This is a genomic window from Shewanella sp. 10N.261.52.F9, from assembly GCF_041471165.1.
In the GTDB taxonomy this organism is placed as follows: Bacteria; Pseudomonadota; Gammaproteobacteria; order Enterobacterales; family Shewanellaceae; genus Shewanella; species Shewanella marinintestina.
In genome coordinates, this window is the sequence record NZ_JBFRNX010000013.1 from 260416 (window position 1) to 318086 (window position 57671).

48 protein-coding genes (2 of these 48 only partly in view) are annotated in these 57671 nt (G+C 43.7%); 25 read left to right on the top strand and 23 right to left on the bottom strand.

Going from position 1 to position 57671, the window contains the following annotated elements; genetic code table 11:
* Window positions 1-1942, bottom strand: the 5' portion of a protein-coding gene (gene hrpB / locus AB4298_RS10150; RefSeq protein ID WP_371986603.1) for an ATP-dependent helicase HrpB. Its footprint begins 596 nt before the window's first position; the window shows 1942 of its 2538 coding nt (coding positions 1-1942); its start codon is at window positions 1940-1942; its stop codon lies off the left edge, out of view.
* Between the two features lie 167 nt (window positions 1943-2109).
* On the opposite strand from hrpB, the gene thpR reads away from it, so the two are divergent.
* Both thpR and AB4298_RS10160 read left to right on the top strand, forming a co-directional pair.
* Window positions 2110-2631, top strand: coding sequence for an RNA 2',3'-cyclic phosphodiesterase (gene thpR, locus AB4298_RS10155; protein WP_248998238.1), 522 nt, complete (start codon window positions 2110-2112; stop codon window positions 2629-2631).
* Window positions 2632-2706: 75 nt separating this feature from the next.
* Window positions 2707-3018, top strand: a complete 312-nt coding sequence (locus AB4298_RS10160; protein WP_248998237.1) for a hypothetical protein — start codon at window positions 2707-2709, stop codon at window positions 3016-3018.
* A 281-nt stretch (window positions 3019-3299) separates the two neighbouring features.
* Here the strand turns inward: AB4298_RS10160 and AB4298_RS10165 are convergent, their stop codons facing one another.
* Both AB4298_RS10165 and pepB read right to left on the bottom strand, forming a co-directional pair.
* Window positions 3300-4313, bottom strand: coding sequence for a winged helix-turn-helix domain-containing protein (locus AB4298_RS10165; protein WP_371986604.1), 1014 nt, complete (start codon window positions 4311-4313; stop codon window positions 3300-3302).
* 215 nt (window positions 4314-4528) lie between these two features.
* Window positions 4529-5806 carry an aminopeptidase PepB gene (pepB, locus tag AB4298_RS10170; protein ID WP_248998235.1) on the bottom strand — a complete coding sequence of 426 codons (1278 nt, stop codon included), beginning with the start codon at window positions 5804-5806 and terminating at the stop codon, window positions 4529-4531.
* A 290-nt stretch (window positions 5807-6096) separates the two neighbouring features.
* Between pepB and sfsA the strand changes: the two genes are divergently transcribed.
* The 9 genes from sfsA to AB4298_RS10215 all read left to right on the top strand — a co-directional run bounded on the left by sfsA (window position 6097) and on the right by AB4298_RS10215 (window position 13489).
* Window positions 6097-6801 carry a DNA/RNA nuclease SfsA gene (sfsA, locus tag AB4298_RS10175; RefSeq protein ID WP_248998234.1) on the top strand — a complete coding sequence of 235 codons (705 nt, stop codon included), beginning with the start codon at window positions 6097-6099 and terminating at the stop codon, window positions 6799-6801.
* Between the two features lie 158 nt (window positions 6802-6959).
* Window positions 6960-7403 carry an RNA polymerase-binding protein DksA gene (gene dksA, locus AB4298_RS10180; RefSeq protein ID WP_248998233.1) on the top strand — a complete coding sequence of 148 codons (444 nt, stop codon included), beginning with the start codon at window positions 6960-6962 and terminating at the stop codon, window positions 7401-7403.
* A gap of 53 nt (window positions 7404-7456) precedes the next feature.
* A complete protein-coding gene (gene gluQRS / locus AB4298_RS10185) occupies window positions 7457-8335 on the top strand; it encodes a tRNA glutamyl-Q(34) synthetase GluQRS (RefSeq protein WP_371986606.1) in 879 nt (292 codons plus the stop codon).
* 180 nt (window positions 8336-8515) lie between these two features.
* Complete coding sequence (locus AB4298_RS10190; RefSeq protein ID WP_248998231.1) at window positions 8516-9820, top strand: polynucleotide adenylyltransferase PcnB; 1305 nt, start codon at window positions 8516-8518, stop codon at window positions 9818-9820.
* Window positions 9820-10305, top strand: coding sequence for a 2-amino-4-hydroxy-6-hydroxymethyldihydropteridine diphosphokinase (gene folK, locus AB4298_RS10195; RefSeq protein WP_248998230.1), 486 nt, complete (start codon window positions 9820-9822; stop codon window positions 10303-10305). The genes AB4298_RS10190 and folK overlap by 1 nt, the downstream gene beginning before the upstream one ends.
* Before the next feature lie 124 nt (window positions 10306-10429).
* A complete protein-coding gene (gene panB, locus AB4298_RS10200; protein WP_371986608.1) occupies window positions 10430-11224 on the top strand; it encodes a 3-methyl-2-oxobutanoate hydroxymethyltransferase in 795 nt (264 codons plus the stop codon).
* 64 nt (window positions 11225-11288) lie between these two features.
* Window positions 11289-12152, top strand: a complete 864-nt coding sequence (gene panC / locus AB4298_RS10205) for a pantoate--beta-alanine ligase (protein WP_371986609.1) — start codon at window positions 11289-11291, stop codon at window positions 12150-12152.
* Between the two features lie 410 nt (window positions 12153-12562).
* The gene (locus tag AB4298_RS10210) at window positions 12563-13072 is read left to right on the top strand and encodes a DUF4124 domain-containing protein (protein WP_248998227.1); all 510 of its coding nucleotides are present in this window, start codon (window positions 12563-12565) and stop codon (window positions 13070-13072) included.
* A 78-nt stretch (window positions 13073-13150) separates the two neighbouring features.
* Window positions 13151-13489: a DUF4144 family protein gene (locus tag AB4298_RS10215; RefSeq protein ID WP_248998226.1), complete on the top strand. Its 339-nt coding sequence runs from the start codon at window positions 13151-13153 to the stop codon at window positions 13487-13489.
* A gap of 78 nt (window positions 13490-13567) precedes the next feature.
* Here the strand turns inward: AB4298_RS10215 and AB4298_RS10220 are convergent, their stop codons facing one another.
* The 7 genes from AB4298_RS10220 to AB4298_RS10250 all read right to left on the bottom strand — a co-directional run bounded on the left by AB4298_RS10220 (window position 13568) and on the right by AB4298_RS10250 (window position 20525).
* A complete protein-coding gene (locus tag AB4298_RS10220) occupies window positions 13568-14338 on the bottom strand; it encodes an ABC transporter permease (RefSeq protein WP_248998313.1) in 771 nt (256 codons plus the stop codon).
* A 2-nt stretch (window positions 14339-14340) separates the two neighbouring features.
* Window positions 14341-15285 carry an ABC transporter ATP-binding protein gene (locus tag AB4298_RS10225; protein WP_371986610.1) on the bottom strand — a complete coding sequence of 315 codons (945 nt, stop codon included), beginning with the start codon at window positions 15283-15285 and terminating at the stop codon, window positions 14341-14343.
* A gap of 125 nt (window positions 15286-15410) precedes the next feature.
* The gene (gene hpt / locus AB4298_RS10230; protein ID WP_220781670.1) at window positions 15411-15944 is read right to left on the bottom strand and encodes a hypoxanthine phosphoribosyltransferase; all 534 of its coding nucleotides are present in this window, start codon (window positions 15942-15944) and stop codon (window positions 15411-15413) included.
* Between the two features lie 7 nt (window positions 15945-15951).
* The gene (locus AB4298_RS10235) at window positions 15952-16605 is read right to left on the bottom strand and encodes a flavin prenyltransferase UbiX (RefSeq protein ID WP_220781669.1); all 654 of its coding nucleotides are present in this window, start codon (window positions 16603-16605) and stop codon (window positions 15952-15954) included.
* 6 nt (window positions 16606-16611) lie between these two features.
* Window positions 16612-17997 (bottom strand): UDP-N-acetylmuramate:L-alanyl-gamma-D-glutamyl-meso-diaminopimelate ligase, encoded by a 1386-nt coding sequence (gene mpl, locus AB4298_RS10240; RefSeq protein ID WP_220781668.1) that lies wholly within the window; start codon window positions 17995-17997, stop codon window positions 16612-16614.
* A 181-nt stretch (window positions 17998-18178) separates the two neighbouring features.
* The gene (locus AB4298_RS10245) at window positions 18179-19024 is read right to left on the bottom strand and encodes a universal stress protein (protein ID WP_220781667.1); all 846 of its coding nucleotides are present in this window, start codon (window positions 19022-19024) and stop codon (window positions 18179-18181) included.
* 13 nt (window positions 19025-19037) lie between these two features.
* On the bottom strand, window positions 19038-20525 hold the full coding sequence (locus AB4298_RS10250) for a SulP family inorganic anion transporter (protein WP_248998222.1): 1488 nt from the start codon (window positions 20523-20525) through the stop codon (window positions 19038-19040).
* A gap of 549 nt (window positions 20526-21074) precedes the next feature.
* Here AB4298_RS10250 and AB4298_RS10255 point away from each other — a divergent pair.
* The 3 genes from AB4298_RS10255 to AB4298_RS10265 all read left to right on the top strand — a co-directional run bounded on the left by AB4298_RS10255 (window position 21075) and on the right by AB4298_RS10265 (window position 23982).
* Window positions 21075-22391: an anaerobic C4-dicarboxylate transporter gene (locus tag AB4298_RS10255; protein WP_371986613.1), complete on the top strand. Its 1317-nt coding sequence runs from the start codon at window positions 21075-21077 to the stop codon at window positions 22389-22391.
* Between the two features lie 90 nt (window positions 22392-22481).
* On the top strand, window positions 22482-23123 hold the full coding sequence (gene bluB / locus AB4298_RS10260) for a 5,6-dimethylbenzimidazole synthase (protein WP_371986614.1): 642 nt from the start codon (window positions 22482-22484) through the stop codon (window positions 23121-23123).
* A gap of 145 nt (window positions 23124-23268) precedes the next feature.
* On the top strand, window positions 23269-23982 hold the full coding sequence (locus tag AB4298_RS10265) for an oxidative stress defense protein (protein ID WP_371986615.1): 714 nt from the start codon (window positions 23269-23271) through the stop codon (window positions 23980-23982).
* Window positions 23983-24115: 133 nt separating this feature from the next.
* Here the strand turns inward: AB4298_RS10265 and AB4298_RS10270 are convergent, their stop codons facing one another.
* On the bottom strand, window positions 24116-25282 hold the full coding sequence (locus tag AB4298_RS10270; RefSeq protein WP_371986617.1) for a porin: 1167 nt from the start codon (window positions 25280-25282) through the stop codon (window positions 24116-24118).
* 284 nt (window positions 25283-25566) lie between these two features.
* The gene (locus tag AB4298_RS10275; protein WP_371986618.1) at window positions 25567-26091 is read right to left on the bottom strand and encodes a DUF3087 domain-containing protein; all 525 of its coding nucleotides are present in this window, start codon (window positions 26089-26091) and stop codon (window positions 25567-25569) included.
* Window positions 26092-26508: 417 nt separating this feature from the next.
* Between AB4298_RS10275 and AB4298_RS10280 the strand changes: the two genes are divergently transcribed.
* The 3 genes from AB4298_RS10280 to AB4298_RS10290 all read left to right on the top strand — a co-directional run bounded on the left by AB4298_RS10280 (window position 26509) and on the right by AB4298_RS10290 (window position 29535).
* Window positions 26509-27855: a Na+/H+ antiporter NhaC family protein gene (locus tag AB4298_RS10280; RefSeq protein WP_248998216.1), complete on the top strand. Its 1347-nt coding sequence runs from the start codon at window positions 26509-26511 to the stop codon at window positions 27853-27855.
* A 127-nt stretch (window positions 27856-27982) separates the two neighbouring features.
* Complete coding sequence (locus tag AB4298_RS10285; protein ID WP_248998215.1) at window positions 27983-28696, top strand: hypothetical protein; 714 nt, start codon at window positions 27983-27985, stop codon at window positions 28694-28696.
* A gap of 122 nt (window positions 28697-28818) precedes the next feature.
* On the top strand, window positions 28819-29535 hold the full coding sequence (locus AB4298_RS10290; RefSeq protein ID WP_248998214.1) for a pseudouridine synthase: 717 nt from the start codon (window positions 28819-28821) through the stop codon (window positions 29533-29535).
* Window positions 29536-29690: 155 nt separating this feature from the next.
* Here AB4298_RS10290 and AB4298_RS10295 read toward each other — a convergent pair whose 3' ends face one another.
* Both AB4298_RS10295 and AB4298_RS10300 read right to left on the bottom strand, forming a co-directional pair.
* Entirely contained in the window at window positions 29691-31847 is a 2157-nt protein-coding gene (locus AB4298_RS10295) for a S46 family peptidase (protein WP_371986620.1), read from the bottom strand.
* Window positions 31848-32112: 265 nt separating this feature from the next.
* A complete protein-coding gene (locus AB4298_RS10300) occupies window positions 32113-33312 on the bottom strand; it encodes an amino acid permease (protein ID WP_371986621.1) in 1200 nt (399 codons plus the stop codon).
* A gap of 688 nt (window positions 33313-34000) precedes the next feature.
* On the opposite strand from AB4298_RS10300, the gene AB4298_RS10305 reads away from it, so the two are divergent.
* Window positions 34001-34555 (top strand): TMEM165/GDT1 family protein, encoded by a 555-nt coding sequence (locus tag AB4298_RS10305; protein ID WP_371986747.1) that lies wholly within the window; start codon window positions 34001-34003, stop codon window positions 34553-34555.
* Window positions 34556-34775: 220 nt separating this feature from the next.
* Here AB4298_RS10305 and katB read toward each other — a convergent pair whose 3' ends face one another.
* The 7 genes from katB to AB4298_RS10340 all read right to left on the bottom strand — a co-directional run bounded on the left by katB (window position 34776) and on the right by AB4298_RS10340 (window position 42111).
* Entirely contained in the window at window positions 34776-36239 is a 1464-nt protein-coding gene (gene katB, locus AB4298_RS10310; protein ID WP_248998211.1) for a catalase KatB, read from the bottom strand.
* Between the two features lie 508 nt (window positions 36240-36747).
* Window positions 36748-36996 carry a hypothetical protein gene (locus AB4298_RS10315; protein WP_371986623.1) on the bottom strand — a complete coding sequence of 83 codons (249 nt, stop codon included), beginning with the start codon at window positions 36994-36996 and terminating at the stop codon, window positions 36748-36750.
* Window positions 36997-37089: 93 nt separating this feature from the next.
* Window positions 37090-37527 (bottom strand): PaaI family thioesterase, encoded by a 438-nt coding sequence (locus AB4298_RS10320; protein WP_248998209.1) that lies wholly within the window; start codon window positions 37525-37527, stop codon window positions 37090-37092.
* A 370-nt stretch (window positions 37528-37897) separates the two neighbouring features.
* Window positions 37898-38611, bottom strand: a complete 714-nt coding sequence (deoD, locus tag AB4298_RS10325) for a purine-nucleoside phosphorylase (RefSeq protein WP_248998311.1) — start codon at window positions 38609-38611, stop codon at window positions 37898-37900.
* Window positions 38612-38701: 90 nt separating this feature from the next.
* A complete protein-coding gene (locus AB4298_RS10330) occupies window positions 38702-39928 on the bottom strand; it encodes a NupC/NupG family nucleoside CNT transporter (RefSeq protein ID WP_371986624.1) in 1227 nt (408 codons plus the stop codon).
* Window positions 39929-40582: 654 nt separating this feature from the next.
* Window positions 40583-41257, bottom strand: a complete 675-nt coding sequence (locus tag AB4298_RS10335) for a helix-turn-helix transcriptional regulator (protein WP_248998207.1) — start codon at window positions 41255-41257, stop codon at window positions 40583-40585.
* Window positions 41258-41475: 218 nt separating this feature from the next.
* Window positions 41476-42111, bottom strand: a complete 636-nt coding sequence (locus AB4298_RS10340) for a DUF2238 domain-containing protein (protein WP_371986626.1) — start codon at window positions 42109-42111, stop codon at window positions 41476-41478.
* A gap of 235 nt (window positions 42112-42346) precedes the next feature.
* Here AB4298_RS10340 and serA point away from each other — a divergent pair, with 235 nt between their 5' ends.
* Both serA and ygfZ read left to right on the top strand, forming a co-directional pair.
* On the top strand, window positions 42347-43576 hold the full coding sequence (gene serA / locus AB4298_RS10345) for a phosphoglycerate dehydrogenase (protein WP_371986628.1): 1230 nt from the start codon (window positions 42347-42349) through the stop codon (window positions 43574-43576).
* 183 nt (window positions 43577-43759) lie between these two features.
* The gene (ygfZ, locus tag AB4298_RS10350) at window positions 43760-44731 is read left to right on the top strand and encodes a tRNA-modifying protein YgfZ (protein ID WP_371986630.1); all 972 of its coding nucleotides are present in this window, start codon (window positions 43760-43762) and stop codon (window positions 44729-44731) included.
* A 97-nt stretch (window positions 44732-44828) separates the two neighbouring features.
* Here the strand turns inward: ygfZ and AB4298_RS10355 are convergent, their stop codons facing one another.
* Together AB4298_RS10355 and AB4298_RS10360 are read right to left on the bottom strand one after the other, a co-directional pair.
* Window positions 44829-45848 (bottom strand): HD domain-containing phosphohydrolase, encoded by a 1020-nt coding sequence (locus AB4298_RS10355; protein ID WP_371986632.1) that lies wholly within the window; start codon window positions 45846-45848, stop codon window positions 44829-44831.
* 181 nt (window positions 45849-46029) lie between these two features.
* Window positions 46030-51336, bottom strand: a complete 5307-nt coding sequence (locus AB4298_RS10360) for a PAS domain S-box protein (RefSeq protein WP_371986634.1) — start codon at window positions 51334-51336, stop codon at window positions 46030-46032.
* A 412-nt stretch (window positions 51337-51748) separates the two neighbouring features.
* Between AB4298_RS10360 and AB4298_RS10365 the strand changes: the two genes are divergently transcribed.
* The 5 genes from AB4298_RS10365 to napA all read left to right on the top strand — a co-directional run.
* The gene (locus tag AB4298_RS10365) at window positions 51749-52417 is read left to right on the top strand and encodes an ABC transporter ATP-binding protein (RefSeq protein ID WP_371986636.1); all 669 of its coding nucleotides are present in this window, start codon (window positions 51749-51751) and stop codon (window positions 52415-52417) included.
* A complete protein-coding gene (locus AB4298_RS10370) occupies window positions 52410-54956 on the top strand; it encodes an ABC transporter permease (RefSeq protein WP_371986638.1) in 2547 nt (848 codons plus the stop codon). The genes AB4298_RS10365 and AB4298_RS10370 overlap by 8 nt, the downstream gene beginning before the upstream one ends.
* The gene (locus AB4298_RS10375) at window positions 54953-56134 is read left to right on the top strand and encodes a lipocalin-like domain-containing protein (protein ID WP_371986640.1); all 1182 of its coding nucleotides are present in this window, start codon (window positions 54953-54955) and stop codon (window positions 56132-56134) included. The genes AB4298_RS10370 and AB4298_RS10375 overlap by 4 nt, the downstream gene beginning before the upstream one ends.
* Window positions 56135-56613: 479 nt before the next feature.
* Window positions 56614-56889 carry a chaperone NapD gene (locus tag AB4298_RS10380; RefSeq protein ID WP_220759036.1) on the top strand — a complete coding sequence of 92 codons (276 nt, stop codon included), beginning with the start codon at window positions 56614-56616 and terminating at the stop codon, window positions 56887-56889.
* Window positions 56879-57671 carry the 5' end (the start) of a nitrate reductase catalytic subunit NapA gene (gene napA, locus AB4298_RS10385; protein ID WP_371986641.1) on the top strand. 1688 nt of this gene lie beyond the right edge of the window, so only the first 793 of its 2481 coding nucleotides appear in the window; the start codon lies at window positions 56879-56881; the stop codon falls past the right edge of the window. Before AB4298_RS10380 ends, napA begins: the two co-directional genes overlap by 11 nt.

Below are 57671 nucleotides of genomic sequence, written 5' to 3' on the forward strand. Positions count from 1 at the left end.
TTTGCTCCATCAAAGCCAGCTTGATAAGCCGCTTATCTACCTTAGCGATAGCCGATTTAGCAAACAAAATTTCACCAATCTTTTGCTGCTTTTCAGCAAAGAAACGCCCTCTAGCTTCATCCCATCCAGCATGTTCTTGGGTCAGTACCAACTTAGCTAATTCGTTATCAAAAAGCGTTGGATTTAGCGCTGTCGCTAAATAGACCTTACCTTGGCTTCGGCCTTCAGTTTCTTGAAAGTCAGCGACCACTAACCAAGCAGAGCCAGCTAAAGCATCCTCATTAGCCAGCTCAACACCGCTGCCGTTGGCCAGTTGATAACCACTCACTCCACGAGCTTTCGCGATTCGGTCTGGGTAAGCAAAAGCCAGCAAAGTGGCAATATCATCCTGACTGGCTTCGCGCACAGCTAACTGTAAATCAATTTTATCTAAGGACGCTAAACTTAGGTTCTTAACCCAATTGCGGATCTGCTTTTGTGGCTCCCCTTGCAGCGCCTCATTGAGATAGCGGCTAATATCCGCGCCTTGCCGGCTACGACTACGAGCTTCTAATGTTCCAGCTAACACACATGCCAATAAGCCAAAATTAATATCATTATTTTGCTGTGCATGCTGTTTTGCCATTAACAACATATGCGCAAGCCTAGGGTTACAACCTAACTTATGGGCATCGCGGCCATGGGCGGTTATTACTCTCGTTTCAGTTACCATGCCCATCGTTTGCAGTAAGTGCCAGCTAACCAGCTCATTTGCCGCTGACGGAGCGTTGAGTAACGGTAACTCATTTAGAGATTTTACCCCCCAAAATGCACCATCAAGCACCATAGATAGCAGATCAGTATGCAAAATTTCTGGCTCATCGGCTTGGGTTAAGCGACCATGCTCCTCTTGGCTCCATAGCCGAGTACAAAAGCCCGCACTTAAACGACCCGCACGCCCTGCGCGCTGAGCAGCAGAAGCCTGACTAATCCGCTTTAGCGATAAACGAGTAACACCTGTTTTAGGGTTAAAACGGGCTTGGCGCTTATAGCCTGAATCAACCACCTGAGTGATCCCCTCAATAGTCAAACTCGACTCCGCCACGTTGGTAGCCAGTACCACTTTGCGCAAGTGCTTAGGAGCAGGAGCAATGGCTTGATCTTGTGCCTTAGCGCTTAAGCTTCCAAATAACGGACAAATCATAAACTCAGTGGGATCCAAACGCGCACTTAGGATTTGCTGTAGTTTATTGATTTCACCCTGCCCCGGCAAAAATGCCAGCAAAGCACCATCAGCATGCTCATTTAGGCTGCTAACAATCACTTTTGCCATATGCTCAAGCCAGCGGCCTTGGCTAGGCACAGCACTGTATTGATGTTCAACCGGAAAACTGCGCCCTTCGCTATTAAGTAAAACAGCTTCGGGCATTAAATTTGATAATGGCAAGCCAGACAGGGTCGCTGACATAGCTAAAATCTTTAAATCTTCTCGAAAGCTTGCTTGGATCTCTAATGCCAATGCCAAGCCTAGATCCGTTGTTAGATGACGCTCATGGATCTCATCAAAAATCACCATATCAACCCCAGTTAGCTCTGGGTCTTGCTGGATCATTCGCGTTAAAATCCCTTCAGTAACGATTTCGAGTCGAGTATTTGTCGATACCCGCGAATCACCTTTAACTCGATAACCGACCTCTGTCCCTAATTCGCAGCCACGCTGCTTAGCAATAAACTGGGCCACATTGCGCGCCGCAACACGGCGAGGTTCTAACATCAGGATTTTGCCACTAAACTCGGACCAGTCCAGCATATCAAGTGGCAAAGCGGTGGACTTACCCGCGCCCGTTGGCGCTTCTAGGATAACTTGCTCCCCCCGCTTAAAGGCATCGCGAAGCGGTTGTAATAAGGCGTGTATTGGTAGAGATGTCACGAGTGGGTCTATTACCGTAGTTATCGATTCCATGTGCTTTGACATTAGCCAGAGCAAGGCAATAGCTAAGGCTTTTATATCTGTGTCTTAATAGAGCGACAGGAATATACTGGTTCTGAATATCGACTAGTGTACTCTAAAAGCTAGGGCAGACTAAACAGCTTGAATGAGCACTGCAGTAAAAGAGTAGGACTAGGTTAATGACAACTGAAATTAAACGTATTTTTTTAGGTTTTTCGCTTAATAACTCACAAACACAAACCATCATTAACATTCAAAACCAACTACCTAAGCAACTTAGATTAGTGCCCAGCGCTAATTTACATATGACTTTGGCATTTTTGGGTAGGGCGACCACGAATCAAATAGCCGATTTAATCACGCAAGTAAGTGCGCTGCACAAACCTAAATTCAGCGTACATTTAAATACGATATCCCACTGGCAAAAACCGAAGATTCTCTGTTTAAATGGTCAGGCAAAAGATCAAGGCTTGCAGCAATTAGCCGCCGACGCCCAAGAGATTGCAGCCCTGCTAAACCTACATTGCAGCGAGCATAATTACACGCCTCATATCACCCTCACTCGCAAGGCAAAAGAACAGGTGAGTGGCATTGAATATCAAGCCATTGAGCTTAGCCCTGTTGAGCTACAGCTATTTGAGTCATATCCGGGTATCAATGGGGTGGAATATCCAACACTTCATCGCTGGCCGCTCGGTTAATGGTTTGCCGAGCCACTATTCTAAGCTACTCTATAGCCAATAAGTTTGCTCAATGAAATAGTCATGGATACTGTCATGGAAATCACCGAAATTACCAAAACTCAACTAATTGCCTTACTGTCTTCTTGGAAGCAAGGTGAAATCGACGCAGAAGCATTACAAAACTGGATGGTAACTCATTACGATCCGCCAGAAGTTAAGATTGGCACAGGCGAGCCTGAATGGACTCAGGAAGCAATGAATATCGTAATGAATGAATATGAGATAGCAAAGATAGCCAAGTTCAGATTAGACAACGCGCAATACGCTATCGATTTTGTTAATTGCAGCGAAGCAAATTTCAACCAGACTAAGCATCTATTTATCCAAGATGGCTTTAACGATTAACCGAAAAAGTAGGTTGTAATTGCGCTAAAAAACGCAAAAAAAGGCCACCTATTCTTAGGTGGCTAATCGAAGAAATCGTCAACACTTAATCACTTCTCGCTCCAACTTTCACTCTCGCAGGGATTAAACCTTCTCGCTCCATGAACACACTTGTCATTTTGCTCACAGGCTTCACCACAACTTGATAATCTATAGTTACCATAGGCTGATGTGATCAGTTATTGATAAATATTGAAATGATTTGAAAAGATTTGAAATTCTGAGACTTAGTCCAAAAATACTTAAGACTCATCACTGACGAAGTGGCTTAAGACTAGTTGGTACAACGACTCAGAATCGACAATCACAGCTTGTCCACCGCTTTCATAGATCGCATCGACCAGCCCTGCAGATTCAACGTAGGTATAAAGGTAAAAAGGTGTTGGATGACCATTTTCTCGCATTGATTGTAGTAACTTAAGCCCTGCTAAGGGGTCTCCGTGCCGACCCATATCGGAAATCACCGCTTGGTAGTTATACATGGTCAATAACATCAAGGCTTCTTCCGAAGTAACGGTATTGTAAACACCAATATTTCTTTGCTCAAAATACGCTTTTTCAACCAAATTATTTTCTGGATGATCATCGATCCATAAAATACGACCAATAGCTCCCTGCGGCTCACTATATGTCAGTTGTCGTTGAGGCTCGACATTAAGGCTTCCCCCTTGCCAAAGCTGGAACATCAACCCCAAAACCAGCACTAGAGCGATTAACACCTTAGCAAAAACCTCCCACCAAGAAGGTTGTCGAGTGACACTCATCGACCTTGCCGACTGTAGGTTATCACCCTGGTTTAATTGGTTTTCCCCTGATCTCGATGGACTATTCAATAGTTGTGATGATGTGCTCTGCGGTACACCTTGTTGCGGTGTATAAGGCGTATGAGTTGAGTGCTCAATATGAGTTTCAAACTGGTTAGCCTTCACAGCATAATATGCCTGCAACTGCTTACCTAATGCATGATCTAAACGATAACCACGGCCATGCACTGTTTGGATTAACGGCCCACTGTAACCAGCTTGATTAAACAACTTACGAGTATCAGAAACCAACTTCGATAATGACATATCGGACACTATGGTTTCTGGCCAAATTAACGCTAAACACTCTTGTTTACTGCAATGCTCAGGATAGTGTTGTGCAAGGGTTTGCAACAAGGCTATATTGCGCTCATCAATCGCAACAACATGGTCTGCAACCTGCAATTCTAATGCTTCAGTATTTATGGAAAATTCATTAAAACTAAGCGTCATAATTGCGAGCCTTTTATGCTACCAATTGCACCTAGTAACAATAATGCAACACACTTCGACTTTTGGCAAAGGCAAATTCAGTAACACTCCCTTCCATTATTAGCAAAGATCCTATCCTAGAGTTAGTGATAATCATCTCTGAGAAGCGCAACAAATCTTGAGGTTTAAACAAAAAGCCCCGCTAATGCGAGGCCTTTTGCGTATAGTTTGCAATATTAATCTTCAAGCAAACCTGCAACGGTCAATACACCGTGAGTGGTTGCACCAGCAGACCAGAGGTGATCACCCGTATCTGAGAACGCTGAAGCTAAATCGATGTGCAGCCAGTTTGCTTCTGGCGATACAAAACGCCAAAGAAAGCCAGCAGCATTTGATGCACCACCAGCTCCACCGCCTTTCATTGGGCGACTGTTAGCAGTATCAGCATAAGGGCTTGGGCAGTTATCTTTATGCCATGGATCTAATGGTAATGGCCATACACGCTCACCAACCGCTAAGGCTTTTTGCTGAGCGAGTGCTAACACTTCTGCTTTTGGTGAGAAGATAGCATTATAATTGCTGCCGACGGCCATCACTGCCGCGCCAGTTAGCGTAGCTGCATCAATAATTAACGGCGCCCCCGTTTCAGATGCAGCTTGCAAACCATCAGCCAACACTAAACGGCCTTCGGCATCAGTGTTTACCACTTCTACCGTCACACCATTTTTGTATTTTAAGATGTCACCCAATTTATAAGCGTGACCACTAATTAAATTTTCTGCGCAGCATAAAAAGAGTTTTACTCGCTTATTAAGCCCTGATTTCATCGCCAGACCAAGCGCAGCAGTCACAGTTGCAGCACCGCCCATATCACATTTCATACCTAGCATGCCTTCAGAGCCTTTGATGCTATAACCACCAGAATCAAAAGTAATGCCTTTACCCACAAGTGCCACCGACACTTCTGCGTCGCTAGCTAACGGATTGAAATCAAGTTCTAACATAGCTGGTGGACGTTCACTACCGCGGCCCACAGCGTGAATACCGATCCACTTCTCTTCCAGTAATTGTTCGCCTTCAATAATGCGGTAAGTCACTTTATCACCACCAATATTACTCAACCACTTTGCAGCTTGGGTTGCTAACACCATTGGCGAAAGGTTCTCAGGAGTTTCATTAATGAGTTGGCGAGCAAATGTGGCACTTTCTAGGCGGCTAGTTAACAATGTTTGCGCCTCAGTATCGCCGGTCCAATGAATAACAGGAGCAGTTTGCGCCGTTGCAAAACCTTGAGCAAACGCCCATTGTAAATCAACACTCCACAGCTCACCGATAAGGGCCACTTGGGTCACGCCTTGTAGTTCTAGTTTGCGCGCAGCTTGTTGTACCTGCAACAAAGTGTCGCCAGCTTGTAGGTGTATAGAGGCCACAGTCGCCTCGAAAGTAACATCAGCCTTGCCCCAATGGGCGGCGGGGGCTTCGTGAGTCAGGGTTACTTGCATCAAATCCGTCATTTTAGGTCCTTATTATATGAATCGATATGTTGATAACCTCGGCTATTCGCCGCAATTCTCAACAACCAGCCTATTTTTAATGCAGGCAGTCTACTGCATCCTCGAAGATATCTAAAGTCACTCACGCAATCGGTACGCTGTGATAGTGGCACTTTTTTGCCACAGTAAACTCTCGATGAATAATCCCGTAATTTGCACAGACAATCAGAGACTAAATAGCAAAAATTCGAACCCCAATTACGATGCTAATCTGTTACCCTAAAAGGAAAATAATATCTTTGAGTGCGGTAATGAAATTTGATCCTAGTTTTGAAAGTGGCGTATTGATTAAGCGATATAAACGCTTTTTAACCGATATAACATTGCCAAGCGGCGAAGTGGTTACCATTCATTGTCCCAATACCGGCTCGATGAAAAACTGCCTATTCGAAGGCCAGAAAGTCTGGTTCTCGGTGTCAGACAACCCTAAACGAAAATACAGTCGTACCTGGGAGTTAGCCCAAAGCGATAAAGGGCATATCATTGGTATCAATACCGGCCGTGCAAATGCTCTTGCTGAAGAGGCTATTAATAATGGCATTATTAGCGAGTTACAAGGGTATTCATCTCTGCGCAGAGAAGTTAAATATGGCAGTGAAAACAGCCGCATCGATATTCTTCTGCAAGATGAAAAAAAGCCTAATTGTTATATCGAAGTCAAAAGCTGTACCTTATTAGAAAACGGTCACGGCTACTTTCCAGATGCTGTGACCACTCGCGGCCAGAAACATTTACGAGAGTTAATGGAAATGGTCGAACAAGGGCAACGCGCAGTATTACTATTTGTTGTTCAGCATTCGGGCATAAACAGTGTCCAAGCTGCAGCACATATTGATCCTGATTACGCGCTTTTGCTAACTGAAGCACATAGTAAAGGTGTAGAGATTATCGCCTATAGTGCCAACTCATCGCCGATAGAGACACATTTGGTTAAATCCTGTCCGGTTAACCTATAAATCTGCAGATAGAGTTGAAATTGTTCTGAATAGCGGACATAGTCAAAGAATAGAGCCCAATTAACATAAATTATTTGCCTAGTGAAAAGCTTTCTGGTATAGATAGCGGCCGTTATTTAAGACGCCCAACAACGCAAATGATTAACAGGAGATGCGTTATGCCTCAAGGCACTAGAAAACTTGGCGTGCTCGCTATCGCAGGTGTAGATCCTTACCAGGAAAAACCAGGTGAGGAGTACATGAACGAGGCTCAATTGGGTCACTTTAAGAAGATTCTTGAAGCGTGGCGTAACCAATTGCGCGAAGAAGTTGATCGTACTCTTAATCACATGCAAGACGAAGCAGCAAACTTCCCAGATCCTGTCGACCGTGCAGCTCAAGAAGAAGAGTTTAGCTTAGAACTACGCGCTCGCGACAGAGAACGTAAGCTTATTAAGAAGATCGAAAAGACAATGCAGAAGATTGAAGAAGATGATTTTGGCTTCTGTGAATCTTGTGGCATCGAAATCGGTATTCGCCGATTAGAAGCGCGTCCAACAGCCGATCAGTGTATCGATTGTAAAACGCTTGCTGAGATCAAAGAAAAGCAAATGGCAGGTTAACTTCTGTCTTAAGTGCGGAGCCTAGGCTCCGCTCTTTTGTTTTGCTAGTCCTAATGATTAATACGACTTCTTATATAGGTCGCTTTGCGCCCTCCCCATCTGGTCCACTTCACTTTGGTTCACTAATCGCTGCCCTTGGCAGTTTTTTGCGTGCCCGAAAAATGGGTGGTAAGTGGTTGGTTCGTATCGAAGATATTGACCCTCCTCGTGAAGTTGCAGGCGCAAGCACTGCCATCCTCAAAACCCTCGAAGCCTATGGTTTAGAGTGGGATGACACTGTGCTCTATCAGAGCCAACGTCTTGAGGTCTATCAAGCAAAAATTGAACAGTTGTTGCTTGATGATCAAGCCTATTACTGCCAATGCACTCGTAAGCAAATTCAAGCTATGGCTGGCAGTTATGATGGACGCTGTGGACAATTGGTTTCAGGTTTAACAAGCGGAGCCATTCGAGTACGTAACCCATTTGCGATAGACACATTTAACGACCTGCATATGGGTCCTGTTAGTGTTGATAAAATCTTTGCTGCTGAGGACTTTATAATTAAGCGCAGCGATGGCTTATATGCCTATCAGCTAGCGGTGGTACTTGATGATATTCACCAACAGATAACCGAAGTGGTTAGAGGTTGCGATCTACTTGAGCCGACTTGTCGACAACAAAGTCTATACCAAATTTTACAAGCACCTGCACCAGATTGGCTGCATTTGCCCTTGGCTTGTGCTGAAAAAGGCAGAAAACTATCGAAGCAAAATCATGCGCCTGCAATTGATAATTGTCAGCCTCAAGCCAGTATTAATGCAGCTTTAGCCTTTTTAGGCCAAGCTGCGGTAACCCCAGAATCTCAAGTGTCTAAGATGATTGAACAAGCGGTTGAGCAATTTGATTTGGCTAAGGTGCCAAAGCAATCGGAAATACTGCTTGATACGTGAGATCAATCGTATACTCATTAAGCTTTAATTGAGTTATCATAGCTCACTTGTTTTTACCCAAATTAAGATCCGAATCAGAGGTGTCCCATTTTTCGCCGTATTAGTCAATTCTGTAAACAGCTTTTTGAAGATACTCCAAAAGTTGAAGAAAACACGCAGACCGGTCTTAGCCTAGAAGTTGTGCCTAGAAATGCGCATGCAATTTCTCGCAGACAAATCAGCGACAATGCGATCAAAGTACTCTATAGACTGCACAAGTCAGGCTTTAAAGCTTACTTGGTTGGCGGCGGCGTACGCGATATTTTATTGGGACTGCAACCGAAAGACTTCGATGTTGTTACCAATGCTACTCCTGAAGAGATCAAACGATTATTCCGTAACTGTCGCCTAGTTGGTCGTAGATTCCGTCTTGCGCATATCGTATTTGGGCGTGATGTTATTGAAGTAGCAACGCTACGTGGCCACCACGTAGATAGTGGTGAAAAGATCTCTAAGACTAATGAGTCAGGTCGACTACTGCGCGACAACGTTTATGGCAGTATTGACGAAGATGCTGAACGCCGCGATTTTACTATCAACGCACTGTATTACGACATTAGTGATTTCTCTATTCACAGCTATGGCGGTGGATTACAAGATCTAGAAAATCGTACCATTCGTTTAATTGGCGATCCGCAAACCCGCTACCGAGAAGACCCGGTGCGTATGCTGCGTGCAGTACGTTTTGCCACTAAACTTGATATGACGATTGAAGCGAAAGCCGCTGAACCCATTAAAAACTTAGCTCGTTTACTCAAAGACATTCCTGCAGCACGTATGTACGAAGAAGTATTGAAGCTATTTTTTGCAGGAAAAGCCCTACAAAACTACGAAATGATGCGTGAGTTTGGCTTGTTTGAACCACTATTCCCGTTGGTTGAAGCACTGCTAAAAGAATATCCAAACGGCGAAACTTCTAAGCTGATGCTAGAGATGATGGCCAATACCGATGAGCGCGTAGCACAAGATAAGCCGGTAACGCCTGCTTTTTTCTATGCAGCACTGCTTTGGTATCCGCTGAGTCAGCGCGCTGATGATATCGCCTTAGAAAGCGGCCTTTCATCTTACGATGCTTACAATGCAGCTATGGGCGATGTAATGGAGCAACAATGCCGCACCATTAGCATCCCACGTCGCTTTAGCACTGTGACTAAAGATATCTGGCAACTACAGCTTAGGTTCGAACGTAATAAAGGTACTAAAGCCTTTAGATTTATCGAACATCCTAAGTTTAGAGCTGCTTACGATTTACTATTATTACGTGGCCACGCAGAAGGCGGCTTGGTCGCTAAAAACGCTGCATGGTGGAAGAGCTTTGTTGAAGGTAACGAAGATCAACGTAATGTGATTGCTCGCTCAGCCAATAAAGGCGGCCGCAACCGCAATACTAATCAACGCCGACGCCGCAAGCCTAGCGCGAAATCGGCGCCAAAACCTGCTGAATAATGGCACAGGTTTATGTCGCACTCGGTGCTAACTTGGCCGACCCGATTAGCCAGCTCGATAATGCTTGTAAAGCCTTATTGAGCCTGGCCGCTGCCGACTCATTTAGCGTTTCCCCTTATTATCGTTCAGCCCCCATGGGCGATGTTGAGCAACCAGACTATGTTAATGCCGTCGCAGGGTTTAAGACTTCACTTAGTCCCATCGACTTATTAGATGCATTACAAAGTATTGAAAACCAACAGGGCCGCCTTCGTGAGCTACGTTGGGGACCAAGAACTCTCGACTTAGATTTACTCCTTTATGATGACCAATGCATTGATAGCCCACGCTTAGTCGTACCGCATTACGGTATGCGCGAACGTAGCTTTGTGCTTGTGCCTCTAAGTGATATTGCAGCCGATCTTATCTTACCTGACGGCACTGCGCTCTCGAGCTTACTCAACGACGCATTAAGAGCTGAATTAGTCATAGCCCAAACACCATAGGCTAGCGATATCGACTTGGCAAATAACCCGTTTCTGCTTTAAAAAATTCGACATTTAAATCATTGAAGTCACGCCTTAATTGGCCTATAACGACTTTTACAAATTGGATTTTAAAATTACCATTATGTCTAAAATTACAAGTTCAACACTGCGTACCTTTAAGCAAGAAGGTAAAAAATTCACCGCATTAACCGCTTACGATGCCAGCTTCGCCGGTGCATTCGACAGCGAAGGCGTTGATGTACTCTTAGTAGGAGACTCAATGGGTATGGTCTTACAAGGTCATAGCGATACCCTGCCTGTAACTGTTGATGATATTGCATATCACACCCGTTGCGTTCGTCGTGGAGTAGAGCGTGCTTTGCTTATCGCCGATATGCCATTTATGAGCTATGCCACGCCAGAGCAAACCATGACTAACGCGACAACGCTAATGCAAGCTGGCGCGAACATGGTTAAAGTGGAAGGTGGTAAGTGGTTACTAGAAAGTGTCGCTATGCTAACCGAGCGCGGCATTCCAGTATGTGCGCACTTAGGCTTAACACCACAGTCAGTACACGTGTTTGGTGGCTTTAAAGTACAAGGTCGCGATGCTGATAATGCTCAGCGAATTCTAGAAGAAGCCCTTGCGCTTGAAGCTGCGGGCGCGCAGTTACTTGTGGTTGAATGTATTCCTGCAACGCTAGCCAAAGCGATTACACAAGCACTGACTATTCCTGTTATCGGCATTGGTGCAGGTAAAGATACCGACGGTCAGATCTTAGTCATGCATGACGTACTTGGGATCTCTAGCGGCTACATTCCGCGTTTTTCTAAGAACTATCTCAAGCAAACTGGCGAGATCCGTGCTGCTGTCCGCGCTTATATTGACGAAGTTGCACAAGGTATTTTCCCTGGCGACGAGCACACATTTAACTAATCAGTTGCTCTCAGCTTAACGGTTGAGAGCACTATTTCTTATCGTTCCCTGAGCAGCAAAAATCATGATCACGACTCAATCAATTGCAGATATTCGCGCCCAAGTTAACGCATGGCGCCTTAAAGGCGAAACTGTTGCCTTTGTTCCAACAATGGGTAATCTCCACTTAGGCCATATCACCTTAGTGAAGGAAGCAAAACGACGTGCAGACCATGTAGTGGCTTCTATCTTTGTTAACCCGATGCAATTTGGCCAAAATGAAGATCTCGATGCTTACCCTAGAACTTTAGCCGACGACCAAGCAGCACTTGTAGCCGCAGGTGCTGAGCTATTGTTTACCCCAACGCCAGAGATTATTTACCCAAAAGGTATGGATACGCAGACTTTTGTTGAAGTGCCAAGTATCTCAGATGAGCTTTGTGGTGCCAGTCGCCCTGGTCACTTTAGAGGTGTGGCAACGGTTGTGTGTAAGTTATTCAACATAGTGCAACCAGACATTGCGGTATTTGGTCAAAAAGACTTCCAGCAGTTATTAGTCATTCGTACTATGGTTGACGATTTATCGATGCCAATCGAGATCCTTGGCGTTGAAACCATACGTGAAAACTCAGGTCTTGCTATGAGTTCACGCAATGGCTATCTAACAGCAGAGCAAAAAAATCAAGCATCACAAATTAAGCGCAGCTTAGATAAGATGGCAGCATCATTGCAGACAGGGTTAGCCATTGATGCAGTGGTAACACAAGCAGAAGCAGAACTTGCTGATGCAGGATTTAAGCATGACTACCTTGATGTACGTGATGCCAAAACTTTTGCCATTGCTAACGGCCAAGAAACTGAACTCGTTATTTTAGTCGCGGCTTACATGGGCAACACTCGACTAATCGATAACTTAGTTGTCAACTTGATCACCACTTTAGCCGAGTAAGATTCTAGCGAAGCCTTAGCGAAATCATTAACGGCTCTAAACCTAGTTTAGGGCCGTTTTTTATAAGTAAAATGGAACCTCTGCATTCTTTTGCTGACGAATTTAAACCCATCTCGGCCAATATTAACCAAATAAGAAGTTGTGTCAAAATATTGAATTTACGCAACTAAATTAGTGTTTATTAGCCTATATTCGCGGGCTGCCCTCGATTTTATTGGTTAATTAATAAGTGTCAAAAAACTGGAGTTATGCGTCAAGTTACGCCATAGTATGAACTATTGTTAATTTTTTAGCGTTCTTGTTAATTCTAGCTGTAATTAGCTGTTAAACATCGCTTGAAGATATATCGAATGATATTTAGAAATTAACATTAAAATTAAGCATTTAGGTCAATAAGGATAGTTAGCCGGATGGCGAAAGTTATACTCACAATTATTTGCATTGCGCTTGCAGGATCTGCTCAGGCGGCAAATAGTATTTTTAAGTGCACTAAAGATGAAAAAATAGTCTTTAGTCAGCAATCTTGTCCGGAAGAATTTCGCCAGCATAAAATTGAATATCAGTTAGGGATCACAACTGAAACTGATTCAGATAAGAAAATCAAAACTCAAGATCCTCTGCAAGCATTGCTCAATAAAAAAACCATTTCTAAAAAACGTTTACTACAGCTACTCGATAGCGAAGTGTATCGACTTCGTCAAGAAAACAGCTATTACGAAATACTCAGAGCAAGTGAATTACAAAAGCTTGAGCGCAATCGCTATTGGCAAAAGAAAGAACCTACAGATCCTGAATACATAGAATCTATCAACGAAATGAATCAACATTTCGACCAACTTGTTAATGTTAACGCCAGCGCGATTAACTTACTCATCGACAGAAAGCTGCTGATCGAGAAAGAAACCACTGTGACGAACTAAGCCATAACAAATAAGCTGTTGCCCCTCCTCCAAGCCAGCCGTATATTGAATCATTAGTTGATTGACGGAGCTCACCTTTTGTCTAACGCATTACTCCATTGGCCTGTATTCATTAAGCAATTGCAACAAGACGAACTCCTGTACTTGAACCAATTTGAAGAACTGCATGAGCAACTACCAATGTTAGGCGATCTTACTCAAGTAATGGTTATAGACGCTCGAGGATGCAGTTATCAAATCTCTGACGATAATGCGTCAGTTAGCTTTAGTTTATCCGCACCACAAGTGTTAATGCCTACCCTTATCGATTGGGTACGCTTACACGCCAGCCAAGCAGGTCAGTGTTGCACCAGCAAATTAATGGCAACCGATATTAGCCAGCTATTTAGTGTGTTGGAGTTTATCGAACAAAACTAGCGTCCGGTCTGCTCTAATGGTGCAAACAAAAAAGCCAACAGTCGTCTGTTGGCTTTTTATGATTAGCATACTCTGTAATTAGCTTCTTAAACCAATACCTCGAGAGATAAGGTAGTAAGCCACAGCCCAAAGGCCTGCACAGAAACCAACCATCACGCCAATAGATAGCGGTACACTCATATCGGCATAGCCTAAAAAGCCATAGCGAAATACGTTAATCATATACACGATAGGGTTTAGGGCCGACACGCCTTGCCAAAATTCAGGTAATAGCGATAACGAGTAAAACACGCCGCCTAAATAGGTCAACGGCGTTAACACAAACGTCGGTACGATACTAATATCATCGTAGCTTTTAGCAAATACTGCATTAATTAAACCACCAAGCGAGAACAAAATCGCCGTCAGCAATACCGTAATCGCAACAAGCCCCAGATGATGAATACTGATGTCGACAAAGAACATAGCGACTAAGGTCACAATCGTACCCACACATAGGCCACGAGCTACACCGCCGCCAACATAGCCAGCAATAATCACATAATGTGGAACTGGTGCGACAATCAACTCTTCAAGATTGCGTTGAAACTTAGCGCTGAAGAACGACGACACCACGTTAGAGTATGAACTCGTGATCACCGCCATCATGATAAGGCCTGGTGCGATAAACTCCATATACGATACGCCACCCATATCACCAATACGCTTGCCGACTAAGTTACCGAAAATCAAAAAGTACAGTGTCATACTAATTGCTGGCGGCACTAAGGTTTGCACCCAAATACGGGTAAAGCGATTTACTTCTTTGGTTAAAATACTTTTAAAAGCTGTGAAATACAGCGCTTTCATGTTCATTTCACATCTCCATTATTTTTACCTTTCTCGACCAAACCGACAAACAGTTCTTCAAGGCGGTTGGCTTTGTTACGCATAGACAATACCTGAATGCCTTGATCGTTAAGCTGCACAAACACACTATTTAGCCCCTGTTCTTTGGCGACATCCACCTCTAGAGTGTGACCGTCTAGTAAACGAGACTCTACTCCCTTAAGCTCTGGTGCTTGGGCTAAGTCATCTTTTAAGTCGAGTACGAAGGTTTCCATGTTCAGGCGGCTCAATAAAGACTTCATACTGGTGCATTCCACCAGCACGCCTTTATCGATAATGCCGATATTACGGCACAGCATTTCAGCTTCTTCTAGATAGTGGGTGGTGAGAATAATCGTCACCCCTTGCTCATTGAGATCGGTAAGGAAAGTCCACATCGAGCGACGCAGCTCAATATCAACGCCTGCTGTAGGCTCATCCAAAATTAATAGCTTTGGCTCATGCATTAATGCACGGGCAATCATTAGACGGCGCTTCATACCACCAGAAAGCTCTCTTGCAGGGCTATTTCGCTTTTCCCACAAATCTAACTGAGATAAATACTTTTCCGCTCTAGCAAGCGCTAGATCGCGCTTAACACCATAATAACCAGCTTGGTTAATCACAATTTGCTGCACGGTTTCAAATTGATTGAAGTTAAACTCTTGTGGCACTAACCCAATACATAGCTTTGCCAGCTCTAACTCAGTATCAATATCATGCTCAAACACCGAGACTTTGCCTGAACTTTTTTGTACCAGTGAACTGATCACCCCTATAGTGGTTGATTTACCTGCGCCATTTGGGCCTAAAAGTGCAAAAAAATCACCTTTATTAACCGTTAAGCTAATGCCTTTTACCGCTTCAACTCCGCCTTTATAGGTTTTTTTTAAAGAGTCAATAACGAGGGCCGCTTGTGAATTTGCCATGGTTATTCCAATCCATTTGAAAATATATAAAAACTCCCGCAATAGCGGGAGTCATTGTATTAGGTTAGGTACCATGCAACTAGGGTAACTTGACCCTTGGTATGGCGCCATAACTTAACTTTTGCTTAGTCTTCTAACGGCACAACTTTAGCGATGTAAGGCAGGTTACGATACTGCTCCGCATAGTCGATACCATAACCAACGATAAACTCGTCAGGGATAGTGAAGCCAATAAAGTCCACAGGTACGTCAACTTCACGACGTTCAGGCTTATCCAGTAAAGTACAAAGCGCCAAACTTTTTGGCTCACGTAGCAACAACATATCGCGAACTTTGTACAAGGTATTGCCTGAATCAATGAGATCTTCAACGATCAGTACATCACGCCCCTGAATATCAGACTGTACGTCTTTAAGGATTTTTACATCGCGGCTGCTGCTCATTGCATTACCATAGCTTGAAACCGACATAAAATCGATCTCAACGTGACCTTTAATACGTCTGCAAAGATCTGCCATAAAAACAACAGAACCTTTTAACAGACCTACCATTAGTAGGCGGTCGCTATCGGCATAATGTGCATTAATCTGCTCAGCCAAAATATCCAATTTTTGATCGATCTCTTCAGCAGTGATCATCACTTCAGTGGTGTGTTTCATATAACTCTCAGTTGTCGAAATCGCTTACGTTATGCTTGTCATAACCCCAGCGATTCGTTAGTGCATGGTTAACGCCCAGATGGTCAAGAATTCGAGCGACCATGAAGTCTACCAGATCTTCAACCGATTTGGGATTATGATAAAAGCCTGGTGCCGCTGGCATAATGGTCGCACCTAGCTTAGAAAGTGACAACATATGCTCTAAGTGTATGGCGCTAAAAGGAGTTTCTCGCGGAACCAAGATTAATTGGCCGCGTTCTTTTATTACGACATCTGCCGCTCTTTCTAACAAATTATTACTCATACCCGTGGCAACCGCAGCTAAAGTGCCGGTACTGCACGGACAAATCACCATTTGCTTCGGTGCAGCGGAGCCCGACGCAGGTGGTGAAAACCACTCTTCTTTGCCTAAAACGATAAGCTCACCAGCAACCTCACCAAATTGGGCGAGTAATTGCTGTTTAGCCTTGTCGCTATTAGCGCTCAGTTGTAGGCCCTGCTCAGTGGCTAACACCACGCGAGCAGCCGATGAGATCATCAGAAATACCTGATAATCACTTTTCAATAAAATCTCTAGCAATCTCAAGCCGTACGGCGCACCAGACGCACCGGTCCAAGCTAAGCTTATCGACTTTTCTGCTTTACGATATTTAACGCTCATGGCCTATTATTTACCTATGTTAATACGAAGCTCAGCGAGCAGCTTTTGGTGTAATCCACCAAAACCACCATTACTCATTACAATAATAGTCTCTCCCGGCTCAGCTTGAGCTGCGACCTTAGCCACAATCTCATCGATATCATATAAGACTTCAACCGGAACTGATGCCGATGCCATCGCTTCGCTGATATCCCAATCGATGTTACCCGCTTGATATAAAAAGGCGTTAGTCGCCAAACTCAAAGAGTTGGCTAAGGTATCTTTGTGCACGCCGCTTTTCATCGTGTTAGAACGAGGCTCTAAAATCACGGTAATTTTGCTCTTCCCAACCCGAGCACGCATGCCGCTTAACGAAGTTGTAATCGCCGTAGGGTGATGGGCAAAATCGTCATACACTTCAATACCATTTACAGTGTCCAGTAACTCCATACGGCGCTTTGGTGGTGCAAACTGAGTTAGCGCATTAATTGCCGCCTCAGGTTTAACCCCTACATGGCGCGCAGCGGCAATCGCCATTACTGCATTTTCAATATTGTGTTGGCCAATTAATTGCCAGTCTAAAGTACCTTGAGACTCTCCATCGAAGAAGACCTCAAACTTATGACCATCTTCCGCCAAGTTCACCGCATACCAACCTTGCTTATTTGCCGCTAGGTGATAGGTCTCTTGTTCGCTCCAGCAGCCCATATCAATCACTTGCTGAACACTGCTCGCATCCGCAGGCCAAATGATCTTGCCTTCACCGGGTACGGTACGTATTACGTGGTTAAACTGACGTTGGATCGCTTTTAAATCATCAAAAATATCAGCGTGATCAAATTCTAAGTTGTTAATCACTAATGTGCGCGGCTGATAATGGACGAACTTAGAACGCTTATCGAAAAATGCACTGTCGTATTCGTCCGCTTCAACCACAAAGAAAGGTGAGCCACCTAGGCGTGCAGATACGCCAAAGTTCTGTGGTACACCGCCAATCAAAAAGCCAGGCTCATAGCCACAGTCTTCTAAAATCCATGCAAGCATACTTGAGGTTGAGGTTTTGCCGTGAGTGCCCGATACAGCCAGTACCCAGCGCTGTGGCAAAATGTGCTCGGCTAAAAATTGTGGCCCTGAAGTGTATTTAATTCCACGATTCAATACCGCTTCAACACAAGGGTTACCGCGACTCATGGCATTACCAATCACCACTAAATCTGGCGCATCATCTTCATTGATGCCTAATTGTGACGGATCGAAGCCTTGAATAAGCTCGATACCCTGCTCTTCGAGTTGCGTACTCATTGGCGGATAAACATTGGCATCGCTGCCGGTGACTTTGTGCCCTTCCGCTCTAGCCAATAATGCTAAGCCACCCATAAAGGTGCCACAAATCCCTAATATATGTACGTGCATGCCAGCCACTCTAGTGAATAAAAAATCTGCCTCATTCTACCCAATTGCGACCAGCTTTGTCAGTTAACTCTTCTTTAAATACTCACTTAAAATTACCAAGCCTGAACCTGATATTGCTTGCTTGAATAACTTAGCCATGCCCCCTTTGGCACATGGCTAATAACATCATCAAGGCGTGTAGTTAACGCATGATCAATAAAGGAACTATACTTTTGGCTAGCACTTGAGTTGTGTTGCTCCCCACAAAATACTGCCGCAATCTTGTATGACTGTAGGCTCCCATCACTATCATATCGAGCTGCTGTTGCTGTTGATAACTTAATAGTGCTTCATCGACAGCGCCAGTTAACACGCTCTGAGTGATAAATAGACCTGCTTGTTTCAGTCGCTCTGCCGCGCCCTCAAAAGCTAAGCTTTTATCACCATGATTACTGACCATCACTAAATGACACTCCAAGCTGGCCAGCAGAGGAGATTTGATGACTTTTTCAATTAACAATTCGCTGGCGTCACTAGCATCAAAAGCAATCATGTAGGCATTTGGCGGATTAAAGTATTCACTGACCACGAAGATATCTGACTTAATCGAGCGAACTACGCTTTCTAGCTGCGAGCCAATCGTACTGCTGGCACTATGCTCTTCACCTGATTTCCCCATCACCAATAAGCTCAAGTCAGCGTCAAAATCTGCTAAGGTCTCGATAAAGTTGCCATGACGCTGTAATTGGGCCACCTCATCAACCCCTCTAACCAAGGCGAGTTCTTTAGCATCTGCTAACAACTGCTTGCCATGTTTTAAGGCGACTTTACTACGCAGCTCATCCAGCTCAACTAACTCATTAAGCAGCTCTTCTTGGCTACCTAAGCCAATTTGGCCCGACAGTTCACTCACCACAGGCCGAGTTGTTTTTTCAAGTACATGCAGCAAGGTTAACGGTTGCTGAATTTTTTGAGCTGCCCAAGCACTGGCTTCACAGGTCGCTAAGGTCAATTTTGAACCATCAATACATGCAACGATATTATTCATTCTTGTCATCCTCTTAGTGTCCAGCCAGTAATTTTTCGACTTCTTCAGGTTTATCATGTACACCAAACTTATCAACAATAGTCTGCGTGGCTTGATTCATACCAATTAAACTCACATTAGTGCCTTCACGGCGAAACTTAATCACCACTTTATCTAACGCTGACACAGCTGTTACATCCCAAAAGTGCGCATCACAAAGGTTGATAGTGACCGACTCTGATACCTCTTTGAAATTAAAAGACTGTATAAACTTGTCTGCGGAGGCGAAGAATACTTGACCAATGACACGGTATTCACTGGTCCCCGTTACAACATCAAGTTGTTTAACGACCATCATGCGGCTAATCTTATTCGCAAAAAATAGTGATGCCAGTAACACACCAACAAACACACCAAGAGCAAGGTTATGTGTCAGTACAACCACCACCACCGTGGCTAACATTACGATATTGGTCGACAATGGGTGTTGCTTCATATCGGTAATCGAGCGCCAAGAGAAGGTGCCAATGGCCACCATAATCATTACAGCCACTAGCGCTGCCATTGGGATCTGTTGTAACCAAGGCCCTAGAAACACCACCATAACCAGCAGATATATACCAGCGGCAAAACTTGATAACCGGCCTCGTCCCCCGGATTTGATATTAATCATCGACTGACCAATCATGGCGCAGCCAGCCATGCCGCCAAGTAAACCACTAGAGATATTCGCTAAGCCCTGACCTTTACACTCGTGGTTTTTATCACTTTTTGTACCAGTTAGGTCGTCGACAATAGTTGCTGTCATCATCGACTCCAACAAGCCGACAATCGCCAGTGCAGCAGAATATGGCAATACGATAAATAGAGTTGCGATATTTATAGGTACGTCTGGCCAAAGGAAGATAGGTAGGGTGTCTGGCAGTTCCCCCATGTCGCCAACCGTACGCACATCAAGGTTAAATATCACCGCCACAATAGTAAGCACTAATATGCAAATTAATGGTGAAGGGATCAGTTTACCGACAAAAGGGATAAGCGGGAAAAGGTAGATAATGGCGAGACCAGCAGCGGTCATAGCATAGACATGCCAAGTTACATCGGTAAGCTCAGGCAACTGCGCCATAAAAATCAATATTGCCAACGCATTAACAAAACCTGTTACCACTGAACGCGATACAAAACGCATTAAGTTACCCAGCTTAAGGTATCCCGCTAGTACTTGCAGCACACCGGTTAAGACTGTGGCTGCAAGCAAGTATTCTAAACCGTGCTCTTTTACCAATGTCACCATTAATAAGGCCATCGCCCCTGTTGCAGCAGAGATCATACCGGGACGAGCTCCTGTAAACGCAATGACGACAGAAATACAAAACGAAGCGTACAACCCCACTTTAGGGTCAACTCCAGCAATAATAGAAAATGCGATTGCCTCAGGGATCAGAGCTAACGCAACAACCAAGCCCGCAAGCAGATCGCCACGAATATTAGACAACCAATCGTTTTTGAAATTTTTAAACATTGAACATCTCAGTTTTTTCGCACGGCAGTACGCACCAGAGATTAGGCTGGCGTATTAAGCGTGCTTTTTTGATAAAATTTGGCGCAGAAAACAGTCGTAAGAATTCGACAACGAATTGACGTACGCAAAGGATTAAGTGTGATACTTAAGTTAGCAATGAAAGCTATAAGGGGGGCAAAACGTTAGGGTGGCGTCATTAACACAGTGAGTAATATCCTCTTAGCTAAAGATTAGGTAGCGCCATTGTACACAGAAAATCCAGTCCATAAAACAACCAAGGTCACGCCAAGCAACATATACCACTACAAAATAGCTTTTCATTAAGTGTAAATCACTAACTAGTACTTTTATCTGTAAAAAGTTGCCATTATTTCAGAATCATTCCAGTTCACAGTTTTAGCAAAAAGTTGATCAAATCAATGCGCCCCATCACCTTGCTGCTTCCTCGCTATTTAAGCAATTAATGACATACGGTATAACAAGGCTATTGCTGACAATCACTGCTACACCACGACTCTTTATTTCGCCTGAACTATAAAGGAACCCCCAATGTTCTTCGTACACATGCTCTTGCTGTTAACTGTTATCTTTGTGGGGATCCGCCACGGTGGGGTAGCCTTTGGTCTACTCGGTGGTTTAGGTGTCTCGGTGTTAGCATTTGTATTTGGTATCGCACCGGGTAGCCCGCCTATCAACGTGATGCTGATTATTCTTGCTGTAGTTGCGGCGTCAGCAACCCTTGAAGCGACTGGTGGTTTAAAACTGCTAGTACGCTACGCAGAAAAACTACTGCGTAAACACCCAAGCCAGATTGTATTTCTAGGCCCCTTGTGTACGTATTCTTTAACAGTATTGGTGGGCACTGGACACTCGGTTTACCCGCTATTACCGGTTATTTACGATGTCGCCTACAAGAAAGGCATTCGTCCAGAACGCCCGCTTGCCATTGCCACCGTGGCGTCGCAAATGGGTATTACAGCTAGCCCAATAGCAGCGGCAGCAGCAGTCGTTATTGCTACCTCAATGGAAAACAACTTAGATATCAGTTTGATTGATGTGCTACTAGTGACTATCCCATCGACATTGATTGGTGTGCTTGTTGCATCAGCTTGGAGCCTTAATCGCGGTAAAGATCTCGATAAAGATCCAGAATTTCAAGCACGCCTGCAAGATGAAGACTTTAGAAACAGCTTAATTGATACCGAATCAGATACTACTGATTCGGCTAAAAATGACAACACAGCAAAGAAAGGCTTAAGCATCTTTTTACTCGGTATTTTGTCGGTCATAGCCCTAGCTATGTTCAGTGACCAATTACTGCCAGAAGGCGTTAAAATGTCGGTAGCCATTCAGTTTATGATGCTATCGGTAGGCGCAATTATTCTGCTCGCGACCAAAATTGACCCGAAGAAAATCGTGCACAGCAATGTGTTTATTGCAGGCATGACCGCGGTGATTATTATTTTTGGTATTGCATGGCTAAGTGACACCATTATTGGTCATCACAAAAGCTATTTAATCGAGTCAGTTAGCGATATTGTCCACGCTTACCCTTGGTCATTTGCCATTGCTATGTTCACCGCTTCGGTATTCTTAAAGAGTCAGGCAGCCACTTTAACTATTATGTTGCCATTGGGCTTCTCGCTAGGTATTCCTGCGCCGGTGCTTATCGGCGTGCTACCAGCTTGTTATGCGTACTTCTTCTTCCCGTTCTACCCGAGTGACTTAGCAGCCATTAGCTTTGATAGAACTGGCACCACCCATATAGGTAAATACATCGTTAATCACAGCTTTATCATGCCTGGCTTTATTGGTGTGATAACAGCAACCGTTGTAGGCTATGCGATATCGATGCTAATTAACTAACGCATATAAGTTAGCTGCGTTACCTGTAAATTACAGTTAAGCTCTAGGCGCCCGTTGAGGCGCCTTTTTATTGCTTATTGAGAGAGCCTTATGAGCCAGTCATTTTCGTTAAACGATAGCCACCTACTTATGGACATCATGCGCCTTCGCCGTGATGTACGCGGCAATCACTTTTTACCTACCCCAGTTGATGACAGTGTTTTAGATAAACTGCTTGAGGCCGCACTGCACGCACCATCGGTTGGTTACTCGCAGCCCTGGCAGTTTGTGGTGATCCGCTCAGATAAAGTAAAACAACAAGTGCAGCAATCGTTTTTACAGGCCAATATTGCCGGGCAAGCGCAATTTACTGGCGATAAAAATGCTCAGTACAGCAAGCTCAAACTAGAAGGCATATTAGAAGCCCCGGTTAACCTTGCGGTATTTTATCAACCACAATCGACTCCAGTGCTTGGGCAAACCAGTATGCCTGATATGGGGCGTTTCAGTGTGGTATGTGCCATTCAAAACCTATGGTTAATGGCTCGCTCACTAAATATCGGTGTAGGTTGGGTCAGTATTATTGACCCTAATGCAGTAAAACAAATCCTAAATGCCCCAGAGCAAAGCGAACTAATTGGCTATTTATGTATTGGCTATGTGGATGAGTTTCTTGATGAGCCAGAACTAAAAACCGCCGGTTGGGAGCAACAAAAAGTAATTGATGATGTACTTTTTAAAGACAGTTTTTAGCTAACTCTAAACTGTCGATAAAAATACTTTTAAAAACAGTTCTCAAAAAAAGTTTAAAAATAAAACCCTTTTTCAAAACGGCGACGTTTATAGCTAACAAGACAAGTCATTCATACTTGAATCAGTTACTATTTTTGGAGCCATTATGAAATCATCAATTATTGCCGCCGTCGTTTCTACTCTTATCGCTTCAAGCAGCATGATAGCAAGCGCCCATGCTGCTGACGTGGACTTCCCTCATCTAAATACCATAGGCACAAGTGAAATCGCGGTTAAAGCCGATATGGCTGAAGTAAACGTTGAAGTGGTCATTAAAGCTAAAACCGCTCAAGACGCTAAAAGCGGATCAGACAAAGCTGTGGCAAGCTTCCTAGCTCGCCTTGAAAAAGCCGGTATAGATAAAGCGCTTATTCAGAGCGCCAATATCAATTTGCAGCCGCAATATCAATATGAAAAAAATAAGCCTAACCAGCTTATTGGTTACAACGCCAATCGCCGCATCAAGGTAACGGTAATGGATCTTGCCAAGCTCAATAACATCTTAGACTCAGCACTTGAGCAAGGTATTAACCGCATCAATAACATTGCGCTTAAGTCGAGTAAAGAAGCTGAGTATGTCGAGCAAGCCAGAATGGCTGCGATTAAAGATGCCCAACAAAAAGCCAAAACCTTAGCCGCGGGCTTTGGCGAAGAAATCGATGGCGTATGGGAGATCAGCTACTTCGAGCAGCGCCCAATTCAACCTGTCATGCTACGTATGAACTCAGAAGCTAAAAGCTTCGATGTAGGCCAAAGCTACCAGCAAGGGCAAGTGATGATCCAAGATAGAGTTGAAGTGACCTATCGTTTAAAAGATTAGTCGTTTGAGGATCTAGTCACGACTAAAATTCGTGCAGCTTAAAAACAACAAAGGCTTACCCGTTAAAGGCAAGCCTTTTTGCTTACTGAACTCACGCTGTTGGTGCCATTCAACAGGCTAAATAACGGACACGCTATAAAATATAGCGAATACCAATGGCGACACCGTCATCTTCGGTAAGCTGCTGCGCCGACTCTTTATCTGGATCGCGGCTAGAGAAATCACTAAAGTCCTTACGCGCTTCTAGATACATAACCAAGCTATTATCCCAGTAATAGTGTACGCCAGCAAAAGCAAACTGGCGCTTAAACACATCGCCTGGGTGAACTCTTTCATACTCATCGCCAGCCTCTAAAATATTGTAAGAGGCCAAAATCTTAATATTATTATCGAAGTAGTAAGACACCAAAGACTCTAACCCGACTGCATCTTGTAAAAAGCGGCCCAAATTATCTGTGTCATGGTACTCGTTAGCATTCACATTCGCAGCGGCATAAAAACCAAATTGATCCCAGCCGCCCCAACTCGCGCCAACACCATAGATATAATCTGTTTCAGATATTACTCGGCCACTAGCTGTTATGCCCTCTGGCTCACCAATATTTCCGCCTGCTGTTAAGGTAAACATTGAAGTAACGTTATAAGTTAAGCCCACACCGTAAGTGTTATCGTATTCAGTCATCACCAAACGGTTTGGATTACCAGAATTGTCATCAGGGATATCCGATACGCTGTTTTTCAGCTGCATCTGCACCGCCATACTAAAATCACCAAAGCTATTACGGTACTGAATGATTTTATCACCACGACCGACACCATTAATGGCACCGTCAGACTTGTTATAAGTGTAAGTTCCCGAGGCATTACCATCCCAAACCATGCCATAGTTGGTGTTGTATACGACATCGTACCAAGCACCCCATTGCTTACCAATAGAAACTGAACCGTAATCATCGTGACTCAGACCGACATAACCGAGACGATTATTGAGAAAGTCACCGCTTTTAGTTTCAAAATTACTTTCACTGCTATAAGAAATCGTGCTGTTACCGAATGGATTTACCCCCCACTCCAGTTTGACGTAGCTCTTCCAGTCATTCGACATATTACGAGTAAAGGCGAAGTTAATCCGCGAGCTACCGTTGACCACTTCAGTGACGCCCTGAGTATCAATCACTCGAGCATCAACATAACCACCAATCTCAAATACATTCTTGTCATCTTTATAGACTTCAACGGCAAAGCAATTCGGCACAAAGGCCAAAGCCGCAAAAGGACATAGTGCTAGCGCTTTTTTCATGGGATCTCCAACCTTGGGTATCAATTCATCAATCCGTTTTTCTGATTTTGCTTAAGCGTTTTAAGCAAAATAAATATTCTGTGAATTGAATGATTAAATTCAGGATTCACTAAATAAAAACATAGCAAATAAATGACTTAATACAAGTTGAAGCCAAAAGTGATAAAGGTTTTAAATGCAGGCATATGGCGCGACAAACTAGAACAAAACAGCTAACCAAATTTAGATTACAAGTTCGCTAGCCGTTTTCGAAGATATGATATCAAACAGTATTGAGGTAAGTATTAGATCTGTTCTAGCATTGTAGGTTCAAATTGCTCAGCACTAATACTCAAACCTAAAGAGGCTATTTTATCGTTAAGCTGATTTAAATCTTGCTCAACGGTTGCAAGGGTTAAGGTATTGTCATCTAGGGTGTATACCTGTTTTAAGCTGACAAAATAGAAGCTTAAAATAATAAATGCGTTTGGCTCATTATTTTCGGCAGCTTGCTTTATCTTAGCGAGCTTGCGGTAAATTTGATTATGTAACTGCTTTAAACGCCACACATAATAAACTTCTTGAAAAAATGGCTTCTGCTTTTGGCTGTTTAATACCGCACTGCAAACCGCTAATGCTAACACCACGCCAATAACATTAAGATGAAAGTTACCTGTTGATTCGCCACTTACCGCAGCTGGCGCACCAAAAAAGTGAATAAGTATTGCGCCAAATACCAAAGCTAATATCGCCAAGCTAGCGACAAAGCTCATGATCACCTTATTAGTGTTCTTACGGTAAGTTGTTTTATCAATATCCATCAATTGCATGTTAATTCTCTTTTTATCAAGTCGGTATTTACGCTGATTACATATGCCATGGTTTAGCCCAAGACTTAAACCACTCAAGCTTACCACTTATCGATAAACTCTAGATGAAATATCACTCATCAGATCCACAGAACTTTACTTAAATTGATTTGTATTTTACCCACAAACTTGGCAACTTAAGCCAAACCTTAAATAGCGACAGCTAAGCCAACCGAGTTCACAATTTTTGGTAAACCAGCTGTTAGCAGTAAAAACATCTAGACGTCTAAATTGACAGACGTCTTTCAATCTCATATCCTCTCACCTATTGAGATGTACCATTCTATGATTTAGCGATAACTAATGAATAGTTTGTTCCAGCTAGGAGGGCAATGGGAACAATGGTTCAAAGACTGATAGAAGATAAGAGAGATAACATTGACGACTTCCAGTAATGCCCCTGAAGCCCAAACCGCAAAAACGGCTCCATCGTTTTTAGCCCTGACGCCACTATTTTTATTTTTAGCGCTATTTATTGGTGCTGGCGTTTACTTTCAAAGCCAAGGTGTAGACTTTGCCTTTTATCAATTACCAAGTGTAGTGGCAATTTTACCCGCCATTATCTTTGCTATTTTGATTTCAAAGCAAAAGCTTAACCAATCAATAGAAACTTTTTTAAACGGCATTGGCCACTCAAATATCATCGCAATGTGTATGATTTATTTACTGGCGGGTGCATTTGCTTCAGTAGCCAAAGCGACTGGCGGTGTTGACGCTACTGTTGCCCTAGGCTTGTCTTTAGTGCCATCAAGCTTACTACTACCAGGGTTCTTCGTGATTGCCGCGTTTATCGCAACCGCAATGGGCACCTCTATGGGTACCATCGCAGCTGTAGCACCAATTGCACTAGGCGTTGCCAACGAAGCGCAAATCGACTTGGCCATTATGGCAGGTGCGGTAATTTCAGGTGCACTTTTTGGTGATAACTTATCAATTATTTCTGACACGACCATTGCAGCCACCCGTACCCAAGGTTGTGAAATGAAAGACAAGTTCCGAGAGAACCTGATTTTCGCTATCCCAGCTTCAATCATTACCTTGGTAATTTTTACTTTAGCTGGCCAAGGTCAAGCACAAGTGGCAGCTCAGGAAATTGATTTTGTTAAAGTCATTCCTTACTTAACGATTTTGTTCTTAGCCGTTGCCGGCCTTAACGTATTTGTTGTACTGACTATCGGTATTCTGCTTGCAGGTATTACTGGCATCGCCACCATGGATTACGGTGTAATCCAATTCGGTCAAGATATCTATGCTGGTTTCGGTAGCATGCAAGAGATCTTCATCCTGTCTATGTTAGTCGGTGGTTTAGCTGCGCTAATGCAGCAACAAGGTGGTCTAGCATTTGTAAGCCAACAGATTGAAAAGCTAATTAGTCGTTTCTCTAAAGCCAAAGGCGAAGCATCGTGCCGTGCATCAGAGTTAGGTATGGCCGCTATTGTGGCAGCAACCAACACTTGTGTAGCAAATAACACAGTATCGATTGTGGTTACTGGTGACATCGCTAAAGATCTTGCTCAAAAGCATGGTGTAACACCTAAGCGCGCAGCAAGTATCTTAGATATTTTCTCTTGTATCATTCAAGGCCTTATCCCTTACGGTGCACAAGCTCTGCTAGTTGCTTCAACCTTCAGTTTATCGCCATTAACAGTTGTTACTCACGCTTGGTACTGCATGATCTTAGCGGTTGTTGCTGTTGCCATCGTTATCTTGCGTAAACGTAATTAATCAGGCAGGTTGTAGCTTTTAGGTACTAAAATCTGTTCATAAAGAACTGATTAATCCCATCAAGGAGTACATGAAAATGTACTCCTTTTTGCTGTTTATTACGCCGTGAAATCACAGCAGGATAGCTATGAGCAACACATTAGAACATCAATCTATGCAGTATGATCTGCACCGCCTAGTGGTGGTGATGATTTTTATGGGAGCATTAATTGCGGCGATAGGCGTGTCGCTATCAGTTTGGTTTGAATACCAAAATATTGGCTCAGAAGTGCTTAATCAACGCGCTGATTTTTTAGGCGACTATACCTATACCCGCTACGCATTTATCTACAACATCTCTTTGATGATAGCCGGCTTATGTATTGTGTTGTCTATGGTGGCCTTGTTTCTATTAAAGCTGGGCTACTTCAGTAATTACCTATCTTTGATTGGCGCTTGGGTTGGCTTTTGCGTGATCTTGATGGGCATTTTTCCTATCAACTATTTAGAAACCCATAGACTCGTTTCAACCTGTTTTTTAGTGGGTACAGTACTTATGTACTTTCTGTGTATTACCGATAAATTTAACCACAATTCAGCCTGCAGTTGGCCAGTATTTTTTATTAGTGTTTTGGGCTTTATTGCCGCATCAGGACTGGTTTTTCAGTTAAACTGGCACACCTTAGATTTTACTCCCTGTGACAAGCCCCATACTCAAAGCCATTACTGCTGGGTGCCTATCACTATGTGGGCACAAACCAATATAGTAATGATCTGGTGTCTAGCCCACGCATGGGGAATTCGTAAAGTGGCAATAATAAACCAGCAGTCACTGGCGCAGCATTATTTGGCTCCTGAGTAGTCCTGTTATTTACAAAGTATTGAAAGACAGTGCTAACGATGGAGTACTAACACTACAATTAACTCTACGCTCACAGTTCTATACGCTGAGCATTAAGTATTAATAAAGAGCACCAATCTCCAATGAGACTCGCAAAATACCTCGCATTAACCGGCTGCTGTTCACGCCGTGCTGCCACCCGTTTTATCAGAGATGGCTTGGTACGCATTGGTGAACGTCAAGCAAACCATGTTGATACAGTCACTATTATCGACACTGCAGACGGCCAACAATGCTTAGAGCTGATTTACGTTAACGATGAGCTCGTTGCTAATGTTGAAGCGAAGGCTTATTGGTTATTTAACAAAGCTGTAGGCACTGACAGCCGCCTACTACCAGACTTACCAAACAGTTTATTGCATCTATTGCCGACCTCTCCAAGGCTTTATCCAGTTGGCCGTCTTGATAAAGACAGTCGTGGTCTACTGATTTTAACCAACGATGGTGAGCTGACGCACAAGCTGATGCATCCAGATTTTGGTCATGCTAAGACTTACCATGTGCAAGTTGACCGTGCTTTTGATGATGCTTTTCTGTCGAGCATGGCCGCAGGGGTCAGCTATAAAGATGTCGTCACTTTACCTTGTGTGATGAGCCGTTTAGGCTCTGATAAATATCAGATAACCTTAACCCAAGGTTTAAACCGCCAGATTAGGCGTATGTCGCAAGCCTTGGGATTTAAGGTTATCGACCTTAAACGAGTGTCGATTCAGAGTTTGCAGTTGGGGGATTTGCCTGAGGGTGAGATGAGACCTTTAAGTTCCGATGAACTAAAGAAATTGTTAGCTTCTGTTGCTTAAGATTTAGGTTCGAGTTAACCATTAAACTTTGTCTTACCAATATGGCAAAACGACAACTCAACAAATCACCAAAAATCAAAAAAGCCGAAACACTTTCATGTTTCGGCTTTGGCATCCAAAAGACCTATCTAACCTTGGTCTATCAAGGTCGAAAATTAATGAACAATTTCCATTTCTTCTAGTAGGTTATCGGCATTATCAAGGTACTTCATTACCCAAAGCATATAACGGCTATCCACTTGGATAGAACGGTTAGTCTGTGGATCGTAACCCCAATCACCAATGATACTCTCGTATACACCATCAAACAGTAAGCCAACAAGCTCTGCACGGCCATTTAACGTTGGTGAACCTGAATTACCACCTGTGGTATCAAGCGTTGATAGGAAGTTAACTGGCACAGAATCCAGTGATTTCACGTAGTAATCACCATATTGCTTATTCGCAATAAGTTCTAACTGCTTAACTGGCGCGTTAAACGGCTCAACACCTGTGTCTTTGGCTAAAATACCTTCTAGGCGAGTAAACGGCACAGCTTTAAGACCATCTTCAGGTGAGTAACCTTTCACGTGACCCACTGTAACACGTAGGCTTGAGTTAGCGTCTGCGTAAACAGGCTTACCTTGCTCACGGTTATAGGCAATGATGGCATCCATGTATTGTGGACGTACCTTCATTAAATCACCCGCTAACTGCTTTTCCGCTTTTTCACGCTTCATGCGCTCGTCATAAGTCGCAACAGCATATTGAATAAATGGATCTTTCGACTTTTTAAACTCAGCGACAGATTTGTCCATCCAAGCCAGACGTGTGTCTTTGTCAGACAGCTTAGTGTTGGCGTACATCTTATCTAACGTCTTGTTAAACTTAGCCATGTCAAACTTGTTGCCAATCCCAAAGGCTTTATCAAACGCTGGTAAACGCTGATCTTTTGGTAATGCGGCATAACGGCTGATTAGATCTGCAAGTATCGCTTTATCTACACTAGCCGCATAACGGCGCTCAATACGCTCCATACCAGAGGTAAAGCGAGTCATATCGCGATCTTGATAACCAGGCTCACGTTGCATATCAGGTAACGCTTTTTCATTAGCTAGACGGTACAGGCTATTTGCCGTGCTCATCATAGTACTATAGCCCATGTAACTTAGCAGTAAATCGCGCTCTTGGCCTTGCTGCCCCTTGGCAATTAACTTATCAAGTTGCGCTAACACCTCGCCGTATTTAGCCTGGCGCTTTTTATCAGCTTTAATCCAGTTTGCTAGGTCTTGCTCTAGGCCTTTACGATCATCAAGCATGGTTGATTTACCGTAAAACTCGATCATTGAAGTGAAGTTTTTCGCGTAGTTTGCTAGACCAGCAATCGAGCTTTCATACTTAATACGCTCATCGCTGCCTTCTGGCGCAGTCTCTTTGATAATATCAATAATGCGCTCACGTAGAATTTTACCTTCTGGGTAAGCCCACTCAAATTGGTTCTCAACTTCGTTAGCGGTGCGGTAGCGATTAGTACGGCCTGGATAACCTGCGACCATCACGAAATCGCCTTCACTGACGCCTTTAGCTGAGACTTTCAAGAAGCTCTTTGGCTCAAAAGGTACGTTGTCTTTACTAAAGTCTGCTGGCTTACCATCTTTAGATACATAAGCACGATAGAAAGAGTAATCGCCTGTATGGCGTGGCCACATCCAGTTATCAACATCGCCGCCGTACTTACCCACGCTAGCTGCTGGGTTATACACTAAACGTACGTCGCGAATTTCTAGCTGCTTAACGAGATAATATTCTAAGCCACCGTGAAAGCTATAAACTTTACAGCGGTAACCATCTTCTTTTTCACACTCAGCGACTAAGCTCTTTTCTTGTTGCTCAATGCCTTTATAAAATGCGTTACCCGTTTCACCTTCAAGGCCATTTTTCACTTTATCGGTTACATCGACTACGCTTTCGGTCACGTACACACGTGAGCCCGGAGTAGCAGGAAGCTCGTCAGCAAAGGTCTTGGCTAAAAAGCCATCGCGTAGTAAGTTATTTTCTGGAGTAGAGTTATATTGGATAGAGCCATAAGCACAGTGATGGTTAGTCACAACCAGGCCCTTTGGTGATACAAATGACGCCGTACATCCACCTAAGCTTATTACTGCGTTCATTGGGAATTCGGTCAATTTAGAAATCGAGTTAACATCGATTTCTAAGCCCTTTGCTTTCAGTTCATCAGCCATTGCTGGAAGCTGGTAAGGCTGCCACATACCTTCGTCAGCTAGAGCGCCAAAAGAGGTCGCGATAGCTGCTGTCAAAAGCCATTTTTTCATTTTTATAAGTCCATTTTTTTATTTATTAAAAATATTATTTTGATTTTTTCTGTTGATTGCTTGTTCGTCACCACAGCTTTAAGCTTGGTTTTTACTTCTCTATTATTTAAAAGTATTTAGGCCCAAAAACAAAAAAGCCGAGCCAATATTTTCATATTAGTGCTCGACTTTATCACATGATGCGCGGGTAACAACAGCCTATGAATTACTCTCTTACAAAGCAGTGTTCCTAGCCATAAGCGTTATTTTCTCGCTATAAATTCAATTATAGCGCAACCCAAAGCTGGGCCAAGATAATAGTTAAACCCGCTAAGCCCGCTAAGGCTAATGCGCCATTACCACCACTCACTTGGTAACCACCTAGGTTCTGCTTACGCTGACGAATCGCCATAGCAATCGGTAGGAAGATAATCATCACTACCAATGGAATTGCTGCATAACCCAAGACCTTATAGAAACCATCTGGGTAGTACAGTGCGCACAATAACGGTGGTACAAAAGTAAGTAACCAAGTTTGTGCGCGACCTAAAGCGTTTTCTTTAGCGCGAGTCAGTTCAGCAATGTAGTCAAATAAACTCATGGTCACACCAAGGAAAGATGTTACCAAGGCTAAGTTTGCAAACAGATCGATAAACTGCTGTAAAATTGATGACTCAGCCACACCTTGTAACGCTGACACTAACTGAGGTAAAGAGCCATCAAAAGCATAAACGGTTTTACCACCTAAAGTGCCTAAGGTCACCATTAACCACAGGATATAGCACACGAGTGGAATGGTTGAACCGATAATCAAGACTTTACGCAGTGACATGGCGTCGCCATCTAAGTAACGCACGATTGTCGCGATACAGACATGGAAACCAAATGAGGTAAATACAATGGGGATCGCCGCTAACCAAAGGTTAGTTAGGTCTTGCCCAGCCACTAAGCCTTCTGTTGAGTCTTTCATCATTAGACTCATATCGACTTCTGGTAGTAAATACGCCACCACAATCACTAACAGCGCTATCATCGAAGTGAATAAAACCCGCGACACTTTATCAATCCAGCGTACTCCAACGGCAATCAAACCACCAAAAATGGCCGTAAAGATTAACACGGCGATTTGGTTATCCATCTCCATGCCAACAAGATCCATCTTTGATTCAAGCAGCGACGAGCCACCCATCAGATACACCATGGTTAATGCAAATAATAAACTTAAGAAAGACGCACCTTGAAAGAGTTGTCCTACACGGCCTAAAGTCTTGCCGGTAATCGAGTGCATATTAAGCCCTACACCGGTGCGCAAATTGATTTCAAGCATCAATAGCGAGGTGTAAATTGATACGCCCCAAATAGCGATAAGTAATAGCAGTGCGGGAATTGTGCCTAACGATGCGGTTGCCAATGGCAACGCCAACATACCGCCACCAATTGCCGTTCCGGCAACAATGGCAATCGAGCCAAGTATTTTTGAGTTCACAAAATTGTCCTGTTAAATTTTATAATTTATTTTTGTAGGTCAGATTTAGAACGACTTTGAGGGAGAGAATTTTGCAAGTTAACAATATCAATAACTGCCCCCAATCGAATCTGGTCATCATCGACCTTGAAGATTCCAATTGGCCCCAACGGCTAGTTAAATAAAACGTGTATTCACCTTATCAACTTAGCCACTGAGGCTGGATAAATCGTGGAAAATACAGAGTGAATTGCTTCATTACGGCTCTTTCTCTAAAAAATGACTGCCACGACATTAACAGCAGTATTCCCTGTGGGCAAGCCCTCTAGGGCACTTAAAATCAACTTGGCACGACTCGTTAACATGGGTGTAAAGATTAAGCGACAGCTACGTTACTTAGTCCTAAATTACCGATTAATTTATTGCTTGCTTTCGCTTTAGCGTTGAAAAAAACAGCGCAGTCGCTATAATGCCGCCTCCGCTTCAGGGGAGTAGCTATCAGTAAACTGATGCAACTGCATGCAATGGCAGTCCGCGCCGGTTATTGAGTGTGTATCAACATAATTGGCCATATGCCATGGTACATACAGCAGTTCAAAACGTCGGTTTTGAGTCTACCCAGCAAGACCTGAGCACCGCACCTCTTAAATTTGGGGAAGAGCTGCCGTGCTTAGTTATTGCTAATAAGTCCCCATTACAGGATCAACTCTTGGAAGCACTGCTCGCCTCAACCTTTACTGTTGCTATCGCTGAAATCGGTGATAAAACTCAGCTACTCGCGCTAATTTTAGCTGCACGCTTTAAAAATAAAACTGCAATTGTACTCGGCATTTTTCTCTCAACCTTAATCAATCACTTTGCCGCCGCTTGGCTAGGCCAATGGGCTATCTCATGGATAAGCCCTGATGTTGGCCGCTACTTAGTTGCCGCTTCATTTTTTGCTATTGCTCTGTGGGTACTTATTCCGGATAAAGTTGATGCTAAAGAAAGCCGCTTTTATGCAATGGGACCATTCTTAGCCACTTTTGTTTTGTTCTTTATTGCGGAGATGGGTGATAAAACCCAGATAGCGACTATGGTGTTATCGGCGAAATACGATGCTTTGGCTATGGTGGTGCTGGGGACAACCTTGGGGATGTTAATAGCCAATGTGCCAGTGGTTATTGCTGGTCACTTTAGTGCAGAAAAGCTACCGATGAGCTGGATCCACCGCGGCTGTGCCGTGTTATTTGCACTACTCGGTGTGGCAACCTTAATTTTTTAGATAAAACAAAGAGTTTACTCTTAAATAACTCGCCCTCTGCAACATAGAAGAAACAGCTTTATAGATCGGCATTTATGCCGTCAAATTTAGCTATGAAACCATGAACCTGATGGGCTAAAGCCCAACCTATAAAAGAAAAGGCAAAACAGTATAACTGTTTTGCCTTTTTTGTTGCTGACTGATGGCTAACGCTTACTAAAGCAAAGTTAGCGGAATCGCGTTACATGCCGATTGCGCTTTTAACACGCTGACCGTAGTCACTGTCAGCTGCAGTAAAGTGCTCTACCATCTTCAGTTTAGTCGCTTCGCTTACTACACTTAATGTACCAGCGATGTTAGCAATCAAGCGCGCTTTTTCATCTTCTGGCAGTAAACGATATAAGTCACCTGCTTGACTGAAATCATCTTGGTCGTAACGACTGTAGCGGTCAGCTTCGCCATCTAAACGCAGTGGTGGCTCAGCAAATTGCGCTTGGTCTTGCAAGCCATCAAAACTGTTTGGTCCGTAGTTTCTGCTTGCATCACCACCTGTTTGGCTACCAGAGAATGGACACTGTGTACCCGCCATTGCTCCGCCACGCTGATGATGATTAGCCGTTGTTGCATGTGGGCAGTTAACAGCTAACTGGTTGTAGTTGGCACCAATACGGTAGCGCTGAGCGTCAGCATAAGCGAACAAACGTGCTTGCAGCATCTTATCTGGCGATGCCCCTACACCTGGTACCAAGTTGCTTGGCGCTAATGCCACTTGCTCAACTTCTGCAAAGTAGTTTTGCGGTAAACGGTTTAGCTCTAGCTCACCAATTTCAATCAGCGGGTAATCAGCGTGTGGCCATACTTTAGTTAGATCAAATGGGTTGATCTTGTAAGTATTTGCCTCAGATTCTGGCATGATTTGCACTTTAACAGCCCATTTAGGGAAGTTACCATCGGTGATCGCTGCAACCATATCGCGCTGTGATGAATCAGGGTCAATACCTTTAAGAATATCAGCCTGTTCAGCCGTTAAGTTAGCGATGCCTTGCTTAGTCTTGAAGTGGAACTTCACCCAGAAACGCTCACCTTCTGCATTCCAGAAAGAGAATGTGTGTGAACCAAAGCCGTGCATTTGACGGTAGTTAGCAGGAATACCACGATCTGACATCAACACGGTAACTTGATGCATAGCTTCAGGGTTTAGTGCCCAGAAGTCCCACATTGCGTGTGGATCTTTAAGGTTAGTTTGTGGGTTACGCTTTTGCGTATGAATAAAATCAGGGAACTTAATACCGTCACGCAAGAAGAATGTTGGCGTATTATTACCTACAATATCGTGGTTACCACGAGTAGTGTAAAAACGTAGGCCAAAGCCACGTGGGTCACGCTCTGCATCTGCAGAACCCATTTCGCCACCGACTGTCGAGAAGCGAACAAAAGTTTCAGTCTCTTTACCGACACCGTTAAAGTGGTCAGCTATTGTGTATTCACTCATATCACGAGTCAGAGTGAACTTACCATAAACGCCAGTACCTTTAGCGTGCACGATACGCTCAGGAATTCGCTCACGGTTAAAATGCGCCAGCTTCTCAATAAGGTGCCAATCTTGAAGTAATAACGGGCCACGCTCACCTGCTGATAATGAGTTTTGGTCATCACTAATTGGTGCGCCGTTTTGTGCAGTAAGAACTCGATTTTGCTGACTCATAAATTACTCCTGATCTTGGCTATCTTCGAGCCAAGTTTCGATTAAATCAAATAGTGTGGCCATGGTTTATCCTCTATATGCGATACGCTATGGCGATATGGCATCAATGCCGTATGTCGATGAACTGATAATAGGCCCACAACCGAAAACAAGAAAACGATTAAAATAGATAACGCTAAACTGAATTGCAGATTAACATTTTTTTGGAAGTGGCTCTAAAAATAAAAACTAATTTAATTAGGGAGTTGGAGAATAGTCCGCAAGCACGATTCTAATCTTGATGTTAATCAATCAATGAATTGTTCAGATTTTTACACTGGTTCGGTATCGCAATTAAGGGGAGGAATGCTAAAAAAATGCTACATCTTGATGTAAGTGCGGGATTTTATTGGAAAGGAAACGTTTTAAATTCTATTTACATTTGTTAAATAGAGGCGAAATGAGCGAGTTTCGCCTCGTTAGTTACGATTTTTACACTTAAATAGCCATTGATATAGATTGTCACTTGTTAGCTGTCGTCTTTTAATTTAGCGTTAACTTGATAAAGTTTAACCAGATAATAAGCATCAATCAGTACAATGAAGAAATTGACTAGCGCTACAGGAATAGCATCAATGGCTAATCCATAGGCCACAAATAGCGCTGCACCAACAAGGTTCCACCAGCGTAACTTCTTGATATTAGACATCATCAATGAGATTGCGACGACAACTGACGCTATGTATCCCACCCACTCCCATATTGTTGCGTTATCCATTACGCTATCCTCATATTATCAGTACTGATCTGAATAAAAGTCTGAGTTAATTTTAGGTCATATCAATAGGCTTTAGCTAAATAAAGCTGTTGTTTAACGCTTAACGACCGCTGCAGTCATTCGAGAAATACAGCAAAGTTCACCCGCACTATTATGAATAAGCACTTCCCAAACCGAACTGCGCTTCCCTAAATGAACTGGCTTAGCTGTAGCCGTTAACGTACCATTACGTGACGCTTTAAGATGGTTAGCATTAATCTCTTGTCCCACACAGTAATAGTTTTCAAAATCGACCGCGAAATTTGCTGCATAGCTCGCGACAGTTTCAGCTAGAGCCACGTTTGCACCGCCATGAACAATGCCCAGCGGATTGTGAATAGCGGGCGATGCAGGCATAGTTGCAACCATATAGTCTTCACCAATTTCGGTAATGGTGATCCCCATGGTTTGCATCAAGGTGCCTTTACCATGCATACCTGCATCCATTTTTGCACAGACTTCAAGCGTTACTGGCTTAAACCAAATCGACATCTTCTATTTCCAAAAATACTATTAGTGCAACTAGTCTACTTTGTCTGCAAAGATCTTTAAACCTATCAAAATTTTCTGGGTGGTTTTAACTGGTGAATCGATAATTTGATTCGCTGGCAGGAATGGCTGAAACCAACGACAGAATGAAAGTTTGAAGTCAGTATAAAAAAGCCCAAACAGCGGATTTGCTATTTGGGCTGAATTGGCGCGCGACTAGGCTTAATATTTTTTGTCGATGACGCAAATGCGTCCAACTTAATGTGCCTAGCCGCGGCCATAGGGTAAAGCATTGCAGTCAAACTAATTGTTACTGAGTAGCATTAATAACGCACAAAATACTCAAGTAAACTTAAGCGACCATTAATCGCGATTAAAGAAGCTCTTCCACTGCGTCTAGTGTGAGCTTAATCATGTCATTTAGCGTTTGCTGACGCTCTTCTGCAGTTAAATGCAGACCTTGGCGAATGTGGTCAGTTACCGTCATCATGGCTAATGCGTTAGCACCAAATTCAGTTGCTACGCCATAAAGGCCAGCCGCTTCCATTTCGACGCCTAAGATACCGTACTTTTCCATCAAGTCGTAACGCTCTTCATCAGCGCAGTAGAACAGATCAGACGTATATAGGTTACCTACATGGTAGCTAGCACCTAGCTTTTCAGCAGAATCGGCAGCACGCTTAAGTAAGTTAAAGTCTGCAATCATCGCAAAATCAGTGTTAGCAAAACGAGTTCTGTTTACACCTGAATCAGTGCTTGCACCCATAGCAATAACGACGTCCATCAGCTTGATTTTATCGCTGATTGCACCACATGAGCCAATACGAATGATGTTTTCAACACCGTAATCTGTGATTAACTCTTTTGCGTAAATAGAGATTGACGGCACACCCATGCCAGACCCCATTACAGAGATCTTCTTGCCTTTGTATTCACCTGTGTAGCCCAACATATTGCGCACGTCTGTAATCAATACAGCGTTTTCTAAGAAGTTGTCGGCAATGTATTTAGCACGTAGTGGGTCACCAGGCATTAATACTGTTTTAGCGAATGCACCGTTTTCGGCATTGATATGTGGAGTCATGATACTTCCTTAAAAATTGAGCAGTTGTTTGCGCTAGTAAACGACTGCTCTATATAAAAAATATAAACATTTCAAACTAAACTTAGAGGCGTATTAACCTGCTAAGCTGTAGAGCAAACCAGCAATAGTACCGCTCATTAAGTTAGCTAGAGCTGCAGCGATTAACGCCTTCATACCTAGTGCACTTAAATCGTGACGACGTTCAGGGCATAGTGCCGCTAAGCCACCAATCACCATGGCTAATGAACCAATGTTAGCGAAACCACACAGAGCAAAACTGATAATGATTTGCGTTTTTTCAGATAGCTGATCAGCCACCTTCAAAAAATCGATATAGGCAACAAACTCGTTAATCACCATCTTTTGGCCAATAAACGATGCCGCTTGTGTCGCTTCGCTCCAAGGTACTCCCATCACCCAAGCAAGCGGTGCCAGTAGGTAACCCAAAATAGCTTGCATGGTTAGGTCTTCAATACCAAACCAGCCACCGATACCACCAAGCATGCCGTTAACCATGGCGATAAGTGCAACGAATGCTAAAAGCAATGCAGACACAGACAAAACTTGTTGCATACCCATTGCAGCGCCACCAGCGGCTGCATCGAGTACGTTTGCAGGCTTGTCATCTACATCATCCATCACTTTTTTGATGTCGTTAGTTGGCGTTTCAGTTTCTGGCCACATTAATTTAGCAAACAGCAAACCTGCAGGCGCGGTCATAAATGCAGCGGTCAGTACGTATTTAACGTCAACCCCCATCTGGATATAACCAATCATGGTGCCACCAGCAACTGACGCTAACCCCCCCGTCATTACCGCAAATAGTTCAGAGCGAGTCATGTGCTTTACGAATGGGCGCACCATTGATGGCGCTTCAATTGGGCCAACAAAGATATTAGCCGTTGCAGATAACGATTCCGCGCGGCTAGAACCGAGTAACTTAGATAAGCCGCCACCAATCAGGCCAATAACTAACTGCATAATGCCTAGGTAATAAAGTACAGCAATCAATGCGCTAATAAATACCACTACAAATAACACATTAATCACAAAGATAAAGCCAACACCAAACTTAGCTAGGTCGCCAAACAGGAAGGTTAAACCTTCGTTAGCGTAGCCAATAACGTGCATTACGCCATTTGATGCGCCATCAAGCACCGCTTGCCCCATTGGCACGTACATAACAAAGGCACCAAAAGCCACTTGGAATGCGAGAGCCCCTAATACTGTTCTAAGGTTAATTGCTTTTCTATTTTCTGATAAGGCCACTGCTAGTCCCATAAGACAAAGCATACCGAACAAACTGACGAAAACTTCCATAACTTTATTACCATTTAAATCTTGATGTGTCCGCAGTGTATACAGCCGGCAATTTGCTGCAAGGATATAGCGACAATTTAGCTTAGATAAATATGATTTTTAGCGGTTAATGGCGAGAATTGATAGCTAATAAAAATGATAGAACCTAATGGCAATACTAACCAAACATCAACCAAACAAGGTGGCAACCATCCCCAAACAAAAAGCCACCTAAAGCAACATTTGAAAGAGCTAATTAAGATTTAACGAAAGGGGTTGTTGCGAGTAAAACAGAACAAAAACAGATCAACTAACAACAAAACTGAAAGTTTATAACTGGAAAAATAAACTCTAAATAATAATTTTACTGCTAAAGCCACATTTTCAGCACTTACCATGAGATACGCTATTATTCATTGCATTCAATTAAACCAAGATTAAATTCCGCTAAAACAGTCATTAATCTCTGTATCATAAATTCATCAACCTAGACGCTACATAGATAACTAGCGAATAAATAGAGCTAAGCGCCGGCGTTTTTAAAAATAGCTGGAGCTTTTAGCAAGTATAAGCCGATAAAGTGTCTTTATATGATGGTAGATAACGCCTACCGCAATTCAGCGGCAGGCCATAGGCTTATAGCAAGAACAGCACTATATAATCACTACGTTGTGATTAATGACTCAAAGCGAACAGATCTAGATGACTCTGGAACGACTGCGCCCAGCGTAATAATTCGACTCGGTTTCTGGCTTGAGTTTTGCGAAAAATAGAAGATATATGCGCTTTAACGGTATGCTCACTGATACTAAGTTTAGTAGCAATCTCTTTGTTGCGTGCACCACTCGAAACCAGTTGAATAATCGTTTTCTCACGATTTGTCAGCACTTCTAAAGTTTCAGAGCTTTCATTTGCTAGGTTGCTCGACACATCAACCTTACTCACCAGGTGCTTAAAGACCTTACTAAGCAAAGGTCTATCAAACCACAGTTCATCATCGAGCATTTTTTTCAACCCGGTTAACAGCAGATCCATACGCTCATCTAAAAATAGTAAACCGCTAATACCACTTAGCAATGCCGCCTCACCATTTAACCTATCTCGGTCCACTTGATAAAGTGCCACTGGAACATGTTTAACCAACTGAGTGGCGACTAATGGAATACCGTTGCTGTCGAGGGCAGCACCTTGCTGTGAAACCAGGTAAAAGCAGCTTTTATTACTGTTATGTTCGAGTTGCTCAACGTCTGATACTACTCGCGTTTTCAATCCGATTGAGTCTGCAAGTATGGCCAAATGACAAGGGGACGCCATTTGATGAAGGAAGACTATCTCGTCAATTTTGTTCATCACTTTTCTCCCTGAAAAGTTTTGCCTGTCCGCTAAATAGAACAAGCTCTGTGGAAGTTCTGAATAACTCAGAACCGCTAAGAGCTTGCCGACTTGAAACAGAAATGACTAAGGCATTATTTTAAACATTTACGCCGAGCACATCATGTGTTCGGCTAAAAGCAACAGAAGTATACAGAGTTTACTACCCTGATGCTGCGCTAGAGTGGTTTAACCTCTTACGATTTAGACTCTGCTAGTTTTGCACTCAATTGCTTATCATGCAAACGACTTAGCAATACCATAGCAGCAATCGCCCCAATAAGTGCCATTGCCATATCTGATTGCGTGTCCCAAACATAACCTTGAGTACCTAAAAACGCTTCGGCATCTTCACCGGTAAGCTCGGCAACCCACCACTCAATTAGCTCATAAAAAGCAGAAAATGCTAATGCGAAACAGATAGCTAAGAAATTACACCAAGCGCCAACCTTAACCACACTTAGGCGAATAAACACTTCACGAGCTAACAGCGCAGGGATAAAGCCTTGAGCAAAGTGACCAACCTTATCGTAGTTATTACGATCCCCCCCCGTCCAATCGGCAATCCAGTCAAATAGAGGGACTTCGGCATAGGTATAATGCCCGCCCACCATCAGAATCACGCAATGAATTAAAATCAATACGTAGGCTAAACTGGTTAACGTAAAGCTTTTACGAGTAAAGATTAAAATCGGCAAGGCAATGATTGCCGGTGCCACTTCTAAAAACCAGGTAAATTGATCTTTCGGGTTAATCCCTGACCAAATCAATACAGCGAAGAATATCACTAGCCACACAGTGCTTTTATGCAAAATAATGCCCTCATATACCATATTGTTCTAATTTAAGAATAAACACTTTAGCCATCTAGCCCTCCACAGCACCAAAAAAAAGTGCTACTTTGTTACCTCTGTTACGCTTTTGACGTAAATATCTATTGTCGAAGCTTTGCAGTCCTTAGTACATTGATAGTCTATACCCAAACCACTCCTACAACGTAGAGTTTAGTCGTCTCTGCGGTGGCATTAAGTATACATAATACATATAAACTAAAAGGGTACATAAATCATGGCGAAACACTCGCTGGACAAGGATAAAATTAAGATCCTGCTGTTGGAAGGCGTCCACCAATCTGCGGTAGATGTATTTGAACGTGCCGGTTACACCAATATCGAATATCACAAAGCATCACTTGCTGAAGGCGAGCTTCATGCTGCCGTTAAAGATGCACATTTCATTGGTATTCGATCCCGTACCCAATTGACTGAAGATGTATTATCCCGCGCTGAAAAATTAGTTGGCATTGGTTGTTTCTGTATTGGCACCAATCAAGTCAGCCTTAAGGCGGCTGAAAAACTGGGTGTACCTGTGTTTAACGCCCCGTTCTCTAACACTCGCAGCGTAGCCGAATTAGTATTAGGCGAAATAATCATGCTGCTACGTGGGATCCCTGAACGTAACGCGCTAGCTCACCGCGGCGGCTGGCTAAAAAGCGCTTCAGGCAGCTATGAAGCTCGTGGCAAAACTTTAGGTGTTATCGGTTACGGTCATATTGGTACTCAGCTTGGTATTCTTGCTGAAACCTTAGGTATGCGAGTGATTTTCTTCGATATTGAAGACAAGCTACCACTAGGAAACGCTCAACAAGTGCATTCATTACAGCAACTATTGTCTATTTCTGATGTAGTAAGTTTGCACGTACCTGAGACACCACAAACTAAAAACATGATTGGCTTTGAAGAGTTAGCCAATATGCGTAAAGGCAGTATTTTAATTAATGCTTCTCGCGGCACAGTAGTCGATATTGATGCTTTAGCTGCATCGCTAAAAGAAAATCACCTTGCTGGCGCGGCTATCGACGTATTCCCAGTTGAACCTAAGTCAAATGATGATGAGTTTATCAGTCCATTACGTGGCCTAGATAACGTGTTACTAACGCCTCATGTAGGTGGCAGCACAGCAGAAGCACAAGAAAACATCGGTATTGAAGTTGCTGGTAAACTGGCTAAGTACTCTGATAATGGCTCTACCATGACAGCAGTTAACTTCCCTGAGGTGTCTCTTGCGCAGCATACTGGTACGTCACGCTTACTGCACATTCACCACAACCGCCCAGGTATTCTAATCAAGATTAACTCGGCGTTTGCAGAGAAAGGTATCAACATTGCTGCTCAGTATCTACAAACTACCGCTGAAATTGGTTATGTAGTGATGGAAGTAGACTCAGATCAAGCTGATGAAGCCTTAGTTGAGATGCAAGCAATTGAAGGCACGATTAGAACCCGTTTACTTCACTGATTGAAGCAGTAAACCAAATGCGTTAGCACAAACCTAATAGCGCGACATTAGGCTGTATAAATCACTTTATACGGCCTTTATTTTTATCAACCTAAGCACAAAGAGTTTGAGCTACTGCGCTTGCAGAGTAAAAAATTAGCGGTACAATCATTGTCCTTATTGGTTTACTTCTTGGACTCTCGCATGACGCTGTCAACTTCTCAGCCAACTTGGCCTCTTAACGAACAACAGCCTGTTCTCCTTTTTTCAGAGTTAACCCACCTAGGCTTAATGTCAGTAACAGGTGAGCAAGGTCGCAGCTTTATTCACGGCCAAGTCACTACCGATATTAGCTCGCTAGAAAGTGACCAATGGCGCTGGGGCGCACACTGCGACCCTAAAGGTAAAATGCTAGCGACCTTTAGAACCTTTGCTAAAGACGACACGCTATTTTTGCTGATGCCAAAAGACACCTTAGCTTTAGACTTGCCGCAACTGCAAAAGTACGCAGTATTTAGCAAAGCTGATTTAGCCGACGTCACTGACTCTTGGTTACTGCTAGGTGTTGCGGGCGAACAAGCTAAAGCTTGGTTAACCACACAGTTTGGTGAGCTTAATGCTGAACTAACCTTGATTGATAATGGCATGATTATTCATGATAACGGCCGTTATATCCTAGCTATCGATAGAACTGATAGCGATGCACTAATCGCCAAAATCGAGCAGCCAATCTTTGATGCTAGCGCATGGCAAACACTGGAAGTATTAGCTGGCTACCCAAATATTGCCGCAGCCCACCAAGGCCAGTTTGTACCGCAAATGTGTAATGTGCAGGCGGTTAATGGTATTAGCTTTAAGAAAGGCTGCTACATGGGACAAGAAACGGTAGCACGTATGAAGTATCGCGGCGGTAATAAGCGCGCACTCTATATTGTAAGCGGCAACGTATCTACGCCATTAACAAGTGACAGCCAACTTGAAATCGCCTTAGAAGATGGCGAAGGCTTCCGCCGTGCAGGTACCATTATTGAAAGCGTACAACGTGATGGCCAAATATTGCTAACAGCTGTATTGGCTAACGACACTGAGCTTGATGCAAAATTAAGAATTGCCGGTGATGAAGCTTCAGAACTTAGCCTTATCGCATTGCCATACTCGCTAGAAGAACAAGACTAAGCTGCAGTTAATACCTGACTTCTGTTAGTTAATAAAAAAGGCGCTTAATGCGCCTTTTTGCTAACTCATACAAAGTTATGCCGATTCAGTAATGCCACTACGTATTTTCGCCATAGCTATCGCGGATTTTTATCGCCTCATCCACAACTTGCTTAAAATGCTCTACCAACTCGGGATCAAAATGCTTGCCTGATTCATTCTCAATTAGCGTAACGGTTTCTTCTACAGACCAGGCTTTTTTATAAGGGCGAATTGATGTTAGCGCATCAAATACATCCGCTATTGCGATAATGCGCCCCTCTATCGGAATATCGGTGCCAGCTAAACCATGTGGGTAACCAGTGCCATCCCATTTTTCATGGTGACTAATTGCAATTCTGCGTGCCATTTCTAGTAATGGGTCACTATGTTCACCAATGATTTCAGCGCCAATTTCTGCATGGCGTTGCATCTCTTGCCACTCTTCTTCATTAAGCTTGTCGGGCTTTTTTAAAATAGAGTCTGGCGTACCAATTTTACCTATATCATGCATAGGTGCGGCGTTATAAATCAACTCACAATATTGAGCGGGTAAGCCCGATTCAATTGCCAGTAAGCGAGCATAATGGCTCATTCTTACTACGTGTAAGCCAGTTTCATTATCTTTATATTCTGCTGCGCGACCAAGACGACGAATAATCTCAAAGCGGGTTTCTTCCAGCTCCTTGGTACGTGCTTTAACTTCTTGCTCAAGTAATCGTTTTTGATCATACAAGGCTAAATGAGTTTTCACTCGCGCTTTTACTACAGGAGCACTCACAGGCTTAGTGATATAGTCCACCGCACCAAGCTCAAAACCTTGGGTTTCATCGGCAACATCACTAAGGGCGGTGACAAAAATCACCGGTATATGACTGGTTAATGGCTCAAGCTTAAGCCGTTTACACACTTCATAACCATTCATGCCAGGCATCATCACATCTAAAAGAATAATATCAGGCAGTGTTTTGACCGCTAATGCTAATGCCTTGGGACCATCAATCGCCACTTTCACTTTATAGTTGGGCGCTAGGATCCCTACCAAGATATCTATGTTCTCTGGTGTGTCGTCCACAACTAAAATGGTTGCTTTGTCCATTAAGCCTTATCTCCTTTAGACTTGAAGCACTATCATAAGCAAAATAAAAACATCATCTATTTAGGTCTATTGCATCCCCCTCTCGGGCGCAATGGTGTCCACCAAGTATAGCCAAGCAAATATCCTCAGTAGGTAAACCTCAAACCAGAAAGTATCGCAATCAATGTCTCAAAATGAGTCATTAAGGCGTAAGTTGCTCCCTAAAAAGGGCTTCAATTAATTCAGCAGCCTCATCAAACTGATAGCTATTAACCATACTGACTGCTGGGCTCATTTTCTGCCACAAGGACTCGGATACGTGGGCACTAATGGTGTGCATTTTATCCACAGCATCGGCATCCGCATCTTCTAACATCTGCAGTAAACTCGCTACAGCCTCAGCAAGTTCAGACTCCGACATGAGCGCTTCACTCGAAGCACTCACTGCTACGCCCATATCTTGATTTAACAAGGCACTCCAGTCTTCAATCGCTTTACAAACCGATTCAATTAGCGCTGATAACTCTGTCAGTTCGGCGCTGACATCCGCGGTTGCAGACTCTATCAATTTGCTCTCAATCTGCCTTGCAAGCTCCGCCAATTGAGCCGAGTACAAATTGCCTGACACGCCTTTTAAGGTATGCGCATAACGAATAGCATCGTCTACCTGTTCTTGACTTAAAGCGTGCTTAATTTGAGCAACAATATCTTGTTGACCTGAGTGAAAACGCTCAAAGATCCGCCTATAAAGGCGCACTGAGTTTTGCACCAGTTGCAAACCTTTATCGACATCAATTGCTTGGTGAGTTGGCCAAAAGTTAACGTCTTCAGTTGGTTCCTGCTCTGCGATTTCAAGGGTGGTTTCAGCACTCTTATCGTCTGACAAATAGTGCAATAATGTAGTATAGAGCAGCGATATCTCTATCGGCTTGGCAATATGGTCATTCATGCCTGCGCGCAAACACATCTCGCGATCGCCTGCCATGGCATTAGCCGTCATAGCGATTACCGGTAAGTCTGACAAATTAGGGATTTTTCTAAGTGCTTGTGTTGCTTGATAACCATCCATTACTGGCATTTGGCAATCCATTAATACTAGGTCGAAACTTTGTAGCGCCAGTTTTTCAAGCGCCACTTGACCATTTTCGGCAATCGACAGCACTATACCAACTTGCTCTAAAAACTCGCTGGCGACCTCTTGGTTCATGTCATTGTCCTCGACCAACAACACACGTTTACCCTTTAATTGCGCTAGCAGTTCTTGACTCACCGCCACTCCGCTACGCCTGACTGGCATAGCCCCGTTTTTACCCAAGGACGACATAATGCCGTCAAGTAATCGCGAGGCGCTAATAGGTTTAGTGATAAAGCCTGCGATATCACTATTGGCGATTTGCTCGGTAAACTCGCTATTAGCATGAGCCGAAACAATAAGAATTTTAGGCGGGTTACTGTGGTCGGATAAGATCTTTTGCGCGGCTTCAAGCCCGTCCATCTCGGGCATAAGCCAATCGATAAGTGCAACCGGATAGTCCTGAGTTTGGCAGCGTTCAACCGCTTCAAGACCACTTTTGACGACATCGACCTTAAAGCCCATGTTATCTAAAGTAGTGCGCAATATGTCTCGAGCAGTGGCATTATCATCGGCCACTAAAATACGCATGCCTTCAACTTCTTGCTTAACCTTTAATAGCTTCTTATCTGCAACCTTAAGCCCTACGGTAAAGTAAAAAGTACTGCCGTAACCAAACTGGCTCTCGACTCCTATCTCCCCCCCCATAAGCTCGACTAACTGCTTGCTTATCGCCAGCCCGAGTCCAGTACCGCCATAGCGACGTGTGGTAGATGTGTCAGCTTGGCTAAATGACTTAAACAGCTTGTTGCGCTGCTCCTCCATTAACCCAATACCACTATCACGCACACTAAACTTGAGCATAATATGGTTATCGACTTGCTCCAATTGGCTAATCGACAGCAAGACTTCACCTTGCTCAGTAAACTTAATCGCGTTATTCATTAAATTGATAAGCACTTGGCTTAAGCGCAGAGGATCGCCCTCGAGGTGTCTTGGGATATTCGGGGCAACAGCAAACATCAACTCTAGTTGCTTATCAGCAGCTTTGGTTGAGAACATATCGCTCAAATCTTCGAGCATGGTATCGAGTTGGAACGGCACAGACTCAATATCAAGCTTGCCTGCTTCAATCTTAGAAAAATCGAGAATATCATTAATGATCCCAAGCAGAGACTTAGAGGCGCGGTCAATTTTTTGTACGTAATTTTGCTGCTTAGAGTCCAAATCAGTCTGCAAACAAAGCTGTGACATACCAATAATGGCATTCATTGGCGTGCGGATCTCGTGGGACATATTAGCTAAGAAGTCGCTCTTAGCTTGGCTGGCAGCGTCAGCGCTATCTTTGGCTTGAGTTAACTCTTGAGAAAGGTGCTTTAATGAGGTGATGTTAGCCATGGATAACACTACCGAATTGAGTTCGCCTTGTGAATTTTGTAATCGCGTTAAGGTCAAATCCATCCAAATACACTCGGATGCATGGTTAACCAAACGCACTTCGCAAGTTAAACAATCATTACCGTTAACAGTCAGCTCTTTAAACAAGGTTCTTGTGGCATCACGGTCGGCATCAAATTGATAGTCAAAGAAAGAGCGGCCTTTTATCTCATCAGTTGTACATTGCATATATTGACTAAATTGCTCGTTGCAATCTAATACCACGCCATTCTCATCGACATTTACAATGCCGATACCTGCATTATCAAATAGCGCTCTAAAATGGGCTTCCCGTTCCTCTAAGTCCTTATCAATTTGCTTACGGTCGCTAATATCCATAAGGTAACCGTTCCAGATAATACAGCCGTCATTCTGTAGCTCACCATGAGCGCCAGCTTGTAGCCAACGAATATCCCCTATTGGGTGGCGATACCTAAACTCTTCAGTCCATTGCAGCCCTTTACTGCTTTTACCTGATAGCGCCTCTATAATATGGGATCGCTCTTCACTAACAATACACTCTGCCACTCGGTCAAAGTTATTCAGCACTTCATCACGGTGAAAGCCTAAAGTGGCAATACAGGCGCTTGATAAAAAGGTAAAAGTACGCTCTGTATCACTGCACCAATGCATTTGATACACAGTACTTGGAATGGATTCGGTAATCGTTTCGAGTTGCTGCTGAGACTGCGCGATCTCCTCTTGCGCAATTTTACTGCTGGTGATGTCATTAATACTGCCATCAAACCAAAGCGCAACGGCGTTATCATCGTAAATCGCTTTGCCTTTTTCATGCACCCAATGAATGCTGCCATCACGATGCTTTATACGATATTGCACTTCAAAACTCTTTTGCTCTAAAAGGGCTTCTTCAATAGTCTGTCGCGCGAAATCTCTATCTTGCTCCAGTATTAAGTTGGCATAGCTACGGCCGGTATTTTCGATAAAGTCAGAAGCGGGAAAACCGGTAATATCGCTAATATTATCGCTGACATATTCCATCAGCCAAGACTCATCAATTCGCGTGCGATACACCGCCCCCGGAATATTGGTCACTAGACCGCGAAAACGGTTTTCACTGTCTTTAATTCGTTGTGCTGTGGCTAGCTCTAACGTCATGTCGCGCACTGTTGCAGCAACCTGACGCTTGCCCTCTTCATCTTCTGGCAATAACCCAAGACTAATTTCTACAGGAAACTCACTGCCATCAGCCTTAATAGCCATTAAGGTTGCGCCCATACCTAGGCCCATTTTGCGGTCACGACCTTCTGCCACAAACTTGGCTCGCTGCGCTGCATGCCCGCTACGATTAGCTTCTGGCACCAATTTATCCACGGTCATGGTTTTCATCTGCGCTTCATCGTAACCAAACAGCAGCTGACAACGGCTATTAGTAAAGATTAACTGACCAGACTCATCGACAATTAACATCGCCTCTGGTGCGGATTCTAATACCGCATTTGACCAAGCAGCTGCAGAGAACTGCTCACTGACATCATTAAACAGCATCTCCACCGACAATAACTCTTGCCTGTCAGAAAGCAGTGGCTGCATAAACACATCAAGATGACGAGTAGCTCCACTGGCATCAATCATTTCTATTTGGTGAGGCGGCACATTTTCACCTTTTAGCGCCTTATCCATATATTGCCAGTTTTGCTCGTTAATTGGGTTATCAGAAAACATGCGCTGATATTTGCGCTTTAGTAGGTCAGGCGATACGCCTAGAACCTTTTCCACCCCTTCGCTAACTCGAACAATTTCACCAGAGGGCCCTAGTGAACAATAAAATGATTTATCGCTCATGCCATCAATCAACTTGGCAAAACGGTTACCGCGAGAGTCAAGCAACGCCGCTTCTCGCTCCGCCAGCACCTCAGCCATATCATTAAACTTATCGGTTAAGGTAACGATTTCACTCGCAGCCCCTTTGGGCTTTTCAATACGTTTAGCGTCACCAGCACCAAACGCCATAATCCCTGATTCAAGCTCTTCAATAGGACGAGTCAACCTGCTTGCGGTAACGTAGCCGGTTAAAAATAAAATAATCGAGAACAACAGTAAGTTAAGTACTAACGTAATAAACCCTTTTAAAAACTCATTATGCAGCTCTTCCTCTGGCGTCATTAAAATCACCCGCCAATTAAGCACTGGTACCACGGCCACGCTCGCAAGGAAGCGTCCCCCCAAACTATCTTCTATATGAGTAAAACCTGATTTACCTTGGTTGGCTAGATCGAGAAAACTTTGATTATCTTTAGAGGGAGACAGCCACTTTTCACTGCTATTTTGTAATAATAAACTGCGGTTATGGTGGTAAATCAGCTGGCCCCTGTCATTAATAATCACGAGGCGTTTAGCAGAAGTTTCTACCATCTTCGGCAGGTTATTTAGGCCTAAATCGACGGTCACAACGCCGTCAAAAGAGGGACTTTGACCAAAGGGCAATGAATAACTGAGCATCATTACATCGCTTGCGCCCTCATCAAGGTAAGGCTCTGACCAAAAACCATTTTGGTTCACGATGGCCTTGCTCCACCAATCCCAATCTCCATTGGTGTAGTCATAACTATCGACACCGATATCGAGTAACTCTATCTGGCCATCGTTACGGTATACATAAGGAGCATAGAGCTCACGGTTTTCAATAAAAAATCGTTGGAAAGCAATAGCACTGCCGTAATAGTCTGGATGCCTGTCTAAGCGTCGAGTCAGTATGTCGTGCAGCTTGTTCTTATCAGCAAGTAATTCCTGTTTATCGGCTTGAGCCAAAAAATCAGCTATCGAGGCGGTGTTGGTTTCTGCTCCTTGTAAAAAATGTTGAATACGCAAGGCAACGTTTTGTGCTTTTTGGCCGAGGTGAGCATAAATATCACGCTCTTCGGCTTGATAATTAAACCAAGCATTTACACTGAAAACTACAGCCATTATCGCAATCAATGGCAAGGCCATTTGCGCTAAAATTCGGCTACGAAAGGTACGAAGTCTGCTCATATCCATTTTCCACAGGGCTAAGTTTATTTGGGTTACTGTTGCTATTCGAGTTATATATCCACCAGCTAACCACTGGGACTCAATAGCTGTTGAAGTGTGTAAATACTGGCAAGCTTATAGCGTTATAGTTACGACCTCACTCCAATAAGAATGTGATTTCTTTTTCCAGAGCATTTTTAGTTACCTACACCTAATTGTTACCACTTAAGCTCGATTACCACAACAAAAAAAACGCTTAATTATCCAGCACGAATTGAGTGTTCCACTTAGGCTAAAACCTGCTTTACCTTTCTAAGGTTAGTTCAACAAATACGCTTTAACCCTATAAAAGATCTTATTGTGAAACAGATACGTATAAGCTCAAAAGCATGATAAATTAATCTAAACCTTTTAGGGAATGCCAACGACAGGAGTTGTAATGAGCAGTGAGATTGTTAGGCTAAAGCAAGTCTCGAAAGGCTTTGATGACGGGGATAAATATCACCAAGTACTTGATGATATCTGTCTTACTATTCACCGAGCAGACACTGTGGCGCTCACAGGGCCAAGCGGCAGTGGCAAAAGCACCCTATTAAATATTATTGGTGGGTTTGAATTTATCAAACAAGGCCAGTTACTGCTCAATTCGAGTGACACAACTCATTGGCAAGATAAACAATGGAGCCAATTTCGGCGTCAACACTTAGGCGTTGTATTCCAACAATTTAATCTACTTACTCCACTCAATGTCCGCGATAATATCGCCTTTTCTCTGCGTTTAAATCAACAAAACTGGAGCCCTTGGTGTGACTACCTTTTGAGCCAACTTGGGCTAGAGGAAGTTAAAACCCGCAACGTCGAGACCCTATCAGGTGGACAGCAACAAAGAGTCGCGATTGCTCGCGCACTCGCCCACAAGCCAAGTCTGTTATTAGCTGATGAACCAACCGGTAACTTGGATGAAAAAGCCGGTCAGCAGGTCATGGCGCTGTTAACTCAGCTAGCCCATGAATCACAAACTAGCATTCTAATGGTGACTCACAGTAATGAGTGTGCCAGCTTTATGCAGCGGCGCTGGCATCTTGAGCAAGGTAAGATCCATGAGTAGCCAAGCGATTGGAGATAATGGCTTAACCATATGTTTAAGCTTAGGAGTGTTCGCTCGGCACTATTTAAAGTCGCCTTTGCAAGCGGGCGCTATTTTATTAGGGATTATTCTTGCGGTTACTTTACTTATTGGTGTGCGTGCAACCAACGCCAATGCTGTTCGCAGTTACTCAGAAGCGACTGAACTATTAAGCCAACGAGCCCAATTAGTGCTCGCACCTATCACTGGTAGCAAGACTGTCGATGAATCTGTTTACTTCACGCTTAGGCAAGCAGGTGTCACTCAAGCATTAGCGGTAATAGCTGGTACAGCAATCGACGAACAAGGTCAGCATTGGGATATTCAAGCGAGCGATTTAGTTGCGGCGTTATCCATTCAGAGTCAACAAGCTAGCAGCAATGACAAAGCAGATAATAGCGATGAAGCACAGAGCTTGTCATTGTTATCAGCAGATCTACCTCTTGCTAAACTGTTGGCAGGCGCTCCGTCAATTTTACTCAGCCAAAGCTTTGCCAATCAGGTTGCTCCTAAGGGTAAAATGCTGTTAAACGGCATTAACCTAGATGTTATTGAGTTAGATGATAGCTTGGGTCTAGGCAACGCGGTACTAATGGATATTTCTCTAGGGCAGCAGCTGCTCAATAAACCTAATCAACTTAGTTATATCGCCCTTTTTGGCCAGGCCGAATCCCTTACCCAACAAGTAAATAAAGCCTTTAATCAACAAACTAGCAGTCACTTTAATTTGGCAGTTCAAGATGACGGTGAAGCCCTTACCGACTTAACTCGTAGCTTTCATTTAAATCTTACTGCCATGAGCTTGCTCGCCTTTGTGGTCGGCCTGTTTATTGCTTATAACGGCGTGCGTTATAGCTTACTCAAACGGCAAAAACTGTTAGTACAACTGCAGCAACAAGGTGTACCGCAGCGCTGCTTATTACTGGCACTATTGATAGAGCTGTTTAGTTTGGTATTAATTGGCTCTCTAGCTGGTTTTGTTCTTGGTTTACAGCTGAGCCATTGGCTGCAGCCTATGATAGCCCTGACGCTTGAACAGCTTTATGGAGCAAGGTTAATGCCGGGGATCTGGCAGTGGAGCTGGTTGTACCAAGCGATAGCGCTAACCTTTGCAGCAGCACTGCTGGCTTGCTACCCACTGTTTAATACCTTGGCTAAGCAACCGCTAGCACGCAGTGCAAGCCGGTTTGAGCAGCAAAGCAATGCAAACAAGCAACACCGAAAACTATTCACTATCGCGGTATTGCTGCTCGCAGCGGCAATGGCTTTATTTCCATTTACTCAAAATTATCAGCAAAGCCTCGCTTTGCTTGGTGTGGTAACCATAGCAATTCCATTGCTCTTACCGCTAGTATTGCAGGTTGGATTGTCTTTAGTACAGCGCCTAACCAAAAACGGTCTTTGGCAATATGCGGTCGCAGAAAGCAAGGAGCTAATTGCACCTTTGTCACTTGCAATGATGGCGATGTTGTTAGCTTTAACAGCGAATATTTCGATGAATACTTTGGTTGGCAGCTTTGAAATCACTTTAAAACATTGGCTCGACGATCGGCTTTATGCTGATCTTTATATTCGTCCACCTAGTGACAAAGTGGAACCGACTCAAAAGTTACTCGCATCTCTGCCAAAAGTAACCGCGATTTACGGCCAGTGGCTACACAGCACTCACTACCAAAAAGCGCCTGTAAGCTTAATGACCCGGGATGATCATTCCCTTAGAAACAGTAACCAAATAAAGTCACAATCAGACAATCATTGGCAAACTTTTTTTACCGGTAGTAGCTTAATGATTAGCGAGCCGATGGCGATTAAATACCAGCTAAATATTGGGGATGCGGTAACTGTGCCTGAGTTTGACAAAGCGGTACTAGCCCCGCTGCCTGTCAGTGCTATTTTTTATGATTATGGCAATCCACTAGGCCAAATAATTGTGAGTCAACAAACCTGGCAACAACTCAACCTGCCCGTCCCCCCAACCAGCATTGCAGCGAGTTATGCCGACAACATTGAAGAACTAGAAGCCATACTGCAACAACAAGTGCCTTTATCAGCTGCGCAGATGTATAACCAAACCAAAATAAAACAGCGCGCACTGGAGATTTTTAAGCGAACTTTCTCAATTACTTTAGTGTTAAACAGCTTAACCTTACTGGTTGCCGCCATAGGCTTATTCAGCGCCTGCTTAATGCTGACTCAAGCGCGGCAAGCCCCGCTAGCTAGGCTTTATGCATTAGGAGTAAGCCGCAATCAACTACGCGCTTTAGTGTCAGGGCAGATGTTACTAATCGTGCTGTTTACCTGTTTATTGGCCTTGCCAACGGGAGCACTACTGGGTTACTTGCTGATCAATAAAGTGACCTTACAAGCCTTTGGCTGGAGTATCGCCATGGTGTGGGATTGGCAGGCTTATTTTAGAGTACTGGTTATCGCAATCATTGCCAGTGCTGTTGCTGTGATTCTGCCTTTATTGTGGCAGACCCGAAAACCACTGATAAGCAGTTTGCAGCAGGAGGCATTATGAAGCTAAAGAGCCACTATCTAGGCAAAGTAAAGCTAACACTTATCACTCGCAGCATAGCTCCCTGTATAGTACGCAGCTTTGCAGTACTCAGTTTCAGCCTGCTATTAACTGCTTGCTTCTATGAGTCTGCAGATAATAAAAATTCTAGCCATGCATCAAGTGGCATGGGGCAGCTATTAGATGGTAACACTCAAGGTTATTCGCCGGTGCAGCCAGGTAAGCAACTTAGCTTCCCAGCCGATCACCAAGCTCACGATGGCTTTCGTCAAGAGTGGTGGTATTTAACTGCTAACTTAACCACCGAAAGTGGTGAGCCGCTGGGGCTACAATGGACTCAGTTCCGCATTGCCCTTGCTCCACCATCACCGACTCAAACACAATTCACATCGGATTGGCAGACTAAGCAGCTGTATATGTCGCACACAGCTATGACCAGTAAACAGCAACATCTTGCCGCAGAAAAATGGACCCGAGGTAATGCCCATTTTGCCGGCACACAGGTGTCGCCACTGCGGATCCAACAAGACGACTGGCAGTGGCAAAGCCATAACGATCAGTTGTTCCCAGCCACGCTGTCTGCCAACACCACAGAATTTAGCTATCAACTGCAACTCGACAGTCAGGCGCCATTTCAACTACAGGGCGACAATGGTTATAGCCGCAAAAATGCCGCAGGCACGGTAGCAAGCTATTACTACAGCCAACCTTTTATCGAGGTCAGTGGCACTATCGAACGAGATGGCAAAACCATAAACGTCAGCGGTGATGCCTGGCTTGATAGAGAGTGGAGTTCACAGTTTTTATCGAAAACTCAACAAGGCTGGGACTGGTTTGCTTTTAGACTCGATGATGGCTCTGCATTAATGCTATTTCAGCTGCGAGATAATAGTGGTGAACAACAAGACTTTTATAGTGGTAGACGTATGTACCCTGACGGCAGTGGTCAACAGATCAATAGTGAGCAGATCTCGATGACTGCTACTGCTTGGCAACAAACAGATTCAGGTCGATACCCGGTAGCTTGGGATATATCTATTCCCTCACAAACCATTGAGCTCTCAACTCAAGCGCTTAATCCTAATGCCAGCATGCCATTGTCCATTCCCTATTGGGAGGGACCGGTTAGCATAAGCGGCAGCCATAGTGGTTTAGGCTATATGGAACTGACTGGTTATTAAAATCAGCTTATTCGTGGCAATCTATTAGGTGCTGCACTCTCTATTCCTTAATTGGCAGTCGACTGTTTTTTTCGCGTTAACGTTCGAGATTAACGCTTAGCTAAAGTACTGTTTCTATTTCGACAAACTGCGTCACTTTCCCCAGTGATAAATATAAAAAACGCCTGAAACCAACCAGAATAAACCCGGTAAATAAGAATGGTTATCATTAACCAAGCTTTTGAATATATTTAGTTTTTAATGTAGCGCAAGCTAACATTCTGGATGGACAAAATTCCAACAACCCCCTAATATTTATTGGTCAATTTGAGAACTAGATCACCCTCAAAAAGTTGATCTTGGTCTACAAAAACTCCCAATACCCCTTGTGAGGTATACCCACAATTTTCATGAGGTCTAGACTCGATATAAACCTTGGTAAGTAACCGCAGCACTATTCCAAAATGAGTGTTATTTGCCAAATCACAGAAGGTAAACAGATGAGCCAAGAATTTCATATTACCAGCCTAGTTGTGCACGCCGCACCACATGCTGTAGCTGAGATTAACAACAGGATCTCAGCACTGTCAGGCACCGAAATCCATGCCGTTACTGACGAAGGTAAGTTTGTTGTCACCGTTGAAGGTGACACCCAACGCGCCATTCTCGATAGCGTAGAAGCAATTAACGCCCTTGAAGGCGTGCTTAATAGCAGTCTTATTTATCATCAAGTCGATCCAGTAGAAAAAAAGAGTGAGGAACACCATGAGCATTAGCCGTCGCGAGTTTCTAAAAGCCAACGCCGCCGTTGCTGCCGCAACAGCCGTAGGCGCGACTCTGCCAGTTAAGATAGTTGAAGCTGCAGAGCAAAAAGATAGCATCAAGTGGGACAAAGCACCTTGTCGTTTTTGTGGCGTAGGTTGTAGTGTTCTAGTGGGCACTGACAATGGCAAAGTGGTCGCCACCAAAGGTGACCCTGAAAGCCCTGTGAACAAAGGTCTTAACTGTATTAAAGGCTACTTCCTTTCTAAAATCATGTACGGTAAAGATCGCCTCACTACACCGCTTCTACGTATGAAAGACGGTCAATATGATAAAGAAGGAGAGTTCACCCCAATCAGCTGGGATAGCGCTTTCGACATCATGGCTGACAAGTGGAAGAACACCCTTAAAACCAAAGGCCCAACAGCCGTTGGTATGTTTGGTTCTGGTCAGTGGACTGTTTGGGAAGGCTACGCTGCCTCTAAACTGCACAAAGCCGGTTTCTTAACTAACAATATCGACCCGAATGCTCGCCACTGTATGGCATCAGCGGTTGTTGGCTTTATGCGTACCTTTGGTATTGATGAGCCAATGGGTTGTTACGATGACTTAGAAGCGGCAGACCAATTCGTGCTTTGGGGCGCCAACATGGCTGAGATGCACCCAATCCTTTGGGCACGTCTATCAGATCGCCGTCTAAGCAGCCCAACAAGCCGTGTGCATGTGTTATCGACGTTCGAAAACCGTAGCTTCGACTTAGCAGACAACGCGATGGTATTCCGTCCACAGTCAGATC

What these genes read in the sequence shown, in the direction of transcription:
- panC (WP_371986609.1), top strand. Translation starts at nt 11,289, where the DNA reads ATGATCACGACTCAATCAATTGCAGATATTCGCGCCCAAGTTAACGCA.
- mpl (WP_220781668.1), bottom strand. Translation starts at nt 17,997, where the DNA reads ATGCACGTACATATATTAGGGATTTGTGGCACCTTTATGGGTGGCTTA.
- AB4298_RS10375 (WP_371986640.1), top strand. Translation starts at nt 54,953, where the DNA reads ATGAAGCTAAAGAGCCACTATCTAGGCAAAGTAAAGCTAACACTTATC.
- folK (WP_248998230.1), top strand. Translation starts at nt 9,820, where the DNA reads ATGGCACAGGTTTATGTCGCACTCGGTGCTAACTTGGCCGACCCGATT.
- AB4298_RS10265 (WP_371986615.1), top strand. Translation starts at nt 23,269, where the DNA reads ATGAAATCATCAATTATTGCCGCCGTCGTTTCTACTCTTATCGCTTCA.
- dksA (WP_248998233.1), top strand. Translation starts at nt 6,960, where the DNA reads ATGCCTCAAGGCACTAGAAAACTTGGCGTGCTCGCTATCGCAGGTGTA.
- gluQRS (WP_371986606.1), top strand. Translation starts at nt 7,457, where the DNA reads ATGATTAATACGACTTCTTATATAGGTCGCTTTGCGCCCTCCCCATCT.
- AB4298_RS10330 (WP_371986624.1), bottom strand. Translation starts at nt 39,928, where the DNA reads ATGGAAGTTTTCGTCAGTTTGTTCGGTATGCTTTGTCTTATGGGACTA.
- AB4298_RS10255 (WP_371986613.1), top strand. Translation starts at nt 21,075, where the DNA reads ATGTTCTTCGTACACATGCTCTTGCTGTTAACTGTTATCTTTGTGGGG.
- thpR (WP_248998238.1), top strand. Translation starts at nt 2,110, where the DNA reads ATGACAACTGAAATTAAACGTATTTTTTTAGGTTTTTCGCTTAATAAC.
- AB4298_RS10340 (WP_371986626.1), bottom strand. Translation starts at nt 42,111, where the DNA reads ATGGTATATGAGGGCATTATTTTGCATAAAAGCACTGTGTGGCTAGTG.
- AB4298_RS10165 (WP_371986604.1), bottom strand. Translation starts at nt 4,313, where the DNA reads ATGACGCTTAGTTTTAATGAATTTTCCATAAATACTGAAGCATTAGAA.
- pepB (WP_248998235.1), bottom strand. Translation starts at nt 5,806, where the DNA reads ATGACGGATTTGATGCAAGTAACCCTGACTCACGAAGCCCCCGCCGCC.
- AB4298_RS10275 (WP_371986618.1), bottom strand. Translation starts at nt 26,091, where the DNA reads ATGCAATTGATGGATATTGATAAAACAACTTACCGTAAGAACACTAAT.
- AB4298_RS10285 (WP_248998215.1), top strand. Translation starts at nt 27,983, where the DNA reads ATGAGCAACACATTAGAACATCAATCTATGCAGTATGATCTGCACCGC.
- AB4298_RS10320 (WP_248998209.1), bottom strand. Translation starts at nt 37,527, where the DNA reads ATGTCGATTTGGTTTAAGCCAGTAACGCTTGAAGTCTGTGCAAAAATG.
- AB4298_RS10360 (WP_371986634.1), bottom strand. Translation starts at nt 51,336, where the DNA reads ATGGATATGAGCAGACTTCGTACCTTTCGTAGCCGAATTTTAGCGCAA.
- AB4298_RS10295 (WP_371986620.1), bottom strand. Translation starts at nt 31,847, where the DNA reads ATGAAAAAATGGCTTTTGACAGCAGCTATCGCGACCTCTTTTGGCGCT.
- AB4298_RS10245 (WP_220781667.1), bottom strand. Translation starts at nt 19,024, where the DNA reads ATGAATAATATCGTTGCATGTATTGATGGTTCAAAATTGACCTTAGCG.
- AB4298_RS10335 (WP_248998207.1), bottom strand. Translation starts at nt 41,257, where the DNA reads ATGAACAAAATTGACGAGATAGTCTTCCTTCATCAAATGGCGTCCCCT.
- serA (WP_371986628.1), top strand. Translation starts at nt 42,347, where the DNA reads ATGGCGAAACACTCGCTGGACAAGGATAAAATTAAGATCCTGCTGTTG.
- katB (WP_248998211.1), bottom strand. Translation starts at nt 36,239, where the DNA reads ATGAGTCAGCAAAATCGAGTTCTTACTGCACAAAACGGCGCACCAATT.
- AB4298_RS10220 (WP_248998313.1), bottom strand. Translation starts at nt 14,338, where the DNA reads ATGAAAGCGCTGTATTTCACAGCTTTTAAAAGTATTTTAACCAAAGAA.
- AB4298_RS10365 (WP_371986636.1), top strand. Translation starts at nt 51,749, where the DNA reads ATGAGCAGTGAGATTGTTAGGCTAAAGCAAGTCTCGAAAGGCTTTGAT.
- ygfZ (WP_371986630.1), top strand. Translation starts at nt 43,760, where the DNA reads ATGACGCTGTCAACTTCTCAGCCAACTTGGCCTCTTAACGAACAACAG.
- AB4298_RS10210 (WP_248998227.1), top strand. Translation starts at nt 12,563, where the DNA reads ATGGCGAAAGTTATACTCACAATTATTTGCATTGCGCTTGCAGGATCT.
- sfsA (WP_248998234.1), top strand. Translation starts at nt 6,097, where the DNA reads ATGAAATTTGATCCTAGTTTTGAAAGTGGCGTATTGATTAAGCGATAT.
- panB (WP_371986608.1), top strand. Translation starts at nt 10,430, where the DNA reads ATGTCTAAAATTACAAGTTCAACACTGCGTACCTTTAAGCAAGAAGGT.
- AB4298_RS10290 (WP_248998214.1), top strand. Translation starts at nt 28,819, where the DNA reads ATGAGACTCGCAAAATACCTCGCATTAACCGGCTGCTGTTCACGCCGT.
- AB4298_RS10370 (WP_371986638.1), top strand. Translation starts at nt 52,410, where the DNA reads ATGAGTAGCCAAGCGATTGGAGATAATGGCTTAACCATATGTTTAAGC.
- AB4298_RS10355 (WP_371986632.1), bottom strand. Translation starts at nt 45,848, where the DNA reads ATGGACAAAGCAACCATTTTAGTTGTGGACGACACACCAGAGAACATA.
- AB4298_RS10270 (WP_371986617.1), bottom strand. Translation starts at nt 25,282, where the DNA reads ATGAAAAAAGCGCTAGCACTATGTCCTTTTGCGGCTTTGGCCTTTGTG.
- hpt (WP_220781670.1), bottom strand. Translation starts at nt 15,944, where the DNA reads ATGAAACACACCACTGAAGTGATGATCACTGCTGAAGAGATCGATCAA.
- AB4298_RS10380 (WP_220759036.1), top strand. Translation starts at nt 56,614, where the DNA reads ATGAGCCAAGAATTTCATATTACCAGCCTAGTTGTGCACGCCGCACCA.
- AB4298_RS10315 (WP_371986623.1), bottom strand. Translation starts at nt 36,996, where the DNA reads ATGGATAACGCAACAATATGGGAGTGGGTGGGATACATAGCGTCAGTT.
- AB4298_RS10160 (WP_248998237.1), top strand. Translation starts at nt 2,707, where the DNA reads ATGGAAATCACCGAAATTACCAAAACTCAACTAATTGCCTTACTGTCT.
- AB4298_RS10235 (WP_220781669.1), bottom strand. Translation starts at nt 16,605, where the DNA reads ATGAGCGTTAAATATCGTAAAGCAGAAAAGTCGATAAGCTTAGCTTGG.
- AB4298_RS10225 (WP_371986610.1), bottom strand. Translation starts at nt 15,285, where the DNA reads ATGGCAAATTCACAAGCGGCCCTCGTTATTGACTCTTTAAAAAAAACC.
- bluB (WP_371986614.1), top strand. Translation starts at nt 22,482, where the DNA reads ATGAGCCAGTCATTTTCGTTAAACGATAGCCACCTACTTATGGACATC.
- AB4298_RS10250 (WP_248998222.1), bottom strand. Translation starts at nt 20,525, where the DNA reads ATGTTTAAAAATTTCAAAAACGATTGGTTGTCTAATATTCGTGGCGAT.